Below are 56973 nucleotides of genomic sequence, written 5' to 3'. Positions count from 1 at the left end.
GACATAGTTTTTCTCAGCAGCTTTCTCACATAAAAATCGGATAACCTCTTCCTTCGTAGAAGCATTGTGATTTAAAAAGATTAAATCTTCCTTCATATATTGCTGTACACTAGTATTCACATGCGTAAATAACTGCTGACCAATTGACTTAATCTCTTTATCATCAAATATTGAGTTTACTTTTATAACAGGCACAGGTAAACCACTTGGTATATGAATCGTACTAATAATACAATCTATTTTATCTTTATAAAGGTCTTCTACTTTCAATTGATAATAACCGGTAATTCCCACAATCTCTAATTTATCTCGGAACTGTGATAGAATTTTATATTTCAATAGTTGGGCACTTCCTTGACCAGTTGCACAAACTAATAAACATCTTTTCTTTTGATTCTGTTCCTGTAAACGGCTCATCGCTCCGCCAAAGTGAATCGCAATATAACCAATTTCACTTTCCGGAATCGATTCTCCCGTATATTCACCAATTATATCTCCAACGAGAACCGCAATTTCAAAAGCATACGGATAATTCTTTTTCACTTCTGCCAAAAGAGGATTTCTCGTATTTAACTTATACTTCAAACGATTTAATAACGTTTTTAAATGAACACCAAACCCAAATAATAATTCTTCATCATAATAAAAAATAAGATTCCGTTCTTCCGCTACTTTAAAAAGAATATGTTGCATGAATGCATATAGATCTTTTCCTAATAGTTCTTCCACATTTTCATAACGATCTTTCGCTGTAACAGCAGTACTTAATAAATGCATCGTCACATATAAAACTTCTTCTTCTGGAAATGAAAGATGCAACTCTTTCTCTAAATCCCCTAAAATCTCTTTCGCAATTGTATATTCTTTCTTTATTATAAGTTCAGCTTGCTCTACATGTAGTCCTTTCATATAATGTTGATCTTCACAACGCTTTAATGCAATTGCAATATGAATGACTAAATTATCAATTTCTATATCTGATAAGTATATCGTTCCTCCTTCGATATACTTTAATATAATCGAACGGATAAGCGGTATATGAGGTAGCGATAAGTATGTATCATTCTGCTCAAATTGCTCATGAAACGGAGTATGGTCATAACGCGGTAAACCATATTGTGATAAACAAGAACGAATATGAAACTCCTCTCCGACAATACGTATACCATAATACGGTCTCTTTTCAATTTGTAATTGATAGCGACCACATATATCTGTCACATCTTTCATAATTAAATTTACAGTCGATTTACTTACATAAATCTCCTCTGCTAACTGTGAAAGCTTCACATACCCATCTGTCGTTAAAATACGTTGTAGAATGTAAGCTATCCTTTCTTCGTAAGAAGTTGGGATCTTTTCCGTCTGTTTTTGAAATAGACTCACGCAAAACTCTTCAAACTTCTTCGCTTGTATAATTTCTAGTTCGTATCCAGTCCCTCTTTGCGATTCAATTTTCGCTCCATTTTCTTCCAATATATCATTTAATAATTTTATATCTTTTTGAATCGTCTTCGTTGATACATGTAAACGGCTCGCTAAAAAAGCTCGATTTAACATCGATTTCTCTTCTAAAAACTCCTCTAAAATAGAAACTAATCGCTGATGCACCTTTGTCATAGCTCTTCCTCTCGCAATTTATATATAAAAAGGAAAAAGCTGCTGAAATCAGTAGTTTTTCCCTTTTATTTTATCTATTTCTTTAATGTAAATCCGAATTTATCCCATGCTTGCAAATAATCTAATAAGAAAATCTCTTCTTCTACAATTCGACCAACTACATTTGTTTTTCCTGTATTCACCATATCTTTTAATGCAATTTGCAATTCACCTTTATATTGGCCATATTGCTCATTATCAATTAGAAGATCGCCGCGCTTAATTTCACGTGTATGATGAGGTTTAAACTCTTCTTTTTTATATTTCACACGGCTTTGTGTAGAGCGAATCATATATTCAGATACATCTCCGCGATAAAAATGAGGTTCGTCTAATACGATAATTTTTTCTAGTTCTGTCGTTGTATCATATAACTCTATATCAAATGTTTGTTTCTCTTTATTTAATGCACCTAGTGCTTGTAATTCTACTTCTGATGCATAAGCATTCGCAATAATAACATCATCAATTAATTCTGTTGCAAATAAATGCTTCGCTTGTGTTGTCATTGGTAATTCACGATGCTGCTCTAACGTACATAATCCTTCTGTTACTGGCCAAGGTCCATATGTTGCATCAAATGATGAAATAAAAGCAGCCGTTCTCATACCGTAATCTTTAAATTGTTTCGAGCATTTCATAAAATGATCATATGATAATCCGGAATAACGATGCGGATAAAAATTATGGCAACCAATTAAATTTTCGCGATTTGGTCTATGACTCATAATGTTATCTACATACTTCGTACCGTTACTCATATTGATCTCAATTTTTAAGCCATACGGATTGTACGTCATAATTGATTCTTCTAATCCTGAGAAGCCAACATCTAAACGAATACCGTACGCACCTAGTTCATGGAAAAACGATAAATCGTTATATGAAATACCTAATTGCTCAAAAACAGCTGGACTAATATCAACTAACACTTGGAATCCTAATGCATTTGCATGAGAAATCGTTTCTTTAAACTCTTCTATAATTTTCTCTTTTTCACCATCTACAGATAATAAACATGTAAATACACGAGTAAATCCGTATTTACTTGCTAATGTTAAATACTCTTTATCTTTCTCTACTGTTGAATGTTCTGGATAAATAGAAATACCTAATCGTCTCATATGTACACGCCTCTTTCTTCATCATATTGTAAACCTTTTCAAATATATGTAGCGAAAAAGTATATATCCCCTTCTCATTCACTACTTTTTGAATCCGCTTTCTTTAAAGAAAAAACAATTTCTATCATTCATAACAACTACCAGTCTATACATCTATACTTTACATCTTTTTTTCATAGTTGTGTAGTCTTTCCACAAATTTGTCAGTTTTTTACCTCGAAAATTGTTGTACGTTTTCAAGGCACCTTCCTTGACTGTTTCATTGGCCAATACATATACTCGAAAGAAAAGAGAAATTTTTTATATAGGGGATGAATATATGGGAGAAGCAATACTCGTAAAACGAGAACCGTTATGGACGAAAGAATTTGTTGCGCTAATTCTAGCAAACTTATGTATGTTTTTAGGATTTCAAATGTTAATTCCGACTTTACCTGTTTATGTGAAAGAAATTGGAGGTACAAGTTCCAATATTGGATTTGTTGTCGGTATGTTTACTGTTGCGGCACTTTTTGTTAGACCGCTAACTGGAAATGCCTTGCAAAAATTCAGCAAAAAAATCATTTTAATGATCGGTACTGCTATTTGTTTACTCGCTATGGGTAGTTATCTTTTCGCTTCAACTGTTTTCCTATTGCTTGCCGTTCGAATTTTACACGGAGCTGGTTTTGGTATTACAACGACTACATATGGAACTGTCGTTTCCGATTTAATTCCGCAAGCTCGCCGCGGTGAAGGCATGGGATATTTCGGTCTTTCTGGAACGATTGCAATGGCGCTCGGTCCGCTTATCGGACTTTGGCTTATGCAAACATATAACTTCACGATTCTTTTTTTATGTGCACTTTCCTGTACAATTGTTTCATTAATATTAACGAAACTACTTCAAATCAAAAAATCGCCGCAATCACCACAGCAAACATCTGGTACCTTTCTCGATGGATTTATTGAGCGCAAAGCTTTACTTCCTTCATTATTAATATTATGTATTACATTAATGTACGGGGGAATCGGAAGCTTTATTACGTTATTTGCTACGGAAGTCGGCATTGCTGATATAAGCCTCTTCTTCTTATTTAATGCACTTGCAATCGCTGTTACTCGTCCATTTTCCGGAAAGTTATATGATGCGAAAGGTCATTCTTTCGTAATTATTCCAGGAGTTATTATTACGTTTACAGGGATTATTTTATTGTCGTATACAACTACCATTCCAAGCTTAATTATTGCAGCAGCATGCTACGGAAGTGGTTTCGGAGCGATTCAACCTGCACTACAAGCGTGGATGATTGACCGAGTAGCACCGCACCGACGAGGAGTCGCAACAGCTACATTCTTCTCAGCATTTGACCTTGGAATTGGTGCTGGCGCGATTATTTTTGGATTCATTGCACATTTTACAAACTACGCAACTGTATATCGTTATTCCTCTCTACTACTTATTGCTTTCCTGTTCATTTACATTACAAGTGTAAAAAAACAAAAGCATGGTGATAAAAATACGGAAAAAGCTGCTGGATAATTCCAGTGGCTTTTTTACGTATTTTTGAGTTTATAAAACTACATGCATTTTCCTACATATTTTTTTACCTTTCATCAAAAAATATACGATGAACTCACAGACGCTTTCCTTCATATACAAATGAAAAACACTATTCTAAAGAGTGTGATTTCTTTACAAAAATACGATTTACAAAAGATAAAAACCAATAAAATACAGCTGTTTCTTTAAAGAATTGTAAACTTTTTATCCCTTTGTAAATTTAGTGTAAATTTTACTGATAAATCGTTTACAGTGGCTCACGGTTCAGTTAATAATTACATCGTACATGAAATTTAAGGAGTGGAATGCGTGGAATATAATGTTCAAGATATGATCTTCCAGTTCATTGGTGGATTAGGTATTTTCTTATTCGGAATTAAATACATGGGCGATGGACTGCAACAAGCTGCTGGAGATCGTCTTCGTGATATTTTAGATCGCTTTACAACAAACCCACTGATGGGTGTACTAGCAGGTATGTTAGTTACCGTATTAATCCAATCAAGTTCAGGAACAACCGCTTTAACAGTCGGACTTGTAAGTGCTGGGTTTATGACATTAAGACAAGCAATCGGTGTTATTATGGGTGCGAACATCGGTACGACAGTTACTGCATTTATTATTGGAATTAAAATCGGAGAATATGCTCTTCCAATTATGGCAGTTGGAGCTATCTTACTATTCTTCTTTAAAAATAAAAAAGTACATTCTTTAGGTCAAGTTATATTCGGTTTTGGTATGTTATTCTTCGGTTTAGAACTAATGAGCACAGGTATGAAGCCTCTTCGCTCTTTAGAATCATTCCAAGAATTAACGGTTAGCATGAGTGATAATCCAATTTTAGGTATTGTTGTTGGTACAGTCTTCACTTTAATTGTACAAAGCTCAAGTGCAACAATCGGTATTTTACAAGAACTATTCGGTCAAGGTGCAATCGATTTACAAGCTGCCCTTCCTGTATTGTTTGGTGATAACATCGGTACAACAATTACAGCTGTATTAGCAGCAATCGGTACTTCAATTGCTGCAAGACGCGCAGCATTAGTTCACGTTATCTTTAATATTGTCGGTACAATCATCTTTACAATTTTATTAATACCTTTTACAAATTTAATTCAATACTTCCAAACGTCATTAAACTTAAATCCAGAGATGACAATTGCATTTGCACACGGAACATTTAACGTAACGAATACAATTATTCAGTTCCCATTCATCGCTGTATTAGCATGGATTGTAACGAAAATTATTCGCGGGGAAGATGCTGCTATTGATTTCAAACCGCAACATTTAAATCCAATCTTTATTGAACAATCTCCAGCTATTGCTTTAACTGAAGCACAAAAAGAGATTATTCGTATGGCTGAGTTTTCATTACATGGATTAAAAGAAGCAAACCAATTTTTAAACACACAAGATAAAAAACACGCTGACATGGCTACTCAATTAGAAGGAGCTATTAACAACTTAGATAAAAAAATTACCGAGTATTTAGTTTTACTATCAGAAAAGCCGCTTTCACCTACAGATTCTGAAAAACATTCCGTTTTAGCAGGTGTCGTTGGCGATATTGAACGTGTCGGTGATCATGTAGAAAACCTTGTAGAACTTGTTGATTTCCAAATTTCAAACCGTGTTTCCCTATCAAACGAAGCACTAGCTGAATTAAATGAAATGCTTGAGTTAACGATTTCAACATTACAAGACGCAGTTGAAGCTTTAACAAACTTCGATACTGAACTAGCTCAAACAGTTATTGCAAAAGAACGTAAAATCGACCAAATGGAACGTGTTCTTCGTAAACGTCACGTATTACGTCTGAACGAACGTAGCTGTTCAGGTGATGCAAGTATCATCTTCGTTGATATGGTAAGTAACTTAGAGCGCATTGGCGATCACGCTGTAAATATCGCTGATGGTGTTTTAGGTGAACAAGGTAAAGTCCATTTAAAACAATCATTATAATAGGAAAGAGACGCTAACATGAGCGTCTCTTTTTTCATTTCATATTTACAACCGTTCTACCTTTTAACTTTCCTTGCAATATAAGTGTAAACTTCTCATCTAATTCTTCTAATGTACATTCTTCTGTATAAGATAGTAACTCTTTGTTTTCCCATTCATTTGCTAGGAGCGTCCATACATCTCTTCTCACATCTACTGGGCACTGTACAGAATCTACTCCTAACAGGCTTATGCCTCGCAAAATAAACGGATATACCGTTGTTTGTAATTCATGGCCTGCCACATTACCGCATGTCGTTATGCACCCGCCATACTTTACCGTTTTTAAAACTGTTTCTAACATATGCCCACCTACAGTATCGATAACTCCGGCGTATATTCCTTTAAGCATTGGTCTTCCTGATTCATCATTCAATTCTGCGCGATGAATCACCTTTTTCGCTCCTAGACGTAGTAGCATCTCTTCCTCTTCCATTTTTCCTGTCGCTCCTACTACGCTAAACCCTAACTTACTTAAAATACTAACAGCTACACTTCCTACACCACCTGTAGCACCCGTTACTAGTACATCTCCCATACTAGGCATTACTCCTGCTCTAATAAGCTTATATACTGATAAGGCGGCTGTAAAACCTGCCGTCCCGTACATCATACTTTCCTTTAATGACATTCCCTCTGGTAAAGGGACAATCCAAGATGCTGGCACGCGAATATATTCTCCGAAACCACCAGAAGTATTCATCCCTAAATCATATCCCGTTACAATGACTTGATCTCCTGCCTTAATAGTAGCATCTTTACTACTCACAACCACTCCTGCTGCATCAATTCCTGGCGTATGAGGATATGTTCTCGTAACACCTTTATTACCAGTGGCTGAAAGAGCGTCTTTATAATTTAGTGAAGAATAATGAACCTGTATGAATACGTCCCCTTCAGGTAAACTACTTACTTCTCTCTCGACAACGTTTCTTACAAACTGCTTATTTTCTGTTTCGTTCACAACGATTGCTCGGAATGATGTATGATTCATTATGTTCTCTCCTTTATCCGTCAAATTCTTCTTTATTATATAGAAGAAACAAGTAAACCTATTCATTTCTTCTTGGCTATATTTCAACAAATCTTACTTCTCTATTACTTTCTCACAATACATATTTTCATTTCTACTAAAAAACCTTATACTTATTCTACATCTGAAAAATAAAATATATAAAATCTGACTTTTTATAAATAAATTGAATTTTTACGAAATGTAAATGATTTGTAATGTTTTTTTTCGCTAAATTTCATTATAATAAGTGGATATGAGTGTCGTATTTCAATCCAAATGAAGGAGTACAGGAAATGGAGCAAAACCCATCTTTGCAAGAAAATACACGCAGTAACCCGAAAAAAAATAAGAAAAAAATAAAAGTTATTATAAGCGCTATACTATTCGTTTTATTAATAGGCGGCGGTTATACTTGGTTTTTAGTAAATAAAGCATCTTCTGCTGTTCGAAATGCCGCACATGATTTAGCGCGCGGTGATAAATCTGATTTACGTGATAGAGCTGTAAAACCTATTACAAACAATGTCTCTGTCTTAGTAATGGGTGTTGATGAAAGCGATGTCCGAGGAAAAGAATATGGTGAAGCTATTAGAACAGATGCGCTGTTGCTTGCAACGTTTAATAAAGATAGCAAAACTGTAAAACTATTAAGTATCCCACGTGACACATATACTTATATTCCAATAGAAAAGAAAAAAGATAAAATTACACACGCTCATGCATTCGGTTCTGCTAAAAATGGAAAAAATGGTGGACCACAAGCAAGCATTGATGCAGTTGAAAAATTAATGAATGTTCCTGTCGATTATTTTGTGAAATTTAACTTTAAATCATTTATAAAAATCGTCGATGACTTGGGCGGTATTGAAGTTGATGTACCAGTTGAATTTACTGAGCAAGATAGCAATGATAATGCAGAGGCAATTCACCTAGAAAAAGGTGTTCAAAAGTTAAATGGCGAAGAAGCTCTTGCTCTTGCTAGGACAAGACACATCGATAGTGATGCAATGCGTGGACAACGTCAACAACTCGTTATCGAGGCTATTTTAAAGAAACTAACAAGTGTTGGTTCTGTAACAAAAGTTGGCAACATCATTGATGATATTAACGGACAATTCGTTACAAACTTAACATTTGATGATATGCTTTCATTCTATAAGTACGGATCGGATTCAGAAATCGAGAAATTACAAATTCAAGGTGACGACTGCTATATGGAAAAAGGGGACGATACATGTAGCAAATCCGCTGGTGGCGGCCGAACGTATTACTACAATCCAGATAAAAAAGAATTAGCAAAGGTTACAAACGATCTTCGTACTCATCTTGGATTACCTGCATATACAAAAACAGACTCTGATTCGAAAAAAACAAGTACAGAGAAAACAAAAGAATCTAAGTCTGAAAATACAAGTGAACGCGAATCAAGTAACAATGAAATGAAAAATAAAAATAGCAATGAAGATACAGAAACATCGTCTAACGACAATGAATAATAAAGAAGCAGTTCTCTATGGAGGTAGAGTACTGCTTCTTTTTATTCCGTCACAATTAAAAATCAGAACTTTCTAACTATCTTTTTTAATATTTTTAAATTATAATAAATAGTAGCAATCTATTCCAATTATCAGGGGGCTCATACATATGAAAGCTGCAGTAAAACATAACATCTCAGATTTTAAAGACTACTTAAAGTCAAACGATATATACATGGAAGAAAATATAGATGAAAATGATGGTTCTGTTCATTTTTCAGTAGGATTAGAGACAGAAGCTGGCGCAAAAATTCAACTTATCGCTGCTTTCCAAAACGAACATCCTACTGTAGATATATACTGCTTCAATGTTGCTCACGTACCTAATGAAGCAGCAACAAATGATGTTTTACATACCATTAATGAATTAAATACATCTTATCGATTTGCAAAATTCACATTAAACAAGCAAAATGCAATTGATATTTCAACATCTCTTGCATTCTCAGAGCCAAACTTTAATCCAGCACTTGTCTTTGAACATACGAGAATGCTATATAAATTAGCAAATGACGAATATAAAAACTTAATGAAAGTGATTTGGGCATAAATAAAAGGATGGGCTGCAAGCAGCGCCATCCTTTTATTTCGATATCATATCAATCCACATCTTAACAGCAGTTCCTACAATCAAAATCGATAACATATATTGCAGTGCTTTTTGATTGATCTTTTTCCCAACTCGCGCTCCAAGCGGCGCAGCAAAGATGCTTGCAATCGCAATAATAAGAGCTGGCATTACAACTACTTGCCCAGTTATCACTTTTCCAGTCGTAATCCCTACTGAGGAAATGAACGTAATAGCGATAGAGGTTGCTATCGTTGTACGTATTGGCAATTTTAAAATGACTAGCATAATCGGAACTAAAAGGAACGAACCTCCAGCACCTATAATACCTGATGCTCCGCCTACACTAAACGCTAACAAGCTTGCTAACCATTTATTATATTTCAGTTCATCACCATTATTTCGTTTCGGTACGAACATCATAATAGCAGCAATTGTTGCTAACGCTGCATAAACAACATTGACCGTATGTTCCTCTAATGCATTAGCACCAAAACTACCTATAAAACTTCCTATTAATATACTAGCTCCCATATACACAACGAGCGTTTTATCCATATCATTACTTTTCCGATAAGCCCATGCCCCTGCAAAAGTTGCAAAGAATACTTGCACCGCTGTAATACCACTCACTTCATGTGCAGTATAGCCAGTAAATCCTAGCAATACCGGAATGTATAAAATCATCGGATAATTAATAATTGCACCGCCAATTCCAACCATTCCTGATATAAACGATCCTATAAATCCAATTATAAAAAGTAATACGACTAAACTCATCTTATATCCCCCACCTTCTAAAAAGAAGGTCATTTAAATGAATAAGTTTACATTCCCATCCGAAGCATCAGCTAAATAAGCTCCTACTCCTGCAAACTCTACCCCTTCCATAATCTCTTCCTCTTTTAACCCTAATAAATCTACTGTCATTTGACAAGCTACAAGTTTAATCCCCTGCTCTTTCGCCAAATCTATTAAATCTGGTAACGGCATCGCATTATGTTTTTTCATAATACCTTTAATCATCTTTGGTCCCATACCTGCAAAATTCATTTTCGATAATCCCATCTTATCAGCACCGCGTGGCATCATTTTTCCAAATACTTTTTCGATGAACGTTTTCTTTACCTTCACATGTTCATCTTTCCTTAAAGCATTTAATCCCCAAAAAGTATGAAATATAGTTACCTCTTGATCATACGCCGCTGCACCATTTGCAATAATATAAGCAGCCATCGCTTTATCATAATCTCCGCTAAATAAAACGATTGTTGTTTTCTTCTGTTCCATGTTTTCTCTCCTCCGAATTACCTATAGGGGTATTTTGATTGTTATAAAAAATCGTTTATGTTCGCTCTACTCTACTTTACCTTCCCAAGCTAACATACCACCTACCATATTGATCACTTGAAAACCGTAACTTTCTAAAAACTGAACGGCTCTTGCACTTCTTCCGCCAGAACGACAAACGATAATATATTCTTTCTTTTTATCCAACTCATGCATACGAAATTCTAACAGTCCTAGTGGAATGTTACACGCTTCTGGAATTTTCCCTTCAGCTACTTCTTCTACTTCACGTACATCTACGATATTTACTGCTTCTTTACGTACCAATTTTTCTTCTAATTCTTTTGCTGTCATTTCTTTCATTTTACATTTCCTCCTCACAAACCATTCATACCGCCTGAAACATTGATAACGTGCTGAAATCCTAATTTTTTTAATACTTTTGCAGCCTGCTTACTTCTCATTCCACTTTGACAAAGAACAATAACTTCTTTCTGTTTATCTAATTGTTGCGCCTTATTAGCTAGTTCATTTAATGGGATATTCCGAAACCCTTTAATATTGTTCCCTCTATACTCACTAGCTGTTCGCACATCAATAAATTGTTTATTATTTTGTCCCATCATACGTTTTAATTCTTTTCCTGAAATGTTTTTTACTCCTCTAGCTGGTAAGAATCGAGAAATAATAAACCACGATACAAGTACAATTAAGATTATATTCAATATTGTCTTCACATCCATAAAGCTATTCAAACTCCTTCTATACTTTTTTCCTATCCAAATACATACTATAACTTTGAATATGGAACCCCTTCTTTCTTAAAAAGCGTATACTTAAATTCCGATCCACTTTATTATGAACAATAAGATGCAAAGGCTTATTTGGTATTTCATGATAATACCGTTTTAAATACGCATATGGTATACACATAATTCTAGAATTGTTATCACTGTCGCTCTCTGTATAATTTCGTACATCTACAATAACACTTTCAATTTTCCTTACTTGTTCTAACGAAATATATGCAACATTTAAAACGGGAATGTAACGTTTTACTAAACTTCCCAGCACCAATACTATTAGGGGTATAACTATATAGAACATATATGATTATCCTCTTTACTTTCAATAATAAGCAGATGATTTGCTCCTCCGCCTATTATTGAAATGCTATGCTTTCTTGATCCAGAACTTTAATTCACCATCTTCTTCCGTGTGTTTTAACACTTCATGACCGCCTATTTGTGACCATGCTGGAATATCTTTAATCGCACCTTTATCTGTTACGTGTACTTCTAACACTTCTCCTGATTGTAATGCTTCCATTGCCTTCTTTGTTTTTACAATTGGCATTGGACACGCTAATCCTTTTACATCTAATACTTGCTTTACATTCATCTCATATACCTCCTGTTTTTATCATTAAGCCTTCTTAATCCAGAACTTTAATTCGCCTTTTTCTTCTGTATGCCTTAACACTTCATGACCGCCTGTTTGTGACCATGCTGGAATATCTTTAATCGCACCTTTATCTGTTACGTGTACTTCTAACACTTCTCCTGATTGTAATGCTTCCATTGCCTTCTTTGTTTTTACAATTGGCATTGGACACGCTAATCCTTTTACATCTAATACTTGCTTGGCATTCATTTCATATACCTCCTGTGTTTATTTCATTTGAAACCGAATTAATTATGAACAGCACAACGGTTTGGACCAATCTCCATTTCACGCTCTTCGTCTTCATTTGGATTTAATTGTCCCATATTTGTTTGACGAATTTCTTGATATGCATTCGGTTGAGGTGGTAAATTCTCTGTTACAACTTTACGGAACTCTCCCTCATCCTCAATATTTAAACCTGCATTATGCTCAAATAAATCTTTTAATTTTGCACTAACAATACCACTTTCGTCCATTTCACTTATTTTTGAATAATGAGCCGGTAACACAATTAAACTTTGAGATAGTTCTTTATATCGGCTATACAAAGTATTACGTAAATCACTTACCCAATCTTCAGCTTTCCCAGCAAGATCTGGACGCCCGATTGAATCTACAAATAAAATATCGCCTGATAATAAATAGGAATCATCTACAATAAATGACGTACTTCCAATCGTATGCCCTGGTGAGTATAATGCGTCAATTTCAATTTTAGTACCCCCCACCGTAATAACAGATCCTTCAACAAGCGGTTCGTATGAGAAAACAACTTCCTCCGCATCTTTTGGCGGTAACCAATACGTACCACCTACTTTTTCCGCTAACTTACGTCCTCCAGAAATATGGTCTGCATGTAAATGTGTATCCATTACATTCGTAATCGTAACAGCATGCTCTTTCGCAAATTCTTCATACGCTTCAACTGTTCTTACTGCATCAATAACTGCTGCTTCACCGTTTGAAACGACCATATAAGATAAACAGCCTTTTCCAAGACGGTTAAACTGATACATACTTCCGCCATTTTTTAAATCTCCAACTTTTACAGGCTTTACATATTCACTCCATGCCTTCATACCACCAGCTAAATAATAAATATTTTCTAATCCAGCCTCTGTTAACTGCTCTGCCACAAATATAGAAGACCCTTCTTTTGCACATACTACTAAAACATCTTTATCTTTAGGTAATTCACTTACAATATGATCTACACCATCTAACAAATCAAAATACGGTTTATTTATAGATGAGATTTGTTTCCCTTCAATTTTCCAATCTTCATAATCCGTCTCATTACGAACATCTAAAATAAACAACTCTCCGAATAAAACTTTCTCTGCAACATCTTTTGCTTGTAATGATTTAACACTCATCTTTTTACCCCCTATGGTATATTTACATTTAAAAAAATTTAATTCTTTATATTCCCTTGCCACTCTAACATACCTGGAATGACATTTTTCACATTTTCATAACCTTTCTCTTTCAACATATGGCAAGCTACATCACTACGGTTACCAGTTCGGCAAACAACATAAATTTGTTTCGTCTGATCTAAAACTGCACTGTCTAACTCTCCTAACGGCACCGAAATGGCCGATGGAATATGACCAAAAGCGAATTCCGCTGCTTCTCGAACATCTAATACAATACACTCTTCATCGCTTAATAATATCTCTTCCAACTCCGTATTCGTAATTGTATGAGGATACTTTGCTACTTCGTTCACTTCATGCTCATGTGCTTTCCTAATGTAATGCATCAAAACATCGCCCTCTTGTTTCGTCCCGATATATTGATGCCCTACTTTATTTGCCCAGCTTTGTATATCTACTGTAGATCCTTTATCTGTTGCCTTAATTTCAATCACTTGTCCTGATGCCAATCCTTCTATCGCCTTCTTCGTTTTCACAATCGGCATCGGACAAGCTAACCCTTTACAATCTAAACTCATATCCACTTTTATACTCATAGTGATTCCTCCATAACTTATATACATATACCTGTATGGGTATATTAAAATGTTTTTGAAAATCTGTCAACACTTACGTTTGACAGATTATCGGCTTTTTACAAGTAATTGAACAGCTTCTTTAATTAACTCTTCATTTGAACCATTACCACTTTCAAACTGTTCACGCAAGCATTGCTCTAAATTCGTTCCAACAACAAGTCCAATTGTACGATCAAGTGCAGAACGAGATGCCGTTAACTGTGTAATAACCTCTCGGCAATCTTTTCCTTCTTCCATCATACGAAGCACACCACGAACTTGACCTTCAATACGTTTTAATCTATTTTTCATGTCTTGATTATATTCCATTGTATAATCACCTCATTACCATTATGTCACCATTTATAGCTTATGACAATATATTATACCCTGTAGGGTATTTTGTAAACCCCTATTTTAAACTTTTACCTTATACATTCACAAAATACAAAGCGAAATCTTCATCTATAGGCTTTCATCTTCCACCAAATTTTGAAGTGGAAGATGAAAAAATATCAATATACAATACGTTCTGGTAATACTGTTCCATACAATTTAAAACCACCATCTACATTCTTTACCTTATATCCTTTTTCCATTAACATGCGTGCTGCTACATACCCTCTCATACCAAGTTGACAAGTAATATATATTTCTTTATCTACCGGCACCTCATCCAAACGATCACGTAATTCATCTAACGGAATATTAACAGAGCCTTTAATCATTCCTTGTTTTAATTCATTAGGCTCTCGAACATCAATAAGATATCCACCATTTTCAACAATACGATCTATTTCATGCCATTGGACTGTGTCCACAAAACCATCTACTATATTACTTGCTGCATACCCTACCATGTTTACAGGGTCTTTTGCAGAAGAATATGGCGGGGCATATGATAATTCTAAATCTGGCAAATCAAGTACAGTTAAATTTGCTTTTATTGCCGTTGCGATAACATCGATACGCTTATCTACACCGTCACGTCCTAGAGCCTGTGCTCCGTAAATTTTCCCACTATCTTTATTAAAAATTAATTTTATTAGCACTGGCGTAGCATTCGGGTAGTATCCCGCATGCGAATTTACCTGTACATGCACTACCTCATAGGGTATATTTAATCGTTTTAATATTTTCTCATTTACTCCCGTCGAAGCAACCGTTAAATCAAAAACTTTAGCTACAGAAGTTCCGAGTGTACCTTTATATACAGAATCTGTATGACCATGAATAATATCTGCTAACATACGACCTTGACGATTAGCTGGCCACGCTAAAGGAATCATCGTTTCTGTTTCAGTAACAAAATCTTTCACTTCAATCGCATCACCAATTGCATATATATGTGGGTCAGACGTTTGAAATTTCTCATTTACTTTTATCGTCCCTCTAACTCCTAATGCTAATCCTGCATCCTTCGCTAAACTACTCTCTGGTTGTACACCAATTGCTAAAATAATCATATCTGTCTCTATAATTGAGCCACTTTTTAAACGTACAACAGTCCCATTCTCTTCTAACGCATCTACACCATCTTCAAAAACGAGCTCAACATCGTGTTTTTGAAGATGCTCATGCACATATGCCGCCATTTCATAATCGATTGGTGGCATCACTTGATTTGCCATCTCTACAAGAGTAACCTCAATCCCTCGTTCTCTTAAGTTTTCAACCATTTCCACTCCAATAAATCCGCCACCAATCACCGTCGCATGACGTGGTTTCTTCTCATCAATATACGCTTTAATACGATCAGTATCCGGTACATTCCGTAACGTAAACAACGCCTTCGCTTCTTCAATACCCGGGATAGATGGAACAATTGGTTTCGCCCCTGGTGAAAGAATTAACACATCATATTTCTCGTTATATGTTTCATTTGTCGTTACATTCTTTATCGTAATTGTTTTCTCTTCTTTATTAATCTGTACTACTTCACTCAATACACGTATATCTAAATTAAAACGCTTCGACATTCTTTCAACAGTTTGTACTAATAATTTTTGTCTTTCTGTAATGACACCGCCAATATAATATGGCAATCCACAGTTTGCGAATGAAATGTATTCACCACGTTCAACCATAATAATTTCATCTTCCTCACTTAAACGACGAAGCCTTGCAGCTACTGAGGCCCCGCCGGCAACTCCGCCTACTACAACTATTTTTCTGGACATATTTTAAACCTCCATATTATTTATTATTTAATTTTCTCATGCACAACAAACACAAAACCTATACCTGTATGGGTATATAATAAATTATAAAAAAGTTAATTTCAATTAATATGGCTTTCTTTCACAAATTTGAAACAAAAAAGAACTTAGATCTCTCTAAGTTCTTTTACGTATAGTTCTATAGCTTTCTGTACGATTACATCTGCTGTATTTTCCTCCGGTGGCATCAATAAATTCGTAACCGTTCCATACACAACAGGACTTAATTCTACTTCATAACCACCATATGAAATTTCTTCCTTTGTCGGCAAGTAACCAATATATCCGTTCATATATCCACCAAAGAAAGCCAATTCATTTTGAAGATTCTCTTTCACTTCTAATGCCGTTTCCGAAAAAGGTTCCATCGGTATACCTGAAAACATACCATCATTCACTTGAAACAGTTGCACTTCTAAATCAAATGTAGCTTTTCGTTTCACTCAACATCAAAATATTACAATTTTAGATAGAGAAAGCATTTTCATTGTGATATTATGAATCCATATTATTGAAATTAACGGGAGGATACTATGAAAAATCGCTATTTAAATACTTTATTATTGGGGATTATTGCTGTACTCATCGCAATATTTGTTTTAGGCTATTTTAATATCATTTCTTTACCCCAAAAGAAGTCTGTTGTTGCAAAGCAAATTAATACAACAAAAGAAACGAATCAACAAAATTCCAACAAGGAAAAGCAAGAATCCAAAAAGAACAATGAGTTGGATATAGATGAAACAAAGGTTTCTTTACTAACTAAGAATGGAAAAGGAGAAACTATACCACTAGGAAAATCAGATTTAGGCACAACACTTGACTACGAAATTTCGCCTAGCGGAGATAAAATAATTTTGAATAGCCGCGTATTGGCTGATGAGCCAGGTAAGTTATCCTTGTATGATTTTAAGGCAGACAAACAGACAGTAGTGAAAATAGATTCCAAATTAAATAACTCACAGACTTGTAAGAGCGTTACATGGATTGATAATAATCACTTATTGCTTGTAATAGGTGGAGCTGCAGGAAGTGCTAACCACGGTGGGGATTTATACACTTATAACGTACAAACAAAGGAATTCAAACTCTTTAAAAAACGTCCTAAAAACATTAGTTATACAAAAGTAGTTGGGGATATGGAATCTTTCTATTTTATCGGTATTCAATACACAGATGACAATTATAATAAATATACTGGTTATGTTGAAACCGTTTCTACAAACGAAATCAAAAATTCTTTATAGTAAATGTGTGCAACAACTTGAATGTGAGTAAGGATTTTTAAGTTTATAGATTTACTAGTATTCTAGTTGTTGGTATAAAAAACACATAATGAAAAACAGATCAAAAAAGCCACTATATACATAGTGGCTTTCCTTATCACACATACTTCCGATGCACCATCTTCCCATCATAAGAAAACACAACACCCTTACTCTCCACAATTGACTCCATATGCACCGTTCTTCCCCACAGCTGATGAAGATATGGTAATACCTTTTCTAAGTATTTTAAATCGAGCTCGATTCCTTCGTAACTATGCTTAATATACAATTCTCCGTTCTTTAAGTAGTCCCCGTCTTCTACTACTAAGTACGGGAAGCCGCCATTTGTTCGCATATTTACGAGTTGATCACGCACATGTTCCCACTCTTTATCTATTACTTTATATTCTTTTCCTTGGCGCTGGAATAAGTACATATCTTCTCGCATAACAAGATCTTTATTTAAATAGTTTCTTAGGAACGATACATCCCATTCGATTTCGCGTACTTCAAAGATTTTGTCTCGACCAGATCCTGGTTTTACGCCGCGTCGTTTCATTTCTTCTGTCGGGTTATTGTAGCGCTCCTCTATATCTTCAAACATTTTAATACCGAGGTAGTATGGGTTAATACTCGTTTTTGATGGCTGAACGACACCTGCATTTAATTTTGCAAATTCGATTGCTTCATCAGATGTTAAGTCCATTTCGCGAAGTATGCGTTGATGCCAGAAGGATGCCCAGCCTTCATTCATAATTTTCGTTTCAAGCTGCGGCCAGAAATATAACATTTCCTCACGCATCATCGTTAATATGTCCCGCTGCCAATCTTCTAGCTCACGGCTATATTCTTCAATAAAGAGGAGTAAGTCTTTCTCTGGTTGTGGTGGGATTTTCTTCTTTTTACGAACATTGGAGCGTTCCCTCTTTTTATTGCGATCATCTAAATTCCATAAATCATCGTATTGCGATACCTTTTTCTTTTCTACTTCTTCCTCTTCTAAATCATCAATACTCCATGCAAGTTTTGGACGCATGAGCGACGGATCAATATGCTCTTGAATGGCAAGTACGGCATCTAAAAATGTTTCTACCTCTTCTTTTCCGTACTTATGCTCATATGCTTTCACCCGTTCAGCTGTCGCTGACATACTTTCTACCATATCTCGCTTCGTATTTGAAAAACGAATATTATTTTTAAAGAAGTCACAGTGCGCTAACACGTGCGCTACGATTAATTTATTTTGAATTAACGAGTTCGTATCTAATAAAAAGGCATAACATGGATCAGAGTTAATAACGAGTTCGTATATTTTACTAAGACCTAAATCGTATTGTAATTTCATTCTGAAAAACTGTTTTCCAAAACTCCAATGTGAAAACCGTGTTGGCATCCCATATGCACCAAATGTATAAATAATTTCCGCTGGACATATTTCATAACGCATCGGATAAAAATCAAGCCCAAATCCAGTCGCAATTTCCGTAATTTCCGCAATTGCATATTGCAGTGCTTTATCGTCACTTGCTCTCATTATTTTCCCTCCTTACACTTTCCCTTAAGAAAGTGTATGATTGAGAACAAGCTTTCATGAGGATTGATTGCATAATAAAAAGACACCCTCATAAAAACGAGAATGTCTCATCTATTAACCTTCAATAATCTCCATCTTCTCCGTAATCGGTGTACGAGCTTTTCCTTCTGGTGCTTTATCGAAATAGCCAAGGTGAAGAATTCCAACGATGCGTTGACCTCTAGTTAAACCAAGTCCTTCTATAAATAATGGATTGTAGTTTAATCCACCTGATTTCCAAACACAACCTAAACCGCGTTCCCAAGCAAGAAGTTGGAAGTTTTGCATAAATGCACATGTTGCAGCGTAATCTTCGTCACGTTGAATTTGACGTGGATCTTCATTTATGTAAACAACAATTTGTGCTGGCGTGCTTAAGAAACGATCCGATAAAATTTTACCGCGTTTCGCTCTTTCTTCTTCTGTGAAAGAGTTTAATACTGCGTCTACTAATTTCTGACGACCTTCTCCAATGTATAATTTACAATTCCATGGTTCACGATGTTTATGATTCGGTGCCCACGTTGCGTCGTTTAATAGTTCAATTAATAACTCTTTGTCTACTGCTTTATCTGTAAATGTACGAACAGAACGTCTTTCTTTAATCACATTTGCGATGGAAGTATATGTAGTCATATTTTTCTCTCCCTTATTTTTATCTATATGTATACGTTTATTGTTGATATTGATTTTCAATTTCGATTATACCTTAGTTTTTTAGTATTAATCAATGTTTTATGTTGGAAAACTTCCAAAAACTTCAGTTCATACTGTGAATAAAAAAACTTGATTTGTTCACAAGTATTTCACATTTTATGGAAATAATATGTGTACAGTTTTTCACATTATCCATCTAGGAGGAGTTTACATGTACAAAAAAATCGCAGTAAGTATGACTATGGCAGCATTATTATTCGGTGCAACCGTCTTCCCCACTTTCGCTGCTACGCCAAAAGAAGTCACATTGCATCATCATAAACCAATTTCAGAAGAAGAAATGCAGTCGCTCGAAAAACTCGGCTATAACAAACATGAAATTTGGAAAGCTGCCCACATTGCAAAAATGAGTAAAAAAGAAATTAAAGACGTTTTAGCTTACTATAAGCAAAATAATTCTTGGGAGAAAACAGCAGAGCATTTCGGGGTAGATCCAAGTAAGTTGAAAAAGCATCATATGAATAAAGAAACAAAAAAAGCACTACTGCAACAATTAGCAAATATGCAAAAATCTACACCAGACGGGCTAAAACAAAAAATGAAAGAATATAATATCGGATTACGTCAGCTCACAGTATTAATAATCATCTCTCAAAAAAGTAATACTCCCCTTGATGATGTGCTAAAAATGAAAACAGACGGAATGGATATGAAACAAATTGCCGAAAAATTAAATGTAAAAAAAGAAGATATACGAGCAGAAATGATTAAATTAGTAAAGTCTATTAAGGAAAAGAAAACAAATTAATATGCCAAAAAGGAAGAGTTTTTCAATACTCTTCCTTTTCTTTATGAACTTTCAATTTTTAAGTATAAATTCCCGTCTTTCCCAAAAACTAACACAAGGAAATGATATATGTTAGGGGTGAGAAAATGTTCGGTTTATCATCTAAGAAATCCAAAAATACTAATCCAAAAACACTTTGTTCTATTCCAGAATTTATACAAAGCATGACAGAATCTAGCGATTTTGTCTCTTATAACGTACTTGAAAATGAAACATTATGTTTGTTTTATTATAAATCTGTCGTGGAAGCACTTATTATTAAACAATTTATTTTAACTCCTCTAAAAAAGGAATCGGATCGAATTCAAAACATCTCTGATTTATGTAATATCGTCTCTATTGAAGATATTATTACCTCCCCTTCTATTGATGATATTCGTGAGAAATTATTAGGGGGATATATTTTATTACGCTTAAAAAACAATTCGAATCCCGATCAATATGCTTTAATTCGTGCCGAAAGTACTGTTTTAGGAATACGATTAAATAACGATACAGAAAATGAATATAGCGTAATCGGGCCTAAAATCGGTTTCGTTGAAAACCTTGATACAAATATACACTTATTACGCCGAAATATTGTAACAGAGCAACTCATATTTAAAGAAATGACCGTCGGAACTATGTCAAAAACGAAAGTAGCAGTTGCTTATATAGAAGGCGTTACAAATGAACAATTTATCAACACCGCCATACAACGGCTAGAAGACATTGACTTTGATGTCCCATTTGACGCAACTATGATTGAGCAATTTATTAGTGATAATAGCAATTCACCGTTTCCTGTTTTATTGCCTACAGAACGATTAGATCGAGCTGTATATGCATTGGTTAACGGACAAGTTTTAATTTTAACAGATGGCTCTCCATATGCTTTATCAGGACCGACAACGTTACTAGATTTTTTCATTTCTCCAGAAGATTATTATTTACCGTGGATGATTGGATCGTTCTTTCGCATTATTCGTTTTTTCGGAGCTATATTTTCTCTTTTTTCATCCGCTATTTATACAGCGGCTTTAACGTATCACTATCAAATGATTCCTGCTGATTTACTAGGACCTATTATTTTCTCAAGAGCGAACGTACCTTTCCCACCTATTTTAGAAGCACTCTTTTTAGAAATTACAATCGAATTGCTTCGTGAAGCAGGAGCACGTTTACCTACGAAAGTAGGACAAACAATTGGTATTGTTGGCGGGATTGTAATTGGGCAAGCATCTGTTGAAGCTGCTTTAACAAGTACAATTTTATTAATTGCAGTTGCTTTATCCGCTCTTGCATCTTTCACAACACCGACTGTAAAGATGTCTTCTACTATCCGGTTGTTACGCTTTCCACTTATTCTTTTAGCCGGCGCATTTGGTGGATTAGGTCTTATTGTCGGGTTTGTATTTATTTTAGCTCATTTAATTAAATTAAAATCACTTGGATCACCTTATTTATTACCTTTATATCCATTTCGTGGTTTAGGTACAGCAGAAGGTTTTCTTCGACTACCATTTAGTCAAACAGCACAAAGGCCTTCCTTCCTTAGACCCACATCAAAATGGCGCTATAGCCAGAACAAAGTGAAGCAAAAACGTGATGGTGATAATCAATGAAAAAACTTTTCTTGTTCCTTATTATAATCTTTTTTGTTCTACAAACTGGTTGTACACAAACGTATATAGTGGATACACAGCGTATTATTCATATTGCTGGATTTGACATCACAAAAAATAAACAATTCCAAGGAACTATCTTATTCCCAGAATACACACATGGTGTAAAGTCTAAGCCAGAGACGCAATCAACATCTGCTCGTTCACTTGAAACAATCGCTTCACGATTGAACGCTAAATCTCCTCACAATGTTGTTGTAGGTCAAATGCGTGTCGTCCTATTTGGAAAGGCTCTAGGAGAACGCGGAATGGGAGAAATTATTACTAACTTACAACGTGATCCAAATATCGGACGTGATGTTCAACTAGCAATTGTAGATGGAACGGCCGAAGAGCTTTTAAATTACGGAAAAAAAAATGGTTCGTTATATATCGCTGATTTACTCGAGCAAAATATAAGAAATGAGAACATTCCACAAACTGAATTAAACGTCTTTTTATATAATTACTACTCTTCTGTATGTGATGCCTATGTTCCTTATATAAAAATGGGTGATAATCATTCCGTCGCTGTTAAAGGGCTTGCTTTTTTAAGAGGCGATAAAGTCGTCATGTATACGGATAAAAGACATTCTGTTTTAGCAAAATTACTAATTAATCCTACAAAAAATGGGCGTTACGAAGCAGCAATAAAAAAGAATAAAAATAAAGGTATAGTGGTCATACAAAACTTAGCTGGGAAAAATAAATATGATATAGATCAAACTGGCGACATACCAAAAGTAAAAATCCATTTAAAATTAAATGGTTTAATTAAAAACTCTCCTAATTGGATTGATTTAAGAAAAGAAACAAATATCAACTATATAAAGAAACAAATTGAACGAAATGTTGAAAAAGACTGTGAAGATTTAATAAAACAATTTCAAAAAAAGGAAATTGATCCTTTAGGCATACGCGATGAAATTAGAAGTCATACGAGAAAATGGAATATAAAACAAATTCGAAATATGTATAAAAACGTAGCCGTAGATATAAATTTAGATCTTAATATTGTACAATCTGGAATCGGGGAATAGTGAGGTGAAATAAGCAATGAATACAATGAATAAAGCAAAGACAGTCTCTCCATACTTTGCCTTTATATTATTACATTCGCTTCAAATTGGAATAGGAGTTCTTGGGTATCAACGTGTAATTTTAAAAAACGCTGGTTATGATGCCTGGATTTCTCTTATTATTGCGGGGATTGCAACCCATATTGTGCTGTTTTGTATGTTAAAAATGTTAGAAAAAGACGGAGATTTAATTAGCATTCATACAACAACTTTTGGAAAATGGATTGGTTCTATATTTTCCGTGATTTTCACTCTTTATTGCTTATTATTTTGCCTTACTGTTCTTCGTACATATATGGAAGTGATACAAGTTTGGATTTTCCCTACCATTAAATTATGGAAACTAACCTTTATGTTTTTATTAGTGACTTGCTATATTATAAAGGGTGGATTTCGCTCTGTAACCGGAATATGTTTTTGGGGAGTCGTTCTTCCTATTTTCGTTGTATTCTTTTTAATTTATCCAATGAAATACGCTCATTTCCGTAATATTTTACCTATTTTTACACATTCACCTTTTGACATGCTTATATCTGCAAAGCAATCTGCATTAGAGTTTCTCGGCTTTGAAACAATCCTTATCTTCTATCCATTTATTGAAAAAGGTAAGTCTTTAAAAAGATGGGCTCATGCAGGAATTTTTTTTAGCACTTTGATTTATGTAGTTTTAGCTATTGTATCTTTTATGTATTATAGTGAAGGACAATTAAATCATACTATTTGGCCTACTTTAACGATGTTAAAAATAATTAAAGTTCCTTTCATTCAACGGTTTGAATATATTATTATTTTTGTTTGGTTTTTAATTATTTTGCCAAACCTTTGTTTAACCATTTGGTCATCATGCCAAACGATGAAGCGTTCATTTCATATTTCATTTAAATTTACATTACCGTTTTTTATTTTCATCGTTTTTACAGCTTCTTTATTTTTTAAAAACCGTGAAAGTATCAACACATTAAATACAGTACTATCTCAAGCTGGTTTATACATTGTATACGCTTATATCCCAATTTTATTTCTATTCCATTCAGTTCGATGGCATTTCAAAAATCGGTCAAAAAAATCTTCACCCGACACACCGTAATCTCTGATACAATTTGATTAATACATTTGTAAAGGGGACAAGCGAATGAAAAAGTATGTATTTTCTTTACTTGCAGTACTGAGTTTAATTCTTGCTGGATGCGGAAGTACTAGTACAAATGACCAAAAATCTTCTGAATCAAAAAAAGAAGAACATGACCACGCATCGCACACTCAGCAAGCTGACATTCAAGAGAAAACAAAAGGAGTCGACACACTTCCTACCTTCCTAGACAAGCTTGATCCACAAATGAAAGATATCTACACTGTCGCTGGACAAAATGCAGAACTATTAGATTGGATTCCATGTTACTGCGGTTGCGGTGAAAGTGTAGGACATAAAAATAATAAAAATTGTTTTATTCGTGAAATTAAAAAGAATGGTGAAGTTGTTTGGGATTCTCATGCAACGACTTGCGTCAATTGCCTAGAAATCGCAGTTGAATCTGCTTCGATGAGACAAAAAGGAAAATCAACGCTTGAAATTCGTAACTATATCGATAATAAATACAAAGAAGGCTATGGCAAACCAACACCTACGCCAATGCCAAAAGCTTAAAAAACGAGGACATACCTCGTTTTTTTCATTCACTTTTTTTCTTAACAAATTCTTTCAAGTGTATTTCTCCTTACTTATCACACACTATATATAACTCTCGGTAAGGAGGGTACACAGTGCAAACATATAACGACTATGATAAAGCTCTCTATTACACGTATTGCTGTAATTGGGATAAATTACTCGTTCTCATGGTTCAAACGAACGATCAATTATTTTCTAAGCGTATTGAGCATTTTTTACACGCTTATCAATACAGTAAAGAACTGCCAGAAGTTGATAAACAATTGCAGCTCCTATTTCAATATATTGACCACGCATCCCAAAAGTCACATATAGAAGAAGTAGAGCAAATTCAAATGTAAACTATAGCGCTATTCTCTTCTGGAGAATAGCGCTTTTTTAAAATGTTCATATCAATAAAAGTTTCCCCGTATAAAACTTTTATTGATAAACATATTTTTTCTTTCTTTTCTGTACCACTTCATACTATAATTTAGTATGTAACTATTATAAGAGAGGTATAAAATATGGGACGAGAAAAAAAGCAAGAATATGCTTTATTTACCGCGTGGGGAGCTTCGTTTATTGCTACACTAGGAAGTCTATACTTTTCCGAAATCATGAAATTTGAGCCTTGTGTCCTTTGTTGGTATCAACGCATTTTCATGTATCCATTCGTTTTATGGCTCGGTATCGCTGTAGTAAAAAAAGATTATCGCATCGCAAGTTATTCTTTACCGATCGCAAGTATTGGTGCTTGTATTTCTTTATATCACTATGCAATTCAAAAAGTCGCAGCATTTTCGGCTGCAGGGGCAGCTTGCGGCCGTGTACCATGTACGGGAGAATACATAAACTGGTTCGGCTTTGTGACAATCCCGTTTTTAGCACTTATCGGCTTTATTACAATCGCTGTTTGTAGCTTTATTGTCATCAAAAACAAATAAGGAGATGAAAGAATGAAAAAAATGCTTATATTTGGCGGTATTATTATCGTCTTATTTGCGGCAATCTTTGCTGTAACTCAAATGGAAAAGAAAAACGCATCGACAGATGAAAAAGGTTACTACTCAAATAAAATTTCTCTTGAAGATCTCAATAAAAATATAGAAGATAAAAAAGAACAAACGATTTACTTTTATCAAACCTCTTGCGTTCATTGTCAAAAGGTCTCTCCTATTGTTGTACCTTTAGCGAAAGATTTAAATGTTGATATGAAAGTAATTGATATTGAAAATTTAAACGAGCCTTGGGATAAGTACGATATTAAAGGAACGCCAACGATTATTCATTTTAAAGATGGTAAAGAAGTAAGCCGTATTAGCGGAGAACAATCAAAAGAAAAGTTTAAAGAATGGTTTGAACAAACGAAAAAATAACGAGAAAAGGAAACTCCTTCTACACATGAAATGGACGTAAAATTCCAAACTAATGTATAAGGAGGGGGTTTTATGCCAGAAGTAAGATGCTCTGTTTCCAATTGTTCATTTTGGGGACAAGGTAACTTTTGTCAAGCAAGTGCGATTATCGTTCAGCCAGATGCGGATGAAACTGGTCAAACTGAAAATGAATCGTATACAAGTGCAGTTTTAACGAACGAGACGCTAGAAAGTTCTGTAGCAACAAGTGTAGAGACTTGTTGTCATACATTTAAGCCAAAATATTAAACATAAAAAGCATACGACTAATCGTATGCTTTTTTACATTCCCCTCCAAAAATCATGCATAATAAAAAAGTACAAAATAACGAGAACGGCTGTCCCGCATAACGTAATACGCCGATATATACTTTTCTCCCCTTCCCTTGCCTTAACAAATGCCCAAATAAATCCGAAGAACAATATTAAATCAACGTATGGAACATAAAACGAAAAGACGAGAAAAGCATACAAATACACGATAAATAAACAGGTCGTTACTAAGAAAACTTTAAACGCAAATTCACTTTTCATAATGTAACCGCCCCCTATCTGTACTGTATTATATTCAGCAAAGTACAATAGTTGCAGTTAAACTGGAAGTAGAAATAAGCTACCGTCTATAATACGGTAGCCTATTACGGAACATTATATTTTCGTTTATATATATTACTTAAAATCGAAGAAGGAATTTGCTCATAACGAATTTTTTCTCCTGTTTCATCCACAATATACAAATTGTTTCCTATATAATATATTCCATCTTTTCGTTTTGAGTACACTGCATATCTTTCGTTTGGCAATACCATTTTCACTTTCGTTAGCTGTCCATTCGGTTCTTGCCAATATATATCCACGCGATCTACTAACGTAAGCATACCAATTTGCTCTTCTTCTACTTTACGACCATTCCAGCTCACAACACGATAACCAAGCTTATTCGCTTCATATTCCGGGCTCGTATGAAACCGAGAAATGATTACTTTCGTCTGTAATTGAACTCGGTCATATAACCACTGTATATCCCTGTCATGCATACGAATACAGCCATTTGATTCCCTACTTCCAATTGTCCATTCCCGATTTGTCCCATGAATCGCATATTCATTTTTATCTAGTCCAAGCCATCTCGTACCAAGAGGGTTATTTGGTGCACCACCAGCTATTTTTTTTCGATGGTATTCTTTATTTTTATATTTAGTTATAATACAAAAATTACCTTCAGGCGTAGGTGTACGATCTCTTCCAGTTGTTACGGGGAATGTTTTTGTATAATTTCCATTTTCAAAAAAAGACAACTGGTTTGTCGTAAGATTCACTAATATTAAATGATCTGTACTAGCAAAAGCACTAACCGGTAGAATGAAAAATAATAGTATGACGAAACATAGCTTTTTCATCTATACCCCCCTAGCGCTCACTATAATAAGTGGAATTAACTTTACTTTGCTCTTATAAATGAAAACTATCCATTTACAATAACGCCCCCATTTACATGTATCATTTGCCCGGTAATATAGGATGAATCACCAGACGCTAAATATACATATGCTGGCGCTAATTCATATGGTTGTCCAGGTCTTTGCATTGGAACATTGCTTCCAAACTGTGATACTTTTTTCTCATCAAAGCTCGATGGAATAAGTGGTGTCCAAATTGGTCCTGGCGCAACACCATTTACACGAATCCCTTTTTGCACTAATGACTGAGAAAGTGATCTTGTGAAAGCAACGATTGCCCCTTTCGTTGCAGAATAATCAATTAACGTTTCATTTCCTTCGTATGCAACGATAGACGCGGTATTTATAATGACATCCCCTTGCTTTAAATGAGAAAGTGCGGCTTTCGCAACGTGAAAATAAGAAAAAATATTAATACGAAAAGTCTTTTCTAGCTGTTCTGCTGTAATATACTCTAGTCCTTGCTGCGGATATTGCTGTGCGACATTATTTACTAAAATATTCAAACTACCTAGCTGCCGGACAGTCTCTTGTACAATATCTTTACAATGCTGTTCATCACTTAAATCACCTGGCAACAATACGCACTTTACGCCTTCTTTCTCAACATATTGTTTCGTCTCATTTGCATCCCCCTCCTCATCTAAATACGCAATCGCAATATTTGCTCCCTCTTTCGCAAAAGCGATAGAAACAGCTCGTCCAATTCCGCTATCTCCACCTGTAATTAATACATTCTTTCCTTTTAACTTTTCGCTTCCTTTATAATTTGGATCTTCAAACTGCGGTAGAGGATTCATTAATGATTCAATGCCAGGCTGTTTATTTTGATGTTGCGCCGGCATTGTTACAAAGTTTTTTTGCTGCGGCATAATTTCTTTCAACTCCTTTTTCTTATAATGTGCATAATAAAAACTGAAATTCGCACATCATATTACGATTAATATTCGAATTTAAGACACAAAATATGAATTGTTGTAAACTTTTTATGCAAAACTATTGCAAAATAGATAAAAAACGAATATTATATATAACTGTTGTGAAAATTATTCGTAAACAGAAAGGATGTTTATATGTTTAACCTTTCAAAACATAAAACTTCTATTAAAACTGAAATTATGGCAGGTATTATTACCTTCTTAACAATGGCATATATCATTGTCGTAAACCCAGTTATCCTTGGGGATGCAGGTGTTCCATTTGAACAAGCATTTACAGCAACAATTATCGCTGCTGTTGTCGGAACATTATTTATGGCGATCTTTACAAACTTACCAATCGCAATTGCACCAGGTATGGGATTAAATGCTTACTTCTCTTACTCTGTTGTAAAGGCTCATGAAGGCATGACTTTCGCAATTGCATTCTCTGCTGTATTCGTAGCAGGTATGATTTTAATTTTGTTATCATTCACATCTTTCCGTACAAAATTAATGGAAGCAATTCCTGAAAACTTAAAACATGCAATTACTGCTGGTATCGGTCTTTTCATCGCCTTTATCGGTTTACGTTTAACAGGTATCGTTACAAAAAATGAAGCAAACTTAGTTGGACTTGGTGATCTTCACTCTGCTCCAGTACTACTAGCATTAGCTGGACTTGGAATTACGATTGTTCTTATGTCTTTAAATGTAAATGGCGCACTATTTATCGGTATGTTATTAACTGGTATTATCGCTTTCTTCACGGGACAATTATCATTCTCAAACGGTGTTACATCAATGCCTGGATTACCAGAAGGAATTATCGTTTCAAATCCAATTACTGCTGTATCTGACGTAATTAACTACGGATTATACGGCGTTGTATTCTCATTCTTCCTTGTTACATTATTCGATACAACAGGTACATTACTTGGCGTTGCTCAACAAGGTGGATTTATGAAAGATGGAAAACTTCCAAAAGCTGGACGAGCTCTTCTATCTGACTCATTCTCAGCAACAATCGGTTCTATGTTCGGAACAACACCATCAACAGCTTACATTGAATCTTCTGCTGGTGTTGCAGCTGGTGGTCGTACTGGTTTAACAACTGTTACAGTAGCTGTTCTATTCGCACTAGCAGCATTCTTCGGACCATTAGTAAGTGCCGTTTCTGGTGTATCAGCTATTACTGCACCATCATTAATTATCGTTGGTAGTCTTATGATGGGTTCAGTTCGCCACATCGATTGGGACGCATTTGATGAAGCATTCCCAGCATTCTTAGTAATCTTAAGCATGCCACTTACATCAAGTATCGCAACAGGTATTGCACTTGGATTTATTTCATATCCACTTATGAAAGTGGCAAAAGGTAAATTCCGTGCTGTTCACCCACTTGTATATGTATTTGGAATTTTGTTTGCTTATCAATTGATATTCTTACCACATTAAAAAAGTAGAGCATCGGATTTCGATGCTCTACTTTTCTTTTATAACAATCATTCAAACTATAACGGTCCCTCCAAAATATGAAGGAGCTTATAATCTTTTAATATTTCTCATTCACCTGTAATTCTTTACTATACTTCTGAATGAAAACTGAAGAAATAACCATTACCATCCCTACACTACACCCAATAAGCTGATCCAGTAGCATTTCATCATGAATGAACCAGCGCAGTAAAAATACCCCACCAAAAATAAGCATCATAATAAATCCAGTATGTCTAAGCCCTTTATATACATTTTCCATATGTATCACCTCTCCACATACTTTTATCCATATTATACCATAATCTAAAAACGTGTATAACCAACATTCAGCATTGAAACCAATAATAAAAAGACTGCAGAGAATTTCTTCTCCACAGCCTAATACTTATTTTTGCAAGAACGCTTTTAAATCTGCAAACTGTCTCTTTGCATCTTCATAGCCTTGCTCATATAGATTTTGTAGTTTTGCTGTATCTTTTTCCATACGATCTACTTGAAGCGGTACTTCTGGACGAATAACAAATAAATTACCCGCTTGTTCTTCTTTTTCAATGTAGTGAAGTGTTTCATTATACACTTCATAGCGATTTAGCATCGTGTTAACAAGATTCGGATATTTTTTATAAGCTTTCGCAGCAATCCACCCAAATCTTGATTTTTTCTTTGCGTAACCGTGATTTCTTGTTAAAATTACGACTGATTTTTTAAATCCATCTTCCTGTGCTTTACGAACTGGAATTGGATCTGAAATCCCGCCATCTAATAATTGCTTACCACGATAATTTACTACTGGTGCAATGAAAGGTAATGAACTAGAAGCTTGTAATAAATTTAGTGCATCGTCATTCGTTCCCTCTTTTTCAAAATAAACAGACTGTCCTGTTTCACAATCCGTCGTTCCTACAAGGAAACGCTCTGGGCTATTAAAGTATGTTTCAAAATCAAACGGCACATGCTTTTCTGGAATTTCATGAAAAATAAAATCCATATCAAATAGCTGACGTTTTCTCCATAAGTTTTTATACGATAAATATTTCGGATGTGATGCATAATCAATATTGACCGTTTTATTTCTATTTCTTTGTCTGGAAAGATACGACGCTGCATGACAAGCACCAGCTGATACACCGATTACATATGGAAAATATAAATCTTGTTCCATAAAGTATTCTAATATCCCGCCCGTATATACACCACGCATACCGCCGCCTTCTAATACTAACCCTGTATTTTCAAGCATGTTACTCTCTCCTCTATATATATTGACTCTTTAATTATTCACTATGTTAAGTATCTGTTTCTATTATATATGAGTTCTTTCAGAAATTATATTTAAAAGACTTGAGAAAACGGAATTTTTTCTTCCAATTATATTTCCAAATGATCAGAGACATCCTTTATAAACCTTTGAATAAAATCTTGTTCTTCTTTCGTATATCTATCTAAGAATAACAGCCACTTTTCTTCAGCTTGTTTATGCAATTTATCATGAGCTTTATATATTTCATTTCCGCTTTCCGTTAAGCGAAAGAAAATTTCTTTTTGATTGTCTAACATTTGCATCTTCTCAACGAATTTCTTTTGGAACAACTTTGTACAAACTTTAGAGATTGCGCCCTTCGTCATTCCCATTTCTATCGTAATTGCCGTTACATTCATCAGACCATTTTTCCCGATACACTCGATTACATGTAACTCAGATAAAGACATACCACTTACACCTGTCTCACGAAGAAACTTCTCATTTTGTCCTTTCAAATGTTCTTCTCTTTTATGCAAAAGTGTACGAATGTCCGAAAGTATTTCCATTTGTTTCGTTACATAATCCAATCCGTTCGCCCCCTAAGTTTCCAAAGAAACAATTTAACTATATACCATTTTAAAATCATTTTTTCATATTTACAAGTGAGAAAAACATGTTAAAATAAATTTAGTTTCCAAGGAAACTAAAAAAGAAGGAGGTTAACATAATGAAAAAATCCAAACTACATTTCATTTTATATGTTGTCTGTATTAGTGCCTTACTTGGTTCCTTCGCTCAAAATATTTACACACCTATCTTGCCCATGATTCAAGGTTCTTTTCATACTTCTCTTTATCTTGTAAATGTAACAGTTTCACTTTTCACGTTCATTCTTGCAATTATGCAGCTCGTATATGGACCTTTCATTGATACAAAAGGGAGAAAATCTGTCCTTATCCCTAGTTTAGTCATTAGTACAATTGGTTCAATCGGATGTGCTTTTTCGGCAAACATTTATTTATTTCTCTTTTTTAGAGCTGTTCAAGCTATAGGAATAGCGGCTATACCTGTAGTTTCAGCAACGATTATCGGCGATTTATTTGAAGGAAAAGAACGCGGAGAAGCGATGAGCCTATACCAAATGTTACTTGCCCTCGCACCTGCGATTGGTCCTCTCATTGGTGGTTATCTCGGCAGTATAAATGGCCACTTATCTGTATTTCTATTTTTATCTATACTTGGCATTCTTTTATTAATGATAAACCTTTCACTACTTCCAGAAACAAAACCTACTGTAATGAAGCAACCGCAAGCAAAAAAGAATTACTGGTTTATCTTAAAAAATAAAACTGGATTTTCTATTACTCTTATTGGCTTCATTCAATTTTGTATTTACTTTTGCTTTCTCGTTTTTTTACCGAGTATTTTAACAAATTCATTTCATTTAACTGTAAAGGAAATTGGTCTTATGTTTGTACCAATGTCTCTTTCTATCATGCTGGGAAGTTTTTGCTACAAGTTTTTGCAAAAACGCCTCACAACAAAGCAAACTTTATTTATTACGAGTTTCTTCAATATTATATGTGTCGTTTTATTCTCTTTCACATATAGCATTAATATCACATTCATCATTATCGTTACATCTTTGTACGGTTTTAGTATGGGACTTTCTATGCCAACTCACACTACTTTGTTAACGGAAGAATTCGTACAAGAACGCGCAACAGCTATCGGTATGTACAACTTCATCCGCTATCTTGGTATGGGCACAGGCCCACTTATAGGTGGATTTCTTTTATTTAACCAAAATTACTTTTGGATTTTTTTCCTAGGCGCAATTATATTTTTACTTGTAATCTTATATGCAATGAAAATGCTACGCTTCCCTGCCACACAAAAAGCAAAATAGAGACCTACAGATGGTCTCTATTTTAAACTCTTTGATCCGCAACAATATGAATATCAATATGTTTCGTCTGTCTCATAATTTCATTTACAATAGAACCTTTTCGAATTTCTTCCCACCGAGTTCTCGCTGATTGCCCAAGTAAAATTTGTGTTACTTGCAATCTTTTCGCGACTTCAATAATAACATCCGCTGGCTTTCTTCCTTTTGCTTCTTCTAATACAAAACTTGCATCAAATTGATTCGTGAGCGCCTTCCACTCTTCAATTGTTTGTTTTTTACTAGCTGAAAGAGAGTCTATATTTTCTCTTTCAACATTGAATACATACAATTCAGCGTTTAAGCGATCAGCCATGCGCCAGCCCCGTCTTATTAATTTCTCTGCTGTTGAACTGTACTGTACACAAACGAGAATTTTTTCTTTCACTCCGATTGGTTCTATCACTGTTTGACTAATCTTTTCGTCCATATCGTCAGCGACTTCCCGAAGTGATAATTCTCTTAGTGCTCCTAAATTATTAAGCGTAAAGAAATTTTGTAAGCTTTGCTGTATTTTTTCTTCCTTATATATCTTTCCATCTATTAGTCTTTTCCTTAACACTTCCGGCGTTGCATCAACTAGCTGAATTTCATTCGCCTTTTGCAAAATAAAATCTGGAATACGTTCTCTTACTTTTACATTTGTAATTTGAGCTACAATGTCATGAACGCTTTCTAAATGTTGGATGTTAAACGCTGACAATACGGATATACCAGCCTCTAACAATTCTTGTACATCCATATAACGCTTCTTATTTTTAGAGCTGGGAATATTACTATGCGCAAGTTCATCCACTACAACTACTTGCGGCGCACGTTTTATAATGCCTTCCACATCAAGCTCATAAAATACTTTTCCTTTATACTGTATTTCTTTCAAAGGAACTTTTTCTAAATCAGCAATTGCTTCTTCCGTCTCTTTTCTCCCGTGCGTTTCAATTAAACCAATTACAATATCCGTACCGTCCTTTTTCATCTCTCTAGCATCATAGAGCATTTTATAACTTTTCCCTACTCCTGGAGCAGCCCCTACATATAGCTTTAACTTCCCACGATTTTGCTGAAGAATATATTCTAAATATTCCTCTGGCATTCGCCTTTGAAACGTCGGTTTATAGTCATCTGCATACAAAACACACACAACCTTTCTTTCGAAACAACACTACCTCAATCCGTTAGATTGAGGTAGCACTGTTACTATTTCAGTAGTTTCTGTAATTCTAAATTTAACTTTAAGACGTTTACGCGGGTCTCTCCAAATAAACCAAGTGCCGCACCTTCTGTTTGATCTTTAATCAATTGCTCTAGCGTTTCTTTCGGAATTTTCGTTAATTTTGAGATACGCTCTACCTGTACGGAAGCTGCCTTCGGACTAATATCAGGATCAAGCCCTGAACCTGAATTTGTCACTAAATCGATTGGTACTTCTGTAACTGGAACGCTCGGATTTTGTTTCTTCCACTCTTCAATACTTTTCTCTACTCGTTTCTCTAAATCTGGATTAGACGGTGCATAGTTATTTGAACCAGACGCTTCTGCTTTATATTCAATACTAGAAACACGCCCATGAAAATAACGTGGATCTGTGAAATTTTGACCGATTAATTTAGAACCAATCACTTCATTTTTATCATTATATATTAGACTTCCATCCGCATTATCCTTCATTACTGCTTGTGCAATACCAGTAATAATAAGCGGATATACAAGTCCACACAACACTAAAAATGTAAAAGTAATCCGGATGATTGGTGATAGTATACTTTGTTTCTTCGCCATCTCTTTCCCCTCTTCCTTATATGAACAAGCCGACAATCATATCAATTACTTTAATTCCAATGAACGGTACAATCACTCCACCAAGCCCATAAATAAGTAGGTTTCGGCCCAGTAGTGCATTCGAACTCATCGGTTTATATGCGATACCTTTCATCGCCAATGGAATGAGTAATGGAATAATAACTGCATTAAATAGTAATGCTGATAAAATCGCTGACAGTGGTGATGTTAGTTTCATAATGTTCAATGCTTCCATTTGCGGAATCGCAAGTGTAAACATTGCTGGAATGATTGCAAAATATTTCGCGATATCATTTGCAATACTAAACGTCGTTAACGCACCACGTGTCATTAACAATTGCTTACCGATTCCTACAACCTCAATAATCTTCGTTGGATTCGAATCTAAATCAATCATATTGGCTGCTTCTTTCGCAGCTGTTGTACCACTATTCATCGCTAATCCAACATCAGCCTGTGCTAATGCCGGTGCATCATTTGTACCATCACCTGTCATCGCTACAAGTTTCCCTTTATCCTGCTCTGCTTTAATAACTGCAATTTTATCTTCTGGTTTGCACTCAGCAACAAACTCATCTACTCCTGCTTCTTTTGCAATGGTTGCTGCTGTTAATGGGTTATCCCCTGTACACATAACCGTTTTAATCCCCATTTGACGTAACTGTTCAAAACGTTCACGCATACCAGATTTTACTGTATCTTTTAAATAGATTAAACCGTAAATACGATTATTCACTGCAACTACAAGTGGTGTTCCGCCCTCTTTTGAAATGAAATCTGCTTTTTGATTTACATCTTTCGGAATTGTTCCACCTTGTGACTGAACCCATTCAATCACGCTACCGACAGCACCTTTTCTCACTTTCGTTCCGTCCTGTAAATCAACACCACTCATTCTCGTTTCTGCTTTAAATGGAACAAACTCACCTTGTTCCGCAAGTTCTCTATTATATGATATAGATTTCGCTTGCACATACTCGATAACAGATCGACCTTCTGGTGTTTCATCTAAAACTGAGCTAATCGCAGCCCACTTTCCAACTTGCCCAATCGTTTCATTTCCTACAGGTAATAATGTATGAGCCATTCTGTTCCCGAAAGTAATCGTACCCGTTTTATCTAAAATAATTGTATTAATATCGCCAGCAGCTTCTACTGCTTTACCCGACATTGCTAACACATTAAACTTTGTCACACGGTCCATCCCGGCAATACCAATCGCTGATAATAATCCACCAATTGTCGTTGGAATTAAACAAACTAACAATGCTACAAGTACAGCTGTATCAATTTGAAACCCTAAATAATTTGTGAAAATCGGCAGCGTCACAACAACGATTAAGAAAATAAGCGTTAAACTCGTTAATACTGTATTTAAAGCAATTTCATTCGGTGTTTTTTGACGAGCAGCCCCTTCTACTAAAGAGATCATTTTATCAATAAATGATTCACCAGGATTACTCGTAATGATAATCGTAATCTCATCACTTACAACCATCGTACCGCCTGTTACGGAACAAAAATCACCGCCAGCTTCTTTTATTACAGGAGCTGATTCCCCTGTAATCGCAGATTCATCAACAGATGCTAATCCTTTTATGACTTCCCCATCACTTGGAATCATTTCTCCTTGTTTTACAATAACAACATCACCTTTTCTTAGATCCGTTGCTGAAACTTGAACAATGTTCCCATTTTCTTTTACAACATTGGCAAACACATCTTTCTTCGACTGTTTTAAAGAATCGGCTTGCGCTTTCCCCCGTCCTTCCGCTAATGCTTCTGCAAAATTAGCAAATAAAACTGTAAATAAGAGAATGAAAGAAACTGTTATATTAAACCATCCTGGTACACTACTAGAATGACTTGGAAGAAACGATAAAATGAACGTAATGATAAATCCAATTTCTACAACAAACATAATCGGATTCTTTATCATGACTTTTGGATTCAATTTCGCAAAGGACTGTTTCATCGCATTTGTTACGATATCACGATCCATCGTTTTCGCTTGTCTAACTTCATCTTCTACAACATGCATTTGTGACTCATTTACTCTTTTTTCTTTTACTACTACCGGTCTCATCATTTACCCTCCATTACTTCAATGTAAGAAATTCTGCAATTGGACCGAGTACCAACATTGGGAAGAATGTTAATGCACCGACAATTACAATTGTTCCGATGAAAATGCCGCCAAATAAACTATTATCCGTACGGAACGTTCCGACTGTTTCTGGCACAACCGTCTTCTCTTTCAATGAAGCTGCAACAGCTAGCATCGTAATTAAACTGAAATAGCGTCCTAAAAACATAACTAAACCAGTTGTAATATTCCAAAACGGTGTATTATCTGCTAACCCTTCAAATCCAGATCCGTTATTCGCAGCTGATGACGTATACTCATAAACAACTTGTGTTAAACCGTGGAAGCCCGAGTTAGAAATCGCTTCTGTTCCTAAATGTGTAGAAAGAGCTAATGCCGAAAATCCTAAAATGAGCAATGGATGAAATAGTATCGTTACCGCAATTAATTTCATTTCCTTACCTTCAATTTTCTTACCTAAAAACTCTGGTGTCCGTCCAACCATTAATCCAGATATAAAAACTGCGATGATCGCATACATAATAATGTTCACAAAGCCTGCTCCAACGCCGCCGTATACTGTATTTAACATCATATTTACGAGCGGAACTAGACCGCCAATTGGTGTTAACGTATCATGCATCGTATTCACCGCTCCAGTTTCAGCAGCTGTCGTTACTGTTGCGTATAGTGAAGAAAATACGGTTCCGAACCTTACTTCTTTTCCTTCTGTACTTCCTTGTACATGTTCAATACCCATTTCATTTAGTGCTGGATTCCCGTTTAGTTCAGATGTCGTAATTGTTATAAACCCTAGTAAAAACACCATGAATAGTGAAACGAAAAGGATGCGACCTTGTTTTTTATTTCCTACCATTCGTCCGTACGTAAATGGAAGTGCTGTTGGCAATAACATCATAAGCATCATTTGCAAAATATTACTCATTTGCCCTGGATTTTCGAAAGGATGCGTAGAATTGGCTCCGAAAAATCCACCGCCGTTATTTCCAAGTTCCTTAATGGACACGAATGATGCAACTGGCCCGCGTAAAATACTTTGTTTCGCGCCATCAATCGTTTGCGCCGTAACTGCCCCGTCTAACGTTTGTGGTACACCAAGTGCGACAAAGACTAGTGCCGCCATAAATGCGATAGGAAGAAACACTCTCGTTAATGCTCTCGTAAAATCAACGAAAAAGTTACCGAGTTCTTTTCCAGCTAGCCCTCTTATAAATGCCATAACGAGCGCTAACGTCGTTGCCGGTGCTGCAAACATTAAGAATGTAATTCCGATTAATTGTGATAAATAAGATAAACCATTTTCACCGCTATAATGCTGTAAGTTCGTATCAGCCATAAAACTAATTGCTGTATTAAAAGCGAGCGTAGGCTCCATTCCTTCAATGTGTGCTGGATTTAATGGCAATACTCCTTGTAGTCTGAAAATGAAATATACGACAACAATCATAAATCCATTTAATAAAACTAATGATAATGCGTACTGTTTCCACGTTTGATTGTATGCTTTTACACCCGTAATTTTAAAAATAAGTTTTTCAAAAGGCCCGAATACTTTATCTAGCTTTTTACTACCTTGAAAGGCTTTCTCTAAATAAATTCCCGTTGGCTTTGCCACAAGAATAAACAATAGCATTGTAATAACGACTGCAACCCAGATCATAATGAATAACTCCCCCTAATTAAAACTTTTCCGGATTTAATAATGCATACACTAAGTACACCGTAATTGCTGCAACAATAACTGATAAAACAATCATCATGATTGCTTCCCTTCTTTCACAACTTTATCTGACCAACTTGCAAGGCTTATCATCGATGCAACTAACACAACAAAAATCCCGATCATTACAACATCTAACATGGCTATTCCTCATTTCTAATTGTTAAAATTTACCATTAAAATATTAAAAAAGAACACTGAGCTCTACTCAGTGTTCAAAAAATGAACAACAAAAAGTAAACCTCCTCTCTAAACGCTTACGAGGTTAGCTGTCGGATTCGGGCCTAAAGAGTAGCCCTACTTTCAAAACTGAAAGATTCACCCCAAGTGACGATGCACAAAATTGGTTCCCCCGCTCCATTTCTGGAACTCAGCGATTTTAGGTTTTTTTGGAAATTTTATGAATGATTTATGAGAGTAAATATACTCCTCTATATTTCACTTGTAAAGAGCTAAATTACTGAAAATAAGAAAATATCTATCTGTTTAAACGCTTACATTGAGTGTTATTAATATTTTTTCATCTGTTTTCTCGTCTTTTCTTTCTTTTTCACATAAATGATCTTTTAAATACGAAATAAAAAGAGCGAATGACATGAAGTGCATAGCTTGTTGCACTTAGCATTCGCTCTTTTTTATTCACTATTTATTCTCCTCGTAAAAAAGCACGTAAATTTCTCCCGCGAATATAAACTTGTGACAATTCTGCATGTAGCTGCTCATATTCGATAACATCTGTTTTTAAATATAAAGCATCTTTCGATGGCAATATGATATAAGGCCTTGGAAAAATAGGATCAAGTACCACCAATTCTTGAACTCGCTCTACCGATACCGCCCAACGATTCGCTATATCTCCTAGTAACAACACCTTCATCTTCTTCTCCCCCGCCCTATTCAAAAAATAAAAAAGTAATATTATCACAATTCGTAAACACGACAAATGTAGCTCCAATTGTTTCATAGAGCCTCGCTGGATATCGTTTATTCCTTGTAACAACAGTAATAGGTGCCTGAAAAGAAAAGCGAATGTGTTCTGTGAAAAAACTAACGATTGGAAGCTCATCCCCTAGTAAAATTACCTTCTTAATACACTCACAAATACTAGTAAAATCCTGCTCCTTACTACAACTATACGTCCAATCAAATCCACAATCCCTAACTTCAGCTGCTATCTCTTCATTTGCTGTAAAAATAATTAACTCATGTTGAAATGCTACTAAATTTCTTAAACTATTTACCTTGCTTTCTTCTCCAACACAAATAAGTGTTAGTTCCATGTACCTCATCCTCCTTAGCATAAAAGAACTCAAACATAGATTGATATTCCCCTATACTAATCAGATCGATGAAGTGATGTATCCATCATGGCACCGTCCTCTCTCAAGACGCTTACGAAGTTAGCTGTCGGATTCGGACTTTGAGAGTAGCCCTACTTTCAAAATTGAAAGATTCACCCCTAGTGACACTGCACAAATTGGTTCCTCCGCTCCATATAATTGGACTCAGCGTATTACAAAAAATATATTCTGGCTGATATATTACTCCTGCATTTAGAAAAAGTAAACAGAAAAAAAAGCCAGTTATACAACTGACTTTTGTCTACTTATACATGTGCTTTATTCAATTTATATGCAAAATGATTCGTCGGTCCATGACCACTTCCAATATGTAGCGGCTCTTCAATTGCTATACTAATAAATTGTTTTGCTTCTTGAACTGCCTCTTCAATTGAGTATCCTTTCGCAAGTCCAGCTGTAACCGCTGAAGCAAATGTACACCCGCTTCCATGCGTTTGCTTTGAAGGAATTCGTTCACTTCTAAATTCAATAAACTTTTCTCCATCAAAAAGTAAATCAATTACTTCATTACCTTGATATTCTGCATGTCCGCCCTTCATAAGTACATATTTCGCCCCTAATTCATGCAATACTTTTGCAGCCTCTTTACTATCTTCAACGTTATGAATTTCTAGCCCCGTTAACACTTCTGCCTCAGGAACATTCGGCGTTACAACTGTTGCTACTGGCAATAAATATTCTTTTAACGCTTGTACTGCTTCTTGCTGTAATAATGATGCACCGCCCTTAGCAATCATAACAGGATCTAGTACAATATTATTCCAGCCAAATTTATTAATATGTTCTGCTACAATTTGAATAATTTCGCTGCTAAATAACATTCCTAATTTCACAGCATCTGGTGTTAAATCCGTACCAATTGAATTCAACTGTTCCGTAATACCTTCTAACGAAACTGGATATACCCCTTGAACGCCAAGCGTGTTTTGAGCAGTAATTGCCGTAATAGCCGTCATCCCATACACACCAAGCTCTTGGAATGTTTTTAAATCTGCTTGAATGCCGGCACCGCCACCGCTATCAGATCCTGCAATTGTTAAAGCTTTATTTACTTTCATCCCACTCATCCTTTTCTATCCAAAATAACGATGATAAACTGTTTTTGCTTCACTTATATCTTTCGTTCCATGTACAAGTACACGACCATCTTTAAAAGCAACTAATCTCTTTTCTTCCACAGAAAATGATAATAAATATGGATTTACATTTAAATCATTTACACGATCATGCAGCAGCTCTTTGTATCGTTCAAAATCCATTTCCTCTTTATGAGGTGGTCTAATTTGAACTGTATTTCTCCCGCATAAAACTGCTGTTTTCGATGTATTTTCTTTGTTTAAATAAGGATATAATGCATTCTCTCCGCACGAAGGGCAATTATGTTTACGAAGCTTTTGCACATTCATACATGAATATTCATTCTTCCATACATCAAACGATACAAGTCCATCTCGAAGTGATTCGTAATCTTCCACTAACAGTTTAAGAGCTTCCGTTACTTGATGAGAAACGACGAGAGATACAGCAGGTGATATAATCCCCGCTGTATCACATGTCGCTCCGCCAAGCGGAATCGATTGTAATAAACAAGATAAACATGGCGTTTTACTAGGAAGGATTGTGTAAGAAAGACCATAACTTCCTACACATGCTCCGTAAATCCATGGAATAGCATATTTTTGTGCCATATCATTCACAATGAAACGCGTTTCGAAATTATCAGTTGCATCAATCATTACATTAACGTTTGTAACGAGTTCTTCTAACTCCTCAGCTGTTACATCTTGAACGAGCGCTTCTACTCTTACTTCACTATTAATCTCTTCTAGACGCTTCTTCGCTGCTACAGCTTTCGGAAGATTATTTTTCACATCACTCTCTGCATACAATTGCTGCCTTTGTAAATTACTCCAATCGACATAATCCCGGTCAACAATCGTTACTGTACCAACACCAGCTCTTACAAACATTTCTGCATTTGCACTACCTAGTGCGCCTGCACCGATAATAAGCACATGCTTTTCCCTTATCTTTTGCTGTCCTTCTTCTCCAATTGGAGAAAATAGTTCTTGGCGAGAATATCGATTATTCAACTACGCTCATTCCTTCTAAAGGACTACTTGCCGTTGCACAACGTTTACGTGCAATACGACCTGCTTCAAAGCCTAAACGGCCTGCCTCAATACTTAATTTCATTGCTTGTGCCATTTTAATAGGATCTTTTGCTCCTGATACAGCTGTATTTAATAACACACCATCTGCTCCTAATTCCATCGCAAATGCCGCATCAGCCGGGCTACCGATACCAGCATCAACGATAACTGGTACTGTCGCTTGTTCAATAATAAAGCTCAAATTCAATGGATTTACAATACCAAGTCCTGATCCAATTGGAGATGCTCCTGGCATAATCGCATGCACGCCAAGTTCTTGTAATTTACGTGCTAATACAACATCATCAGATGTGTACGGAAGTACGATAAATCCTTCTTCTAGTAACATTTCAGATGCCTTTAACGTCTCTACCGGATCAGGTAATAACGTTCTATCATCACCAATAACTTCTACCTTTATCATGTCGCAAAGCCCTGAAGCTTTTGCTAATTTTGCAATACGAACAGCTTCTTCAGCATTTTTTGCTCCGGCTGTATTCGGTAATAACGTATATTTTTTCACATCAAGTTTCTCTAATAAATTAGGTTGCTTTGCATCAAATATATCCATACGACGTACTGCGAACGTTAAAATTTCTGCCTCAGATACATCAATTGCCTTTTGCTGCACATCAAAATCAGGGAATTTTCCTGTTCCTAATAAAAGTCTAGAATGAAATGAAAATGGTCCAATGTTTAACATAATCAACCGCCTCCTACGAAAGTTACAATCTCAATTTGGTCTCCATCAAAAACAGATGTATCTGTATGATCATCTTTTTGTAAAATATCTTTATTACGCTCTACTACAACAATTCTGTTATCTAACTCTAAATGTGTAAGTAGCTCAGCTACTGTTTTCACACTCTCTGGCACTTCAATTTGATTACCATTAATTTTTAAATTCAAACTTCCATCCCCTTTCTAAACTGTTTTAGAAAGCAATGAATCTAGCAAGTGATTCTCCTGCTTTCCTTCTATTAAATCAGCCATATATTGACCAGAAACAGGACTTAATAAAATGCCGTTTCGATAATGGCCTGTGCAAGCATATAAACCTTTTATTTCTTCATGCTCTCCCATATAAGGAGCTTCATGATTCGACTGTGGTCTTAATCCTGCCCATGCGCTTTCCCATTCCGCTTCTTTTAATGCTGGCAATATTGTATACGCGCGCTCTAATATAGAAGTAATACTCTCTGGTTGCACAGTTTTATTGAATGTACGGGGCTTCATCGTTGCTCCAATTACGTAACGTCCGCCGCGCTTTGGTGCAATGTAAAATCTTTCTTGGAAAATAGGCGCCTTTAAAAGTGGTTTTCTACTTCTGACCGCTACTACTTCTCCTTTAACTGGATATGTACCCCATTCGCGGTGAAAATAACCTAGTAACTTCGTGCTCCATGAGCCACCCGCAATAACAACTTTTTCGCAAGTGATCATACCTTCGCTTGTCACAATTCCAGTCACTTTATTATTTTCAATACGGATATCAAATACTTCTGTTTGCTCATATATATCAGCACCCGAGAATGATGCGGAATGTGCGAATGCTTTCGTAAGCTCTGGTGCAATAACATGACCATCTTTCGGATAATATACAGCCCCTATAATTGACTCAGATAGATACGGCTCTTTCTCTCGCAAACGATCTCCCGCTAGGAAATAAGAATCTTCACCGGTTTTCTGCTGCCAATCCATAATGTGAAGAATTCTTTCCTTCTCATCTTCATTTTGAGCAATGCGATAAATGCCTTTCTCTTCATACCCAATATCGATGCCTGTTTTTTCGCGTAAAACTTCTGCAAGTTGTGGAAATATAGCACGGCTTTCTCTCGCAAGTTCAAATAGCGGGTCATATTCATCCCATTCTGCCTGTACCCCAAGTAAACCAGCGGCTGCTTTCGAGGCTTCAGATGCAATCTGTTGCTTCTCTACAATCGCTACTTTATGGCCTCTTTCTGCTAGAAAATGTGCAACTGAACTACCAATTACACCACCGCCAATTATCGCTACATCATACTTCTTACACATGTTTTTCCGCCCACTTTCTTATTGATTCCTTATAAGATTTCGCTTTGCTATACGGGTTACTACTACTTATAATCCCAGACATAACAGCAATACCACTGACGCCGTTAGTAAGAACATCTCCAGTGTTTTCCGGAGTGATTCCTCCAATTGCTGTAATCGGTATGGATAAACACCTTGCAATGTCTGAAATTTCTTCAAGCCCTCTCGCTGGCACACCTTTTTTACAATCTGTCGGAAATACATGACCATAGACGAGTGAATCCGCGCCATTCTTAAATGCATCAATCGCCTCTTCTAAAGAATGCACAGAATAACCGACATGCAAATAAGAAAACTTTTCTTTCACTGACCTTACATCTGCGCTTCGATATCCTAGCTGCACGCGCGGAATATTTAATAAAATAGCAATATCAATTCGATCATTTATCACTATTTTCGATGCTGGAAAGCCCTTCTTCAAAAGACTTTCCACACCTTCATACAATTCCTTCGTACTTTTCTCACGCTCACGAATATGCAAATAATCAATTTCACTTTCAATTTGCATCGCTACATTCACTAACTCTTCGAATGACATGTGACCATTTGAGATTACATGAAGCTCATTTTTCATATTCATTCGCCTACTTTAAAATGTTTTCGAATAACTCATCGGCCGGAACGATTTCTTTCGTCATTCCTTTATCTTTCAACCATTTATTTTGTTTCTCCCATGACTCTTTTGAATCTGATAAAAATGGCTCATCTTTCGTTTCCATCTTCTCTAATAAAATTTTCATACTTTCCTTTTCAACTTCTGGCACAAGTGGGAAGTTTTCTTTTTCTTGATGATTTAATAAAATATTCAATGCTTCATCTGGGTTTTTCTTCATAAAATCATAGCCTTTTTTCGTACCACGCAAGAAAGCTTGCAAAGCTTCTTTATCTTTTTTCAATGTTTTATCACCTGTTACAAATACGAGCTCATGATAATTCGGTACACCATAATCTGCTGGATTAAAGTATGCTGGTTCATGACCTTCATGACGCATAACAGGTACTTCGTGGTTAATATATGCTCCTGTTACCGCATCCACTTTTTTCGTAATTAATGCTGGTACTAAATCAAAACCAACATCGACTACTTTCACTGTATCTGGATTACCACCAGCTTCTTTTACCATCGTTTTTAAATACATCTCACTTAAAGGTGTTCCAGAATACCCAACTGTTTTACCCTCTAAATCTTTTGGCGATTGAATGCCTGCAGACTTCAGCGATACAACATGATTTAATGGTGAACGTACGACAGCTCCAATTGATTTCACTGGAATTTGTTCATTTGCTTTTGCCATGACAACATCTGGCTGATAATATAAGCCAACTGTTACTTTTCCTGCAGCTGCTAACGTTAATGGGTCAGTCGGATTAGAAGGGAATTTAATATTTACCTTTACTCCTTCTTCTTTAAAGTAACCTTTTTCAATTGCCGCATAAATAAAGCTATGTACCGCATTTGGGTACCAATCAAGCATGACCGTTATTTCTTTTTCTTTTTTACTCTTATCCGATGCTGAATTACTAGAACATCCAGCAACTATTGCAATTAATAATGTAAACACAAAGATGCGTTTAAAAAATTTCATGAATGCTTCCTCCAACTAATGAATTTCTTTTCTAATACCGAAATAAGTATGACGAAGAAAATAGCTAATAATGATAACAATACAATGGGTGCAAATACACCTGCCCCGTCTAATTGCGTCATCATTCTCTTACTGAAATATCCTAGCCCCGCTTGTGCACCTAGCCATTCACCAATTGCCGCCCCAATTACACTAAGCGGTACTGCAATTTTTAAAGCTGAGAAAAAATAAGGAAGAGCAGACGGCAATTTTAATTTAAAAAAAACATCTTTTTTCGTTGCCCCATACGTAACTAAAAGCTCTTCCCATTCTTTTTTCGTACTGCGCAGTCCATCATACGTATTAACCGCAATTGGGAAAAACGTAATTAAAACCGTAACAACAACCTTACTCCAGATCGTATATCCAAACCATAAAACGAAAAGCGGAGCAAGCGCTGTAATAGGAATCGTTTGTGAGGCAACTAATAATGGATAAAATGCTCTCTCCATCCAATCACTCGCATTCATTAACATCGCTAGCCCTACCCCAAGTACGATAGAAATAGCCACCCCTATTAAAACGACATATAATGTTGCTGGCAAATGAACCGTAAATAATATGTCTTTTAGTTTCCATATCTTCATTACAATTGCAGACGGTGACGGTAAAATGTACATTTCATCTACAATTCTTGCGCCTACTTCCCAAAGAGCAAGTAAAATACTAGAAAGTGTAAGAGCAGGTAATAGCTCCTTCAACCGGTTCATCATACGAGTACCTGCCTTTGCAACATACTAAGCAGCTCATCTTTCAGCGCTAATACTTCCGGTTTATATAAATCTTTTCTTGTCCGATTATGATCAAGGGGTACAATCCTCTCGGTTAAAGTAGTTATCGGTTGCTGCTCTACCACTAAAATTCGATTAGAAAGAAACAATGCTTCTTCCACATCATGAGTGATAAATAAAATTGTTTTTTCCCACTCTTTCCATTGTTCAAACAACCATTCCTGCAAAGATGCCTTCGTTAAAGCATCCAACGCGCTAAACGGTTCATCTAAGAGCAATATCTCTCCGCCTGTTAATAAAGTTCGAATGAAAGATACGCGTTGCCTCATACCACCAGATAAATCTTTCGGATATTTTGTCTCATATCCTTGTAAACCAAATTTGTGTAACAGTTCCTTTGCCTTTATTTGTGCTTCTTTCTTCTGTACACCTTGGCACTCTAGCGGCAGGGCCGCATTCTCAATAATCGTTCTCCATGGCAGGAGCATATCTTTTTGGGGCATATACCCTACAGGGTGGCTCTTTGTTTCTGTCAGCTCTATCTGTCCCGTACTTGCTTCTTCCAAACCTGTAATAAGGCGGAATAAAGTACTTTTTCCGCAACCACTCGGTCCGATAATACTTACAAACTCTTTATCTTGTATAGAAGCATTTAATTCATTGATGATTGGCTTCTCATCATAATGAAAAGAAACATTATGAAACTGTAGTATGTTCTTGCTCCTCAAATCCCCACATCTCCTTACGATAGGACATATCCCAGAATAAATATTCAAATCGACTGGAATATAGGAAAATCTCCTCTAATCGGTCTAGCTCTTTTTCAGACTTTCCAACTGCCATTTCATTTAATAAATCGATTAACCAAATACAGAGGTTGCCGTACTCTTCAGAACTATATCCTTGAATCCACTCACCAAAAAATTCATGGTCCCTTGCTCCAGGAATATCATTTAAACGCTTTCCAATTTCCCAGTAGCTCCACATACATGGAAGAAGTGCTGCTATTAATTCTGCAAGTGTGCCATTTTGAGATACAGACATCATGTAATTTGTATAAGCTAAATTTTTAGCAGATGGCTTTGCAGACTCTATCTCCTCTATAGAAATTCCAAGTCTTTTTGCATACTGTTTATGAATTGTCATTTCTCCATTTAATATCCCATCAATTTGTTCAGCAAATTTCCCCATAACTTGTGGATTTGTTGCCTTTACAACACCGATCGCATATAACTTTGCATAATCTAACAAGTATAAATAATCTTGAATAATATAATACTGAAACTTATCTTTTTCTAACGTACCATCCCCCATACCTACAACAAATGGATGATTATGACTCATCTCCCAAACTGGTTGTACAGTTTCTAATAATCTATCGCAAAATTTCATTTCTCTATCCCCTTTCAATTTATATATCTAAATAAAAAACCACTTCTAAATAAGAAGTGGTTACAGCAAATAAAATTATAATTTATTCGTTGCTCCACTTCCCTTCGCTAGTATTATCTAGATCAGGTCTGTAAGGGTTAAGGATTATTCCTCTCTCAGCACAACAAGCACCCCTAGTGGTTTCAATATGAAATTTTCAAATAAAAAAGCCCCGTTTCTATACGCAAAGAAACGGGGACTCATTATTAGTGTCCGAATTGCTTCCCTACGCTAGCATAATCTAGATCAGGTAATAAAAAGGATCAAAGACTTAAGGTCTTACTCTCAGCTGGCAACACCAGCTCTCCTAGCAAACTATAAAATTATCACTGTCAGTATAACACCGTAATAAGACATCATCAACTGTTTTAATTTTCCCAATTGTCAACAAAATAACAAAACCATATAATACTTATATTCTATCTTAGAAATTATTATCCTAATGAATTGGATAAAAAGGAATCATTATCCTCGAAAAATTTATTTTTATATTGATTTCATATTACATTTATGTGAATACACCCACTATATTATATCTTTATACTATAATAAAATTACAACTATACAACTAGAGGAGGTCTCTATTATATGAATATGAAAGCTACTGCTTTAACAGCAACTACTGTCGCAATTGCTTCTTTACTTCCTTCTATGGGAGAAACAAATGTACAAACAGCCAACGCTGAACAATTATCTAATGTGAAAACTGGATATGTCAAAGTCGATCAAGTAGCCTTACATACAAAAGATAACACAAATAGCTCAGCAATTGATACAATTCGCTTTAATACGAAAGTGAATATACTTGAAACAACTAATGACTGGTATAAAGTATCTGTTGATAATAAAGTAGGTTACGTACAAAAAGATTCTATTCTACTAAAAAACAAACTTCAATCTAATAATCAATATATCGTCAATGCCAATGCATTAAACGTTCGTTCTGAACCTGATTTAGAATCTTCAATTTTAGATGTATTACCAAATGGAAAATTCGTTACTATTCAAGAAGAACAAGGCGAGTGGTATAAAATTTTACATAATGGCAAAACAGGTTACGTACAAAAAGCATTCGTATCTAATGGTTCACAGCCTTTAGTAAAAGGCATCACAGTTCAAAATAATACGAAATACACAGTTGCAACACCTAAGCTTAATGTACGTAGCAACGCTAGTACAAGTAGCGCACTACTTGGTTCATTGCAAAATGGTACACAATTACAAGTAGTGGAAACTGTAGGAACTTGGTATAAAATTCGTTTTGGCACAGGATACGGATATGTGGCAAAGCATTATGTGGTGCAAAATCAAACGCAATCACAAGCTCAAACGACTCAACCTACTTCCATTCCAGCAGTTTTCAAATTCCCTACTCAAGGAAGAATTAGCTCAACCTTTGATATACGCTGGGAACAAATGCATTATGGTATAGATATTGCAGCTCAGGGTAATGTCTCTATCCAGGCTGCTGCGGCAGGTAAAGTCGTGAAATCATATTATTCAGCTAGCTATGGCAATGTTGTGTTCATCGCCCATCAAATAAACGGGAAATTATATACAACAGTCTATGCTCACATGAAAGATCGCACTGTACAAGCTGGTGATCAAGTACAAGCTGGACAATTAGTAGGTCATATGGGAAACACAGGTCATTCATACGGGCAACATCTTCATTTTGAATTACACAATGGAGAATGGAATTTTGAAAAAACAAATGCAGTAAACCCACTGCCATATTTAGTTAGGTAAATTGTATGCCACGCAATATCAATATACCTCTCTTAATTGAATACTTAGCCTTTTTAGGCTTAATCTGTTGCTTAGTAATTTATAATACAAATACTGTATTTTTATCTATTATCATTGCTTTTGTTGCTTTAGAAATTATGATGGAAGCTTTTCAAGTTCAACTAAAACAAAAAATTGCCCATATTTATAATGCCATTTTTCTATTAAGTGCTTTAATAACAAATATTATTAGTAATGGTTTTTATTTATCTACCGTATTTCCCGTATTTTTTATGGCTGTTTTATTATTCATAGCTAGATACATTCATGTCCCTAATAACAAAAAACACGAACAAGAAGCTTAGAAAGAGGAGACACTGTGTACCAATCTTTCAAAGATAATCCGATAAAATATATATTGAATTTATACAAAAAAACAAATACTTTTTTTGGTATACAAGGAAGCTATACGGCACAATTTCTCCTTTATGGAATGTTATTTCTCGTCTTAATTACATTCTCCTTGCTTTACTAATAAAAAAAGGATCTCACAATTGAGATCCTTTTTAATTTATATAGAAAGTGCCCTTTATCCACAAGCATATTTTTCATAAATAAAGCTAAGATTATATTTTTTCTCTAAGCTCATTCTTTGTTCATCATCACACCAATAGAACAGAATATCATGAATCGTTGCATAACGCTTATTTTTAAGAAACAGTTTAAAGAAAGATGGTAAACAGTCATGTAATTGTATAAATATATAATTGCGTAATATTTCTTCTTTATATTTAATGCCCTTACAAATATACAATAATTCTTCACAATAATATGCATGTTGTGGAACTTGGATCATTTCAAAAAATGGCACATATGATAATAACTTTCCAATAAAATGATCATATCGATCCATTATCCCTATCGTCATATGCTCCATCATATCTTTCATTACATATAAATAATCATCTACATGAGTAGTCTTGAGTGGGTCTAATCGATCTGAAATTTGAGAAAGTACAGCCCTTTGGCAAGCTAACACCGCTTGACTAGGTCCATAATATGATAGAAAGTCTGTACACTTACGATACTTTCGTAATAAATCATATGTATATAAGTCATAAACAAAAGTATTACAATACATCGCTAAACTCATCATATCACTATTTAATTGCTCTTTTGATAGTGACTTAGCTCTCTTACACATATAAAAAAATGTAAATTCTAATACTTCTTTATGGGATAATAAATGTTTACAGTCTGTTATACATTTCTCATTAAATTTAACTCTATCCCAAATTTCTACATCTCCATCAGTTAATTCACCAATACGATATTTAATTATTAAATAGTTTAAAGCAACCGCCTGCGTCAAAAGATCCCACGTTTCATATTCCAATGAAGTATGAACAAACTCAGCTAGCCCTTGAGTTACCATAAAAGTATTCGCTTCTTCATACCAACCAATTTCTTGGCATAAGCGAAGAATACGTACTAAAGTTGGAATTTCGTCTTTATGAAATTGCGGTAAATTCTTTGCTTTATTCATTCCATATACGATAAATGCCGCTAAATTTTCTTCTTTATAAAATTCTTTTTCTTTCCACACTAATATAGTTCGTTCTTTCCCTTCACCTTTTGGATGACAAGGTACAAGCAAAGAAAATAATTCAGCGAAATTATTTGGTTCTATATATGTATCTGTAACCAAATTCCAATTTGGATCGCGCTGTACAGCCTTCATATAATTCCCCTTCCCTTTTATCTACATAGGAAATATTAATCCATTATCACATCATTAACAATAAATATTGTTATATTCGAAATCAATCATAATACTTATATCTATCAGTATATCATTTTTTCTCTTATTTATAATTAGGAATGACAAATTTAAATAAACTGTCGAAATTACTAACTGTATACTTATTATATAATGGCTCAGATACATCATGCTAACATATTAGCTTAACCCTATATACTAGAATAATGTATCTGATTTTTATACGTAACGTATTACACTAATTAAAGTCTCACTTCATTCCGTATGCTCTGATATTTCACTTAAAGCAAATCCCGCTTGATCATCTGCCGATTCTTTTATAGCTAAATCTCCTAGTGCTAACATCCCAACGAGTTGACCACTCTCAACTACTGGCAATCGTCTAATTTGATACTGTGCCATTAACTCTGTAGCCTTTTCAATAGGATCATCTGGAGAAACTGAAACAATGTTTTTTGTCATTACATTTGTAATTTTATTAGATCCAGGATGTTTTTCAGCAATCCCTCGAACAACTAAATCTCGGTCCGTAACAAGACCAACAACTTGTTCATTTTCAACAACCGGGATCAATCCAATCGATTCTTCTTTCATCTTTACAGCAGCTTCATATACATTGTCTAACGGTGTACACTGTACAATATGAGTGCTCATCAAGTCTCTCACTCGTGTCATTTGTATCTCCTCCTTTTTATACATACCATAGCTTTTCCTAAATCCCTTTATTTATTTCAGGAAAATCAGTTGATAAAGGAGAATGAACGCACAATAAAAAAGAGTCAGCATATTGCTGACTCTTTTTTTATGACCCGTACGGGATTCGAACCCGTGTTACCGCCGTGAAAGGGCGGTGTCTTAACCACTTGACCAACGGGCCATGGCTCCGCAGGTAGGACTCGAACCTACGACCGATCGGTTAACAGCCGATAGCTCTACCACTGAGCTACTGCGGAATAATATATGGTGGGCCTAAATGGACTCGAACCATCGACCTCACGCTTATCAGGCGTGCGCTCTAACCAGCTGAGCTATAGGCCCATATACTTTACAGGGGCAGTAGGAATCGAACCCACACTGGAGGTTTTGGAGACCTCAGTTCTACCTTTAAACTATGCCCCTAAAGGATGCCGACTAGAGGACTTGAACCCCCAACCTACTGATTACAAGTCAGTTGCTCTACCAATTGAGCTAAGTCGGCATAAAAAAATGGTGGCTCGGGACGGAATCGAACCGCCGACACGAGGATTTTCAGTCCTCTGCTCTACCGACTGAGCTACCGAGCCAAACATAAATGGCGGTCCCGACCGGGGTCGAACCGGCGATCTCCTGCGTGACAGGCAGGCATGTTAACCACTACACCACGGGACCATTTGGTTGCGGGGACAGGATTTGAACCTGCGACCTTCGGGTTATGAGCCCGACGAGCTACCGTGCTGCTCCACCCCGCGATGATAAAATATTTACTTTATAAAAAATGGAGGAGGTAGAGGGATTCGAACCCCCGCGCGACTCTCGCCGCCTGTCGGTTTTCAAGACCGATCCCTTCAGCCGAACTTGGGTATACCTCCATGAAGGAAAAAATATTTTATTATTTATGTCTAAACCATTTTAAAAGAAAATGGAGGAGGTAGAGGGATTCGAACCCCCGCGCGATTCTCACCGCCTGTCGGTTTTCAAGACCGATCCCTTCAGCCGAACTTGGGTATACCTCCGAGACATATAATAAATAAAGTGGAGCCTAGCGGGATCGAACCGCTGACCTCCTGCGTGCAAGGCAGGCGCTCTCCCAGCTGAGCTAAGGCCCCATGTTTTTGGGAATATCGGGAAGACAGGATTTGAACCTGCGACCCCCTGGTCCCAAACCAGGTGCTCTACCAAGCTGAGCCACTTCCCGTTATTAAAAGCGCGCCCGAGAGGAGTCGAACCCCTAACCTCTTGATCCGTAGTCAAACGCTCTATCCAATTGAGCTACGGGCGCATATGGTGCCGAGGGCGGGGGTCGAACCCGCACGGTGGTCACCCACCGCAGGATTTTAAGTCCTGTGCGTCTGCCTGTTCCGCCACCCCGGCATGTCATATTGAAAATTGGAGCGGAAGACGGGATTCGAACCCGCGACCCCAACCTTGGCAAGGTTGTATTCTACCACTGAACTACTTCCGCAAGACATGTATGAGTTATTTTATTAAAAGTGCGGGTGAAGGGAGTCGAACCCCCACGCCAAAGGCGCTAGATCCTAAGTCTAGTGCGTCTGCCAATTCCGCCACACCCGCATATTTTGTTAAAATGGTGAGCCATGAAGGACTCGAACCTTCGACCCTCTGATTAAAAGTCAGATGCTCTACCAACTGAGCTAATGGCTCTTAATGGCTGGGCTAGCTGGATTCGAACCAGCGCATGACGGAGTCAAAGTCCGTTGCCTTACCGCTTGGCTATAGCCCATTAATTAAGAATGGTGGAGGGGGGCAGATTCGAACTGCCGAACCCGAAGGAGCGGATTTACAGTCCGCCGCGTTTAGCCACTTCGCTACCCCTCCGACATATATGGTGGAGGATGACGGGATCGAACCGCCGACCCCCTGCTTGTAAGGCAGGTGCTCTCCCAGCTGAGCTAATCCTCCATTTTGCCTGGCAACGTCCTACTCTCACAGGGACAAGGTCCCAACTACCATCGGCGCTAGAGAGCTTAACTTCCGTGTTCGGTATGGGAACGGGTGTGACCTCTCTGCCATCATTACCAGACTGTATTCATTTAAGACAAGAATTATTGTAACTTATTTCACTTTGAAAGTCAACAAGTTTTTTATATTCTTTCAAAACTAGATAACATTTGCTACATATTATATGGTTAAGTCCTCGATCTATTAGTATTCGTCAGCTCCACATGTCACCATGCTTCCACCTCGAACCTATCAACCTGATCATCTTTCAGGGATCTTACTAGCTTACGCTATGGGAAATCTCATCTTGAGGGGGGCTTCATGCTTAGATGCTTTCAGCACTTATCCCTTCCGCACATAGCTACCCAGCTATGCCCTTGGCAGAACAACTGGTACACCAGCGGTGCGTCCATCCCGGTCCTCTCGTACTAAGGACAGCTCCTCTCAAATTTCCTACGCCCACGACGGATAGGGACCGAACTGTCTCACGACGTTCTGAACCCAGCTCGCGTACCGCTTTAATGGGCGAACAGCCCAACCCTTGGGACCGACTACAGCCCCAGGATGCGATGAGCCGACATCGAGGTGCCAAACCTCCCCGTCGATGTGGACTCTTGGGGGAGATAAGCCTGTTATCCCCGGGGTAGCTTTTATCCGTTGAGCGATGGCCCTTCCATGCGGAACCACCGGATCACTAAGCCCGACTTTCGTCCCTGCTCGACTTGTAGGTCTCGCAGTCAAGCTCCCTTATGCCTTTGCACTCTACGAATGATTTCCAACCATTCTGAGGGAACCTTTGGGCGCCTCCGTTACACTTTAGGAGGCGACCGCCCCAGTCAAACTGCCCACCTGACACTGTCTCCCGGGTCGATAAGACCCGTAGGTTAGAATTTCAATACAGTCAGGGCGGTATCCCACCAGCGCCTCCACCGAAGCTAGCGCTCCGGTTTCAAAGGCTCCCGCCTATCCTGTACAAACTGTACCAAAATTCAATATCAGGCTACAGTAAAGCTCCACGGGGTCTTTCCGTCCTGTCGCGGGTAACCTGCATCTTCACAGGTACTATAATTTCACCGAGTCTCTGGTTGAGACAGTGCCCAAATCGTTACACCTTTCGTGCGGGTCGGAACTTACCCGACAAGGAATTTCGCTACCTTAGGACCGTTATAGTTACGGCCGCCGTTTACTGGGGCTTCAGTTCAGAGCTTCGCTTACGCTAACCCCTCTCCTTAACCTTCCAGCACCGGGCAGGTGTCACCCCCTATACTTCGCCTTACGGCTTCGCAGAGAGCTGTGTTTTTGCTAAACAGTCGCTTGGGCCTATTCACTGCGGCTTTCCGTTAAGAAAGCACCCCTTCTCCCGAAGTTACGGGGTCATTTTGCCGAGTTCCTTAACCAGAGTTCTCTCGCACACCTTAGGATTCTCTCCTCGCCTACCTGTGTCGGTTTGCGGTACAGGCACCTTTTATCTCGCTAGAAGCTTTTCTTGGCAGCGGGGAATCAAAGACTTCGCTCCATAAGGAGCTTCCCCATCACAGCTCAGCCTTTACGATAAGCGGATTTGCCTACTTATCAGCCTAACTGCTTGGACGTGCACAACCAATCGCACGCTTCTTCTATCCTTCTGCGTCCCTCCATTGCTCAAACGATAAAGAGGTGGTACAGGAATATCAACCTGTTGTCCATCGCCTACGCCTGTCGGCCTCGGCTTAGGTCCTGACTAACCCTGAGCGGACGAGCCTTCCTCAGGAAACCTTAGGCATTCGGTGGACGGGATTCTCACCCGTCTTTCGCTACTCATACCGGCATTCTCACTTCTAAGCACTCCACCAGTCCTTCCGGTCTGACTTCACTGTCCTTAGAACGCTCCCCTACCACTGATACCATTCGGTATCAATCCGCAGCTTCGGTGGTGTATTTAGCCCCGGTACATTTTCGGCGCAGAGTCACTCGACTAGTGAGCTATTACGCACTCTTTAAATGGTGGCTGCTTCTAAGCCAACATCCTAGTTGTCTAAGCAACTCCACATCCTTTTCCACTTAATACACACTTTGGGACCTTAGCTGGCGGTCTGGGCTGTTTCCCTTTTGACTACGGATCTTATCACTCGCAGTCTGACTCCTAAGGATAAGTCATTGGCATTCGGAGTTTGACTGAATTCGGTAATCCGATGAGGACCCCTAGTCCAATCAGTGCTCTACCTCCAAG

60 protein-coding genes, 20 tRNA genes, 2 rRNA genes, 1 pseudogene and 4 riboswitches (2 of these 87 running past the window's edge) are annotated in these 56973 nt (G+C 36.5%); of the genes and pseudogenes, 18 read left to right on the top strand and 65 right to left on the bottom strand.

Translation table 11 applies throughout. From position 1 onward, the window contains the following. Positions 1-1620, bottom strand: the 5' portion of a protein-coding gene (locus tag NST14_RS04460; protein WP_000169840.1) for a BglG family transcription antiterminator. The gene continues 321 nt to the left of window position 1, outside the view; 1620 of the gene's 1941 nt are visible here — the first part of the coding sequence; it begins with the start codon at positions 1618-1620; its stop codon lies beyond the left edge, outside the window. A 74-nt stretch (positions 1621-1694) separates the two neighbouring features. Then, complete coding sequence (locus tag NST14_RS04455; protein WP_001253343.1) at positions 1695-2783, bottom strand: DUF871 domain-containing protein; 1089 nt, start codon at positions 2781-2783, stop codon at positions 1695-1697. 319 nt (positions 2784-3102) lie between these two features. Here NST14_RS04455 and NST14_RS04450 point away from each other — a divergent pair, with 319 nt between their 5' ends. Both NST14_RS04450 and NST14_RS04445 read left to right on the top strand, forming a co-directional pair. Next, the gene (locus NST14_RS04450; protein WP_000503265.1) at positions 3103-4305 is read left to right on the top strand and encodes an MFS transporter; all 1203 of its coding nucleotides are present in this window, start codon (positions 3103-3105) and stop codon (positions 4303-4305) included. A gap of 330 nt (positions 4306-4635) precedes the next feature. Beyond that, on the top strand, positions 4636-6291 hold the full coding sequence (locus NST14_RS04445) for a Na/Pi cotransporter family protein (RefSeq protein WP_000456257.1): 1656 nt from the start codon (positions 4636-4638) through the stop codon (positions 6289-6291). 34 nt (positions 6292-6325) lie between these two features. Here the strand turns inward: NST14_RS04445 and NST14_RS04440 are convergent, their stop codons facing one another. Then, on the bottom strand, positions 6326-7324 hold the full coding sequence (locus tag NST14_RS04440; RefSeq protein ID WP_048558026.1) for a YhdH/YhfP family quinone oxidoreductase: 999 nt from the start codon (positions 7322-7324) through the stop codon (positions 6326-6328). Between the two features lie 314 nt (positions 7325-7638). Here NST14_RS04440 and NST14_RS04435 point away from each other — a divergent pair, with 314 nt between their 5' ends. Then, complete coding sequence (locus NST14_RS04435; RefSeq protein WP_000437431.1) at positions 7639-8841, top strand: LCP family protein; 1203 nt, start codon at positions 7639-7641, stop codon at positions 8839-8841. A 148-nt stretch (positions 8842-8989) separates the two neighbouring features. Continuing rightward, complete coding sequence (locus tag NST14_RS04430; protein ID WP_000642365.1) at positions 8990-9430, top strand: YbjN domain-containing protein; 441 nt, start codon at positions 8990-8992, stop codon at positions 9428-9430. 33 nt (positions 9431-9463) lie between these two features. Here the strand turns inward: NST14_RS04430 and NST14_RS04425 are convergent, their stop codons facing one another. The 12 genes and pseudogenes from NST14_RS04425 to NST14_RS04370 all read right to left on the bottom strand — a co-directional run. Next, the gene (locus NST14_RS04425; protein WP_000060726.1) at positions 9464-10228 is read right to left on the bottom strand and encodes a sulfite exporter TauE/SafE family protein; all 765 of its coding nucleotides are present in this window, start codon (positions 10226-10228) and stop codon (positions 9464-9466) included. Positions 10229-10261: 33 nt separating this feature from the next. Further along, positions 10262-10738: a DsrE/DsrF/DrsH-like family protein gene (locus NST14_RS04420; RefSeq protein ID WP_000435815.1), complete on the bottom strand. Its 477-nt coding sequence runs from the start codon at positions 10736-10738 to the stop codon at positions 10262-10264. Between the two features lie 66 nt (positions 10739-10804). Beyond that, on the bottom strand, positions 10805-11101 hold the full coding sequence (locus tag NST14_RS04415; RefSeq protein ID WP_095842578.1) for a rhodanese-like domain-containing protein: 297 nt from the start codon (positions 11099-11101) through the stop codon (positions 10805-10807). Positions 11102-11115: 14 nt separating this feature from the next. After that, positions 11116-11481: a rhodanese-like domain-containing protein gene (locus NST14_RS04410; RefSeq protein WP_267496790.1), complete on the bottom strand. Its 366-nt coding sequence runs from the start codon at positions 11479-11481 to the stop codon at positions 11116-11118. A gap of 19 nt (positions 11482-11500) precedes the next feature. Next, complete coding sequence (locus tag NST14_RS04405; RefSeq protein WP_000499413.1) at positions 11501-11845, bottom strand: hypothetical protein; 345 nt, start codon at positions 11843-11845, stop codon at positions 11501-11503. Between the two features lie 66 nt (positions 11846-11911). After that, on the bottom strand, positions 11912-12139 hold the full coding sequence (locus NST14_RS04400) for a sulfurtransferase TusA family protein (RefSeq protein WP_341118307.1): 228 nt from the start codon (positions 12137-12139) through the stop codon (positions 11912-11914). A 24-nt stretch (positions 12140-12163) separates the two neighbouring features. Next, positions 12164-12391 carry a sulfurtransferase TusA family protein gene (locus tag NST14_RS04395; protein WP_000992271.1) on the bottom strand — a complete coding sequence of 76 codons (228 nt, stop codon included), beginning with the start codon at positions 12389-12391 and terminating at the stop codon, positions 12164-12166. Positions 12392-12429: 38 nt separating this feature from the next. Beyond that, complete coding sequence (locus NST14_RS04390; RefSeq protein WP_000114199.1) at positions 12430-13560, bottom strand: MBL fold metallo-hydrolase; 1131 nt, start codon at positions 13558-13560, stop codon at positions 12430-12432. A gap of 38 nt (positions 13561-13598) precedes the next feature. Further along, complete coding sequence (locus tag NST14_RS04385) at positions 13599-14159, bottom strand: sulfurtransferase TusA family protein (RefSeq protein ID WP_000023963.1); 561 nt, start codon at positions 14157-14159, stop codon at positions 13599-13601. Between the two features lie 87 nt (positions 14160-14246). After that, on the bottom strand, positions 14247-14510 hold the full coding sequence (locus tag NST14_RS04380) for a metal-sensitive transcriptional regulator (protein WP_000456206.1): 264 nt from the start codon (positions 14508-14510) through the stop codon (positions 14247-14249). A gap of 185 nt (positions 14511-14695) precedes the next feature. Further along, positions 14696-16360, bottom strand: a complete 1665-nt coding sequence (gene cdr / locus NST14_RS04375) for a CoA-disulfide reductase (RefSeq protein ID WP_229143215.1) — start codon at positions 16358-16360, stop codon at positions 14696-14698. A gap of 146 nt (positions 16361-16506) precedes the next feature. Beyond that, positions 16507-16836 (bottom strand): annotated as a pseudogene (locus tag NST14_RS04370) (neutral/alkaline non-lysosomal ceramidase N-terminal domain-containing protein); the annotation flags it as partial. A 96-nt stretch (positions 16837-16932) separates the two neighbouring features. Between NST14_RS04370 and NST14_RS04365 the strand changes: the two are divergent. Then, entirely contained in the window at positions 16933-17646 is a 714-nt protein-coding gene (locus NST14_RS04365; protein ID WP_098487030.1) for a DUF4652 domain-containing protein, read from the top strand. 136 nt (positions 17647-17782) lie between these two features. Here NST14_RS04365 and spoVR read toward each other — a convergent pair whose 3' ends face one another. Together spoVR and NST14_RS04355 are read right to left on the bottom strand one after the other, a co-directional pair. Beyond that, positions 17783-19201: a stage V sporulation protein SpoVR gene (spoVR, locus tag NST14_RS04360; protein WP_001202713.1), complete on the bottom strand. Its 1419-nt coding sequence runs from the start codon at positions 19199-19201 to the stop codon at positions 17783-17785. Positions 19202-19315: 114 nt separating this feature from the next. Continuing rightward, positions 19316-19876 carry a nitroreductase family protein gene (locus tag NST14_RS04355; protein WP_000214810.1) on the bottom strand — a complete coding sequence of 187 codons (561 nt, stop codon included), beginning with the start codon at positions 19874-19876 and terminating at the stop codon, positions 19316-19318. A gap of 232 nt (positions 19877-20108) precedes the next feature. Here NST14_RS04355 and NST14_RS04350 point away from each other — a divergent pair, with 232 nt between their 5' ends. The 9 genes from NST14_RS04350 to NST14_RS04310 all read left to right on the top strand — a co-directional run bounded on the left by NST14_RS04350 (position 20109) and on the right by NST14_RS04310 (position 26781). Continuing rightward, entirely contained in the window at positions 20109-20705 is a 597-nt protein-coding gene (locus tag NST14_RS04350; RefSeq protein ID WP_061131351.1) for a hypothetical protein, read from the top strand. A gap of 125 nt (positions 20706-20830) precedes the next feature. Further along, positions 20831-22348, top strand: coding sequence for a spore germination protein (locus NST14_RS04345; RefSeq protein ID WP_095842557.1), 1518 nt, complete (start codon positions 20831-20833; stop codon positions 22346-22348). After that, on the top strand, positions 22345-23427 hold the full coding sequence (locus NST14_RS04340) for a Ger(x)C family spore germination protein (protein ID WP_000732619.1): 1083 nt from the start codon (positions 22345-22347) through the stop codon (positions 23425-23427). Before NST14_RS04345 ends, NST14_RS04340 begins: the two co-directional genes overlap by 4 nt. Before the next feature lie 16 nt (positions 23428-23443). Beyond that, positions 23444-24553: a GerAB/ArcD/ProY family transporter gene (locus NST14_RS04335; RefSeq protein ID WP_001095023.1), complete on the top strand. Its 1110-nt coding sequence runs from the start codon at positions 23444-23446 to the stop codon at positions 24551-24553. A 45-nt stretch (positions 24554-24598) separates the two neighbouring features. Further along, complete coding sequence (locus NST14_RS04330; RefSeq protein ID WP_229143211.1) at positions 24599-25111, top strand: PCYCGC domain-containing protein; 513 nt, start codon at positions 24599-24601, stop codon at positions 25109-25111. A gap of 116 nt (positions 25112-25227) precedes the next feature. Then, a complete protein-coding gene (locus NST14_RS04325; protein ID WP_001195458.1) occupies positions 25228-25476 on the top strand; it encodes a YhdB family protein in 249 nt (82 codons plus the stop codon). Positions 25477-25641: 165 nt separating this feature from the next. Further along, positions 25642-26061 (top strand): disulfide formation protein C, encoded by a 420-nt coding sequence (locus tag NST14_RS04320; protein WP_000532258.1) that lies wholly within the window; start codon positions 25642-25644, stop codon positions 26059-26061. 12 nt (positions 26062-26073) lie between these two features. Next, positions 26074-26493 carry a thioredoxin family protein gene (locus tag NST14_RS04315; RefSeq protein WP_000738457.1) on the top strand — a complete coding sequence of 140 codons (420 nt, stop codon included), beginning with the start codon at positions 26074-26076 and terminating at the stop codon, positions 26491-26493. Between the two features lie 72 nt (positions 26494-26565). Continuing rightward, the gene (locus NST14_RS04310) at positions 26566-26781 is read left to right on the top strand and encodes a DUF1540 domain-containing protein (RefSeq protein WP_001115486.1); all 216 of its coding nucleotides are present in this window, start codon (positions 26566-26568) and stop codon (positions 26779-26781) included. 33 nt (positions 26782-26814) lie between these two features. On the opposite strand, the gene NST14_RS04305 is transcribed toward NST14_RS04310, so the two are convergent. The 3 genes from NST14_RS04305 to NST14_RS04295 all read right to left on the bottom strand — a co-directional run bounded on the left by NST14_RS04305 (position 26815) and on the right by NST14_RS04295 (position 28864). Beyond that, complete coding sequence (locus NST14_RS04305) at positions 26815-27066, bottom strand: hypothetical protein (RefSeq protein WP_000834195.1); 252 nt, start codon at positions 27064-27066, stop codon at positions 26815-26817. A gap of 104 nt (positions 27067-27170) precedes the next feature. Continuing rightward, entirely contained in the window at positions 27171-27932 is a 762-nt protein-coding gene (locus NST14_RS04300; protein WP_000732025.1) for a L,D-transpeptidase, read from the bottom strand. Positions 27933-27997: 65 nt separating this feature from the next. After that, positions 27998-28864, bottom strand: coding sequence for an SDR family oxidoreductase (locus NST14_RS04295; RefSeq protein ID WP_001136277.1), 867 nt, complete (start codon positions 28862-28864; stop codon positions 27998-28000). A 201-nt stretch (positions 28865-29065) separates the two neighbouring features. On the opposite strand from NST14_RS04295, the gene NST14_RS04290 reads away from it, so the two are divergent. After that, complete coding sequence (locus tag NST14_RS04290; protein ID WP_000482726.1) at positions 29066-30367, top strand: NCS2 family permease; 1302 nt, start codon at positions 29066-29068, stop codon at positions 30365-30367. A 97-nt stretch (positions 30368-30464) separates the two neighbouring features. Here NST14_RS04290 and NST14_RS04285 read toward each other — a convergent pair whose 3' ends face one another. From NST14_RS04285 to NST14_RS04275, 3 genes are all read right to left on the bottom strand, one after another. Beyond that, positions 30465-30668 (bottom strand): hypothetical protein, encoded by a 204-nt coding sequence (locus tag NST14_RS04285; RefSeq protein WP_001993632.1) that lies wholly within the window; start codon positions 30666-30668, stop codon positions 30465-30467. A 126-nt stretch (positions 30669-30794) separates the two neighbouring features. Further along, positions 30795-31649 carry a patatin-like phospholipase family protein gene (locus NST14_RS04280; protein ID WP_000892678.1) on the bottom strand — a complete coding sequence of 285 codons (855 nt, stop codon included), beginning with the start codon at positions 31647-31649 and terminating at the stop codon, positions 30795-30797. Between the two features lie 128 nt (positions 31650-31777). Continuing rightward, positions 31778-32239, bottom strand: a complete 462-nt coding sequence (locus tag NST14_RS04275) for a MarR family transcriptional regulator (protein ID WP_000386825.1) — start codon at positions 32237-32239, stop codon at positions 31778-31780. A gap of 140 nt (positions 32240-32379) precedes the next feature. On the opposite strand from NST14_RS04275, the gene NST14_RS04270 reads away from it, so the two are divergent. Beyond that, a complete protein-coding gene (locus NST14_RS04270; protein ID WP_229143209.1) occupies positions 32380-33561 on the top strand; it encodes an MFS transporter in 1182 nt (393 codons plus the stop codon). Positions 33562-33583: 22 nt separating this feature from the next. Here the strand turns inward: NST14_RS04270 and kdpDN are convergent, their stop codons facing one another. The 18 genes from kdpDN to tenA all read right to left on the bottom strand — a co-directional run bounded on the left by kdpDN (position 33584) and on the right by tenA (position 48559). Further along, a complete protein-coding gene (gene kdpDN, locus NST14_RS04265) occupies positions 33584-34738 on the bottom strand; it encodes a KdpD-like non-kinase potassium sensor (protein ID WP_229143207.1) in 1155 nt (384 codons plus the stop codon). A 56-nt stretch (positions 34739-34794) separates the two neighbouring features. Further along, positions 34795-35376 carry a K(+)-transporting ATPase subunit C gene (gene kdpC / locus NST14_RS04260; RefSeq protein WP_001085545.1) on the bottom strand — a complete coding sequence of 194 codons (582 nt, stop codon included), beginning with the start codon at positions 35374-35376 and terminating at the stop codon, positions 34795-34797. A 16-nt stretch (positions 35377-35392) separates the two neighbouring features. Beyond that, entirely contained in the window at positions 35393-37483 is a 2091-nt protein-coding gene (gene kdpB, locus NST14_RS04255; protein ID WP_229143205.1) for a potassium-transporting ATPase subunit KdpB, read from the bottom strand. Positions 37484-37496: 13 nt separating this feature from the next. Further along, on the bottom strand, positions 37497-39164 hold the full coding sequence (gene kdpA / locus NST14_RS04250) for a potassium-transporting ATPase subunit KdpA (protein WP_061185556.1): 1668 nt from the start codon (positions 39162-39164) through the stop codon (positions 37497-37499). A gap of 19 nt (positions 39165-39183) precedes the next feature. Beyond that, entirely contained in the window at positions 39184-39261 is a 78-nt protein-coding gene (gene kdpF, locus NST14_RS04245) for a K(+)-transporting ATPase subunit F (protein ID WP_223153441.1), read from the bottom strand. Further along, entirely contained in the window at positions 39261-39365 is a 105-nt protein-coding gene (locus NST14_RS04240; protein WP_000887891.1) for a hypothetical protein, read from the bottom strand. The genes kdpF and NST14_RS04240 overlap by 1 nt, the downstream gene beginning before the upstream one ends. Before the next feature lie 99 nt (positions 39366-39464). Then, positions 39465-39610, bottom strand: a riboswitch (cyclic di-AMP (ydaO/yuaA leader). Between the two features lie 260 nt (positions 39611-39870). Then, a complete protein-coding gene (locus NST14_RS04235) occupies positions 39871-40101 on the bottom strand; it encodes a hypothetical protein (RefSeq protein WP_000866315.1) in 231 nt (76 codons plus the stop codon). Positions 40102-40117: 16 nt separating this feature from the next. Continuing rightward, on the bottom strand, positions 40118-40504 hold the full coding sequence (locus NST14_RS04230) for a hypothetical protein (protein ID WP_046198886.1): 387 nt from the start codon (positions 40502-40504) through the stop codon (positions 40118-40120). 93 nt (positions 40505-40597) lie between these two features. Continuing rightward, positions 40598-40745, bottom strand: a riboswitch (cyclic di-AMP (ydaO/yuaA leader). Between the two features lie 85 nt (positions 40746-40830). Then, positions 40831-41643 (bottom strand): bifunctional hydroxymethylpyrimidine kinase/phosphomethylpyrimidine kinase, encoded by an 813-nt coding sequence (thiD, locus tag NST14_RS04225; RefSeq protein ID WP_000867406.1) that lies wholly within the window; start codon positions 41641-41643, stop codon positions 40831-40833. A 15-nt stretch (positions 41644-41658) separates the two neighbouring features. After that, positions 41659-42678, bottom strand: a complete 1020-nt coding sequence (thiF, locus tag NST14_RS04220; RefSeq protein WP_001065443.1) for a thiazole biosynthesis adenylyltransferase ThiF — start codon at positions 42676-42678, stop codon at positions 41659-41661. Then, entirely contained in the window at positions 42671-43441 is a 771-nt protein-coding gene (gene thiG / locus NST14_RS04215; protein WP_000931981.1) for a thiazole synthase, read from the bottom strand. The genes thiF and thiG overlap by 8 nt, the downstream gene beginning before the upstream one ends. A gap of 2 nt (positions 43442-43443) precedes the next feature. Continuing rightward, positions 43444-43647, bottom strand: a complete 204-nt coding sequence (thiS, locus tag NST14_RS04210; RefSeq protein WP_001049505.1) for a sulfur carrier protein ThiS — start codon at positions 43645-43647, stop codon at positions 43444-43446. A gap of 15 nt (positions 43648-43662) precedes the next feature. Continuing rightward, the gene (gene thiO / locus NST14_RS04205) at positions 43663-44772 is read right to left on the bottom strand and encodes a glycine oxidase ThiO (protein ID WP_000335190.1); all 1110 of its coding nucleotides are present in this window, start codon (positions 44770-44772) and stop codon (positions 43663-43665) included. Beyond that, a complete protein-coding gene (gene tenI, locus NST14_RS04200; protein WP_000787181.1) occupies positions 44765-45385 on the bottom strand; it encodes a thiazole tautomerase TenI in 621 nt (206 codons plus the stop codon). Before tenI ends, thiO begins: the two co-directional genes overlap by 8 nt. A gap of 10 nt (positions 45386-45395) precedes the next feature. Continuing rightward, positions 45396-46397, bottom strand: a complete 1002-nt coding sequence (locus NST14_RS04195) for an ABC transporter substrate-binding protein (RefSeq protein ID WP_000667763.1) — start codon at positions 46395-46397, stop codon at positions 45396-45398. Beyond that, positions 46394-47146, bottom strand: a complete 753-nt coding sequence (locus NST14_RS04190; RefSeq protein WP_025991705.1) for an ABC transporter permease — start codon at positions 47144-47146, stop codon at positions 46394-46396. The genes NST14_RS04195 and NST14_RS04190 overlap by 4 nt, the downstream gene beginning before the upstream one ends. Next, positions 47146-47895 carry an ABC transporter ATP-binding protein gene (locus tag NST14_RS04185; protein ID WP_001256806.1) on the bottom strand — a complete coding sequence of 250 codons (750 nt, stop codon included), beginning with the start codon at positions 47893-47895 and terminating at the stop codon, positions 47146-47148. Before NST14_RS04185 ends, NST14_RS04190 begins: the two co-directional genes overlap by 1 nt. Continuing rightward, a complete protein-coding gene (gene tenA / locus NST14_RS04180; RefSeq protein WP_000666826.1) occupies positions 47864-48559 on the bottom strand; it encodes a thiaminase II in 696 nt (231 codons plus the stop codon). The genes NST14_RS04185 and tenA overlap by 32 nt, the downstream gene beginning before the upstream one ends. A gap of 82 nt (positions 48560-48641) precedes the next feature. Continuing rightward, a riboswitch (TPP riboswitch) is annotated at positions 48642-48744 on the bottom strand. 60 nt (positions 48745-48804) lie between these two features. Next, positions 48805-48917, bottom strand: a riboswitch (TPP riboswitch). Between the two features lie 269 nt (positions 48918-49186). On the opposite strand from tenA, the gene NST14_RS04175 reads away from it, so the two are divergent. Both NST14_RS04175 and NST14_RS04170 read left to right on the top strand, forming a co-directional pair. Next, positions 49187-50347, top strand: coding sequence for an SH3 domain-containing protein (locus tag NST14_RS04175; RefSeq protein WP_001056065.1), 1161 nt, complete (start codon positions 49187-49189; stop codon positions 50345-50347). 5 nt (positions 50348-50352) lie between these two features. Beyond that, positions 50353-50691 carry a hypothetical protein gene (locus tag NST14_RS04170; RefSeq protein WP_001137811.1) on the top strand — a complete coding sequence of 113 codons (339 nt, stop codon included), beginning with the start codon at positions 50353-50355 and terminating at the stop codon, positions 50689-50691. 224 nt (positions 50692-50915) lie between these two features. On the opposite strand, the gene NST14_RS04165 is transcribed toward NST14_RS04170, so the two are convergent. From NST14_RS04165 to NST14_RS04050, 24 genes are all read right to left on the bottom strand, one after another. Beyond that, entirely contained in the window at positions 50916-52067 is a 1152-nt protein-coding gene (locus NST14_RS04165) for a DUF3965 domain-containing protein (RefSeq protein WP_000648924.1), read from the bottom strand. Positions 52068-52361: 294 nt separating this feature from the next. Next, a complete protein-coding gene (locus NST14_RS04160) occupies positions 52362-52781 on the bottom strand; it encodes a CBS domain-containing protein (protein WP_000199015.1) in 420 nt (139 codons plus the stop codon). Positions 52782-52911: 130 nt separating this feature from the next. Continuing rightward, a tRNA-Glu gene (locus NST14_RS04155) sits at positions 52912-52983 on the bottom strand. A gap of 1 nt (position 52984) precedes the next feature. Continuing rightward, positions 52985-53059 (bottom strand) — tRNA-Asn (locus NST14_RS04150). A gap of 8 nt (positions 53060-53067) precedes the next feature. After that, a tRNA-Ile gene (locus NST14_RS04145) sits at positions 53068-53144 on the bottom strand. A 10-nt stretch (positions 53145-53154) separates the two neighbouring features. Beyond that, a tRNA-Trp gene (locus NST14_RS04140) sits at positions 53155-53225 on the bottom strand. Positions 53226-53231: 6 nt separating this feature from the next. Then, positions 53232-53304 (bottom strand) — tRNA-Thr (locus NST14_RS04135). A 9-nt stretch (positions 53305-53313) separates the two neighbouring features. Then, a tRNA-Phe gene (locus NST14_RS04130) sits at positions 53314-53389 on the bottom strand. Positions 53390-53398: 9 nt separating this feature from the next. Next, a tRNA-Asp gene (locus tag NST14_RS04125) sits at positions 53399-53474 on the bottom strand. A 3-nt stretch (positions 53475-53477) separates the two neighbouring features. After that, positions 53478-53554, bottom strand: a tRNA-Met gene (locus NST14_RS04120). Between the two features lie 27 nt (positions 53555-53581). Next, a tRNA-Ser gene (locus NST14_RS04115) sits at positions 53582-53674 on the bottom strand. Positions 53675-53725: 51 nt separating this feature from the next. Further along, positions 53726-53818 (bottom strand) — tRNA-Ser (locus NST14_RS04110). 20 nt (positions 53819-53838) lie between these two features. Then, positions 53839-53911: transfer RNA gene (locus NST14_RS04105), tRNA-Ala, on the bottom strand. Positions 53912-53926: 15 nt separating this feature from the next. Beyond that, positions 53927-54000, bottom strand: a tRNA-Pro gene (locus NST14_RS04100). 10 nt (positions 54001-54010) lie between these two features. Next, positions 54011-54084 (bottom strand) — tRNA-Arg (locus tag NST14_RS04095). Between the two features lie 3 nt (positions 54085-54087). Next, positions 54088-54176, bottom strand: a tRNA-Leu gene (locus tag NST14_RS04090). A gap of 16 nt (positions 54177-54192) precedes the next feature. After that, positions 54193-54267 (bottom strand) — tRNA-Gly (locus NST14_RS04085). Positions 54268-54296: 29 nt separating this feature from the next. Continuing rightward, a tRNA-Leu gene (locus NST14_RS04080) sits at positions 54297-54377 on the bottom strand. Positions 54378-54391: 14 nt separating this feature from the next. Then, positions 54392-54467: transfer RNA gene (locus tag NST14_RS04075), tRNA-Lys, on the bottom strand. A gap of 4 nt (positions 54468-54471) precedes the next feature. Beyond that, positions 54472-54546: transfer RNA gene (locus tag NST14_RS04070), tRNA-Gln, on the bottom strand. A gap of 11 nt (positions 54547-54557) precedes the next feature. After that, positions 54558-54641 (bottom strand) — tRNA-Tyr (locus NST14_RS04065). Between the two features lie 8 nt (positions 54642-54649). Continuing rightward, a tRNA-Val gene (locus tag NST14_RS04060) sits at positions 54650-54725 on the bottom strand. Positions 54726-54730: 5 nt separating this feature from the next. Beyond that, a 5S ribosomal RNA gene (gene rrf, locus NST14_RS04055) occupies positions 54731-54846 on the bottom strand. Positions 54847-54948: 102 nt separating this feature from the next. Next, positions 54949-56973, bottom strand: a 23S ribosomal RNA gene (locus tag NST14_RS04050) (it continues 898 nt past the right edge of the window).

Origin of the sequence: Bacillus sp. FSL W8-0519 (assembly GCF_038005585.1) — a bacterium.
Taxonomy (GTDB): Bacteria; Bacillota; Bacilli; order Bacillales; family Bacillaceae_G; genus Bacillus_A; species Bacillus_A paranthracis.
Note: the sequence above shows the minus strand (reverse complement) of the source record. Positions and strands in the feature narration are given on the sequence as shown.

What these genes read in the sequence shown, in the direction of transcription:
- NST14_RS04455 (WP_001253343.1), bottom strand. Translation starts at nt 2,783, where the DNA reads ATGAGACGATTAGGTATTTCTATTTATCCAGAACATTCAACAGTAGAG.
- NST14_RS04450 (WP_000503265.1), top strand. Translation starts at nt 3,103, where the DNA reads ATGGGAGAAGCAATACTCGTAAAACGAGAACCGTTATGGACGAAAGAA.
- NST14_RS04440 (WP_048558026.1), bottom strand. Translation starts at nt 7,324, where the DNA reads ATGAATCATACATCATTCCGAGCAATCGTTGTGAACGAAACAGAAAAT.
- NST14_RS04435 (WP_000437431.1), top strand. Translation starts at nt 7,639, where the DNA reads ATGGAGCAAAACCCATCTTTGCAAGAAAATACACGCAGTAACCCGAAA.
- NST14_RS04430 (WP_000642365.1), top strand. Translation starts at nt 8,990, where the DNA reads ATGAAAGCTGCAGTAAAACATAACATCTCAGATTTTAAAGACTACTTA.
- NST14_RS04425 (WP_000060726.1), bottom strand. Translation starts at nt 10,228, where the DNA reads ATGAGTTTAGTCGTATTACTTTTTATAATTGGATTTATAGGATCGTTT.
- NST14_RS04420 (WP_000435815.1), bottom strand. Translation starts at nt 10,738, where the DNA reads ATGGAACAGAAGAAAACAACAATCGTTTTATTTAGCGGAGATTATGAT.
- NST14_RS04415 (WP_095842578.1), bottom strand. Translation starts at nt 11,101, where the DNA reads ATGAAAGAAATGACAGCAAAAGAATTAGAAGAAAAATTGGTACGTAAA.
- NST14_RS04410 (WP_267496790.1), bottom strand. Translation starts at nt 11,481, where the DNA reads ATGGATGTGAAGACAATATTGAATATAATCTTAATTGTACTTGTATCG.
- NST14_RS04405 (WP_000499413.1), bottom strand. Translation starts at nt 11,845, where the DNA reads ATGTTCTATATAGTTATACCCCTAATAGTATTGGTGCTGGGAAGTTTA.
- NST14_RS04400 (WP_341118307.1), bottom strand. Translation starts at nt 12,139, where the DNA reads ATGAATGTAAAGCAAGTATTAGATGTAAAAGGATTAGCGTGTCCAATG.
- NST14_RS04395 (WP_000992271.1), bottom strand. Translation starts at nt 12,391, where the DNA reads ATGAATGCCAAGCAAGTATTAGATGTAAAAGGATTAGCGTGTCCAATG.
- NST14_RS04390 (WP_000114199.1), bottom strand. Translation starts at nt 13,560, where the DNA reads ATGAGTGTTAAATCATTACAAGCAAAAGATGTTGCAGAGAAAGTTTTA.
- NST14_RS04385 (WP_000023963.1), bottom strand. Translation starts at nt 14,159, where the DNA reads ATGAGTATAAAAGTGGATATGAGTTTAGATTGTAAAGGGTTAGCTTGT.
- NST14_RS04380 (WP_000456206.1), bottom strand. Translation starts at nt 14,510, where the DNA reads ATGGAATATAATCAAGACATGAAAAATAGATTAAAACGTATTGAAGGT.
- cdr (WP_229143215.1), bottom strand. Translation starts at nt 16,360, where the DNA reads ATGTCCAGAAAAATAGTTGTAGTAGGCGGAGTTGCCGGCGGGGCCTCA.
- NST14_RS04365 (WP_098487030.1), top strand. Translation starts at nt 16,933, where the DNA reads ATGAAAAATCGCTATTTAAATACTTTATTATTGGGGATTATTGCTGTA.
- spoVR (WP_001202713.1), bottom strand. Translation starts at nt 19,201, where the DNA reads ATGAGAGCAAGTGACGATAAAGCACTGCAATATGCAATTGCGGAAATT.
- NST14_RS04355 (WP_000214810.1), bottom strand. Translation starts at nt 19,876, where the DNA reads ATGACTACATATACTTCCATCGCAAATGTGATTAAAGAAAGACGTTCT.
- NST14_RS04350 (WP_061131351.1), top strand. Translation starts at nt 20,109, where the DNA reads ATGTACAAAAAAATCGCAGTAAGTATGACTATGGCAGCATTATTATTC.
- NST14_RS04345 (WP_095842557.1), top strand. Translation starts at nt 20,831, where the DNA reads ATGTTCGGTTTATCATCTAAGAAATCCAAAAATACTAATCCAAAAACA.
- NST14_RS04340 (WP_000732619.1), top strand. Translation starts at nt 22,345, where the DNA reads ATGAAAAAACTTTTCTTGTTCCTTATTATAATCTTTTTTGTTCTACAA.
- NST14_RS04335 (WP_001095023.1), top strand. Translation starts at nt 23,444, where the DNA reads ATGAATACAATGAATAAAGCAAAGACAGTCTCTCCATACTTTGCCTTT.
- NST14_RS04330 (WP_229143211.1), top strand. Translation starts at nt 24,599, where the DNA reads ATGAAAAAGTATGTATTTTCTTTACTTGCAGTACTGAGTTTAATTCTT.
- NST14_RS04320 (WP_000532258.1), top strand. Translation starts at nt 25,642, where the DNA reads ATGGGACGAGAAAAAAAGCAAGAATATGCTTTATTTACCGCGTGGGGA.
- NST14_RS04315 (WP_000738457.1), top strand. Translation starts at nt 26,074, where the DNA reads ATGAAAAAAATGCTTATATTTGGCGGTATTATTATCGTCTTATTTGCG.
- NST14_RS04310 (WP_001115486.1), top strand. Translation starts at nt 26,566, where the DNA reads ATGCCAGAAGTAAGATGCTCTGTTTCCAATTGTTCATTTTGGGGACAA.
- NST14_RS04305 (WP_000834195.1), bottom strand. Translation starts at nt 27,066, where the DNA reads ATGAAAAGTGAATTTGCGTTTAAAGTTTTCTTAGTAACGACCTGTTTA.
- NST14_RS04300 (WP_000732025.1), bottom strand. Translation starts at nt 27,932, where the DNA reads ATGAAAAAGCTATGTTTCGTCATACTATTATTTTTCATTCTACCGGTT.
- NST14_RS04295 (WP_001136277.1), bottom strand. Translation starts at nt 28,864, where the DNA reads ATGCCGCAGCAAAAAAACTTTGTAACAATGCCGGCGCAACATCAAAAT.
- NST14_RS04290 (WP_000482726.1), top strand. Translation starts at nt 29,066, where the DNA reads ATGTTTAACCTTTCAAAACATAAAACTTCTATTAAAACTGAAATTATG.
- NST14_RS04285 (WP_001993632.1), bottom strand. Translation starts at nt 30,668, where the DNA reads ATGGAAAATGTATATAAAGGGCTTAGACATACTGGATTTATTATGATG.
- NST14_RS04280 (WP_000892678.1), bottom strand. Translation starts at nt 31,649, where the DNA reads ATGCTTGAAAATACAGGGTTAGTATTAGAAGGCGGCGGTATGCGTGGT.
- NST14_RS04270 (WP_229143209.1), top strand. Translation starts at nt 32,380, where the DNA reads ATGAAAAAATCCAAACTACATTTCATTTTATATGTTGTCTGTATTAGT.
- kdpC (WP_001085545.1), bottom strand. Translation starts at nt 35,376, where the DNA reads ATGGCGAAGAAACAAAGTATACTATCACCAATCATCCGGATTACTTTT.
- kdpB (WP_229143205.1), bottom strand. Translation starts at nt 37,483, where the DNA reads ATGAGACCGGTAGTAGTAAAAGAAAAAAGAGTAAATGAGTCACAAATG.
- kdpA (WP_061185556.1), bottom strand. Translation starts at nt 39,164, where the DNA reads ATGATCTGGGTTGCAGTCGTTATTACAATGCTATTGTTTATTCTTGTG.
- kdpF (WP_223153441.1), bottom strand. Translation starts at nt 39,261, where the DNA reads ATGATTGTTTTATCAGTTATTGTTGCAGCAATTACGGTGTACTTAGTG.
- NST14_RS04240 (WP_000887891.1), bottom strand. Translation starts at nt 39,365, where the DNA reads ATGTTAGATGTTGTAATGATCGGGATTTTTGTTGTGTTAGTTGCATCG.
- NST14_RS04235 (WP_000866315.1), bottom strand. Translation starts at nt 40,101, where the DNA reads ATGAAGGTGTTGTTACTAGGAGATATAGCGAATCGTTGGGCGGTATCG.
- NST14_RS04230 (WP_046198886.1), bottom strand. Translation starts at nt 40,504, where the DNA reads ATGGAACTAACACTTATTTGTGTTGGAGAAGAAAGCAAGGTAAATAGT.
- thiD (WP_000867406.1), bottom strand. Translation starts at nt 41,643, where the DNA reads ATGAAAGTAAATAAAGCTTTAACAATTGCAGGATCTGATAGCGGTGGC.
- thiG (WP_000931981.1), bottom strand. Translation starts at nt 43,441, where the DNA reads ATGTTAAACATTGGACCATTTTCATTTCATTCTAGACTTTTATTAGGA.
- thiO (WP_000335190.1), bottom strand. Translation starts at nt 44,772, where the DNA reads ATGTGTAAGAAGTATGATGTAGCGATAATTGGCGGTGGTGTAATTGGT.
- tenI (WP_000787181.1), bottom strand. Translation starts at nt 45,385, where the DNA reads ATGAAAAATGAGCTTCATGTAATCTCAAATGGTCACATGTCATTCGAA.
- NST14_RS04195 (WP_000667763.1), bottom strand. Translation starts at nt 46,397, where the DNA reads ATGAAATTTTTTAAACGCATCTTTGTGTTTACATTATTAATTGCAATA.
- NST14_RS04190 (WP_025991705.1), bottom strand. Translation starts at nt 47,146, where the DNA reads ATGAACCGGTTGAAGGAGCTATTACCTGCTCTTACACTTTCTAGTATT.
- tenA (WP_000666826.1), bottom strand. Translation starts at nt 48,559, where the DNA reads ATGAAATTTTGCGATAGATTATTAGAAACTGTACAACCAGTTTGGGAG.
- NST14_RS04175 (WP_001056065.1), top strand. Translation starts at nt 49,187, where the DNA reads ATGAATATGAAAGCTACTGCTTTAACAGCAACTACTGTCGCAATTGCT.
- NST14_RS04170 (WP_001137811.1), top strand. Translation starts at nt 50,353, where the DNA reads ATGCCACGCAATATCAATATACCTCTCTTAATTGAATACTTAGCCTTT.
- NST14_RS04165 (WP_000648924.1), bottom strand. Translation starts at nt 52,067, where the DNA reads ATGAAGGCTGTACAGCGCGATCCAAATTGGAATTTGGTTACAGATACA.
- NST14_RS04160 (WP_000199015.1), bottom strand. Translation starts at nt 52,781, where the DNA reads ATGACACGAGTGAGAGACTTGATGAGCACTCATATTGTACAGTGTACA.